We start from the raw sequence: 54209 nt of genomic DNA, 5'->3' as shown, positions 1-54209 counted from the left end.
GCTGTCGGCCGGCAGGAGGCGGATCGGAGCGGGGGCGCGCGGGGCCGGAGCGAGTTCGGCGTGGCGGAGGAGGGCCTTCCCGGCCAGGACCGCACCGAACGACGCCAGGACCGTCGCCGGGACGAACCAGACATACAGCTCTGACGTCGAAACCAGCTCCACCGCTCCCGCAGCCGCGAAGGGCGCCGTGTAGAGCTCGACCGACGCGGCCAGGGCGAGGGCTGCCGGGGCCGCGAACAGGCCGACCGGCAACCACGGGGCATGTCCCGGGCCGGGGGGTTCCACCGGCCGCGGACGAGCGGTCGGACTCGTGGGCCTTCCGGCGCCGCCGGTGCCGGCCCGACCGGAGTCCGCCGCCCCCGAAGTACAGGTATCCCCCCGTGGCCAGCACCAGAACAACCGGCACCAGGAACCACGGAAGCCACACATGGCCCTCCAGCACCGCCCGCTGGGGGGCATCCACCAGGTACAGCACGACCACCTCGCGAGGGTCGCCGTGCGCGAAGGGACCGGGAAGTTCCTTCTCGTACCGCTCCCCGCCCGGGTACTGAAGGAGACCACCGGCTCCCCGTACTCGACACCGACCACGGTGCCCGGTACGGCCGCCGACTCCGTCGCGAACGCGGCCCGGGTCAGTTCGTTGTGCACGACGAAGCCGACCCCCAGACCCGCGAACCCCCCGAAGAGCAGCAGCAGGAAGAGCGCCACCAGGACACCCCTGACCCGGCGCGCCCGACCCCTCCCCGCGGCGGGTTCCGACGCGGGCACGGGAAGAGGGGGCGGAGAGTAACCGCGCTCCCCTATCTTCTTGATCTGCCACTCCGGGGTGGGCCTGGGCCGGTTCGACCTACGCCGTCTGGCCACCGGAGCCCCCTCAGGCCGGGGAAGCGCGGAACGTGGCGCCGCCCCCGGCGGTCGGGGGACGCGCCGTGGTGCGCGAGGTGCATGGGGGACGCCTGTCTGGCCGCGAGCGTGGGCTCGGATCGTGCGGTTCTCGGCCGCTCACCCTAGCCAGCTCAGGTCACGTCCCGGCCACCCGCGGGTGGCTCCTGGGCTGCTCCGGCCCTTCCCGCGAAGAGGGACCCGGGGCGTGTCAGGCGCCCGGGAAAGAGACCTTGGTCGCTGCACGTCGCACCTCGACCACCGCGAGAGGCAGTGCCTCCAACAGGTCCGAGGCGCTGATCGGCGCACCGTCCCGCGCCAGCTCCGCCGCACGCCCGTGCAGGTAGGCGGCGCATATCGCGGCCTCCCAGGCCGGCAGCCCGGAGGCCAGCAAAGCCCCCGCAGCACCCGAGAGCACGTCCCCCGAACCTGCCGTCGCCAGCAGCGGTGTACCCGTCGGGTTGACCGCTGCCGGGGTGCCGGGGTGCGCGATCACCGTCGTGGACCCCTTCAGCAGCACGGTCGCCCCGTACAGCGACGCCGCCCTGGTGACGTGTTCGAGCCTGCGTGCCTCGATCTCGACCCGATCGGCGTCCGACAGCAGCCGGGACAGCTCCCCGGCGTGCGGGGTGAGCAGGGTGTGCGCCGTGCGTCGGCGCACCAGCTCGGCGAGGGAGGCGCTGCCCGCCAGCAGGGTGAGCGCGTCCGCGTCGAGCAGTACCGGGCACTCGCTCTCCAGCACCGCCCGCAGCTCCTCGGCGTTGGCGGGGTCGGTGCCCCGGCCGGAACCGACCACCGCCGCCGAGACCCGGCCCGGCCCCAGGTCGGTACTGTTCAGCGGATCCAGGTTCAGCCCCACCGTCTCGGGCCAGCGCGCGATCACCTGCGCGAGGACGTCCTCGCCGCCCCCGTAGCGGACCATGCCCACCCCCGTGCGCAGGGCGCCCCCCACACACAGGACCGCGGCGCCCCGGTACTGGTCGGACCCGGCGCGCACGGCCAGCACGCCCCGACGGTACTTGTCGTCCTCGGCCGCGAGGGGCGGGAGGAGGCGGGCGACGTCCACAACCTGTGGACAGACCAGGTCGGCACCGGGCAGTTCCGGAGCCAGACCGATGTCGACGAGGTGCACCCGACCCGCCCGCTCCGCGCCCGGATCAACGAACAGGCCGGGCTTGTAGGTACCGAAGGTGACCGTGGCGTCCGCGCGCACCGCGTGCCCGGCCACCTCCCCCGTGTCCGCGTCCACCCCGCTCGGCAGGTCGACCGCCAGCACCGGGGCAGGAGAGTTCGAGGCGAGGGAGGCGAGCGCGGCGAAGGGTTCGCGCAGCCCGCCGCGGCCACCGATGCCGAGGAGGCCGTCGACGACAAGGTCCGTTTCGAACAACGCCGCCTCCACCTCCTCCGGGAGCGGAACGCCGAGGGACTCGGGGAACGCGGCGTCCCCGCCCCCGACCACCCGGCCACCCGCCGCACGCAGGGCCGCCAGACCGCCCGGGTGGGTGCGGCTCCCGGCGAGCACAGCACGCACGAACGCACCGCGGGCGGCCAGGTCCGCCCCCGCGAAGAGCGCGTCGCCACCGTTGTCACCGCCGCCGACCAGCAGTGTGACCCTCGACCCGTAGACCCTGGGCAGCATGCGGGAGCAGTGGACGGCCAGGCCCATGGCGGCGCGACGCATGAGCGCACCTTCGGGCAGTCGGCTCATGAGGGCCTGTTCGGCCGTACGGACAACACTGACGACATGGGCGGAGCGCACCGGTCACCTCCGAGGGGCGGGGTCGGGCCTCCCATCGTGGCGCATCCGGTTCGGAACACACCCGCACCGCCACGCACACCCACCTCCAAGATCCGGGTGCTTTCCGGCGTATCCGCGGTTCGGAGCACTCCCCAGCCCCGAAGAGGACCGCAGCATCCACAGAACATTAATCACTTTCGACTCATATAGCCCGTTGTCACGGGTTCACCACATAGAGAAGTCTTCGCTGGGGACAATAGGTGTATGCCTCGACCGAGCAAATACGTATCCAGGTCCGATCTGGGCTGGGGCACCTCCCCCGCCTCCCGAGCCAACCCCCGCTCCGGTCTCGTCATCCACTACGACAGCGTGAACCAGGGACTCTCCGGCAAGAACCACTCCGCCTGCCTGACCTACTGGCGCAACACCCGTGCGTTCCACACCGGCCCCTCCCGGGGCTGGGCGGACATCGGTTACTGCGTGGACGAGGAGACGGAGGTCCTCACCGAGAACGGCTGGCGGTCGTTCCGTCAGGTCCGCGCGGGCGACACCGCGCTCACCCTCGACCACACGACCGGGACCTCCCAGTGGCAGCCGATCCAGGCCGTCAACGTCTTCCCGGCCACCGAACGCACCCTGATCCGCGTGGAGGGCCGCTCACACTCCTCCCTGACCACCCCGCGCCACCGCTGGCCCGTGACACGCGCCCCCCACACCAGACACGACGCCGAACACCCCCGGTCCGGGGAACACTGGGCGACGACGGAAACACTCACCGCCCGGGACATGATCAGAGTCGCAGCCCCCTGCGACCACCTGCCGGACGAACCCAAGTGGCCCCACGACCTGGTCGAAGAAGTAGCCAGAGCATGGGCCGGCAGGGCGAAGCCGAGCCCCCGCCTGCGAGAGCACCTCACGGAAGGGGTTCCCCACCACTCGTTCCTCCGAGCCCTGACCCGGGAGCAACTGGCCCTGCTCGCCGATCCCGAGAGGCACGTCCCGGACCGGGCCTCGGCCGAGGCCCTCCAGTTCGCCGCCGTGCTGGCCGGACGGGCCGCGCACCTGCACCACGACGAACACGGCTGGACCATGGCACCCGACCACCGCGCCCTCCTGCCGGTCAACCGCGACAAGGACGGCCTGACCCTCCGCGAGGAAACCTACGGCGGGCACATCTGGTGTCCCACCACCCCCAACGGCACCTGGCTGGCCCGGCGTCGGGGGACGGTGTACTTCACCGGCAACTCCTTCATGGCCTGCCCGCACGGGTACGTCATCGAGGGGCGCGGGCTGTACCGCACCCAGGCGGCGCAGCCTGGCGGGAACTCATCGCACTACTCCTGCACCCTGGCGACCGGTCCGACCGACGCCATCACCCCCGAGCAGATCAACGCGGTCCGGGTGCTGCGGCAGTGGCTGATGGAGCCCGACACCTCCATCGCCGGGGCCGTACTGGGACACCGCGACTTCATCTCCACCTCCTGCCCTGGTGACAGGGCCTACCAGCTCGTTCAGGACGGAACATTCACGCAGCCCCCCGGGGCCGTCACGGAAGGACTCGACTTGCTCGGACTCAAGGAAGGCGACGGCATCCCCACCCCCTCCGAGGGGGTCAAGGCCGTCCAGAGGCTGATCGTGGCCGCCGGTTTCGGTGAGCACCTGGAGCCCTACGGGGTCGATGGCCAGTGGGGTAAGGGCACCAGCGCAGGCCTGCTCGCGGCCCGGCACTACGTGGGATCGGGCGTCTCCTCGATCAAGTCCATGACCGGCGAGTCCTACGCCCAGCTCATCCGGGCGTGCGCCCGGCGGGAGGCGGAGCGGGCGGTGAAGGGACTGGACAGCCCCGACAGCGGGGGTGACGGTTCGCTGCCCGGCACGGAGACCGTCGACGTGTCCGGCCAGCTCACCATCGAGCGGTAGGACCGACACCTCCACCCGCCGTGCACTCCCAAGCAACAGCGCCCCAGGGGGTTGGACACGCACGGACGCGAGTCCCCTTCACCCCTGGGGGCTTTGCCGCACTTGTCAGGCTTCCGCGCCCCAGGGGGTCGTGAACCTCCGCTGTGCGCTGTTGTCAGGCGGGCGGTGCAAACCCCCTCAACCCCAGGGGGTCACAGAACGTGCACCTGGTTTACCCTCCCCCGGTGGTGGGGGTTGGCCGGAGCGCGGTGGGCGGCGCCCGGACACAGGGGTTTTCGCCAGGGCTGGGGACACGCATCTCTGGAACACATCAGTGATCCAGGGGGGTTGGCGAGCCACGGGCCTCGCCCTTTTCCAGATCCAGTCGTAGAAAGATCAAGCACGTCCCGCGAGGTGCGTAGCGGCCTCCGAGTACGCCCTACACCAGCCCCCACAGGACTCAGCCGGACGAACACCGGGCCCAGACCACCCCAGGGGGGTGTCCTGAACCCCCACCACAGACCGATGGAAGGCACCACCCGGGCAGACCCCCGCACCACAACGGGTCCTGAACCCCAACCACACACCCCCGTACAGGCTGAGTACGAGGCAGTACATCCGGGGTACTACAGTCTGTCGTAGTTTGGTTCGGTCCGCTGACATGGGCGGACATGCGTGGTGTGCGAGTGGAGGAAGCGTGGTCGACTGGCTGACCATGGCCATTCAGATGGCGTCGTTGGCGATGGCCGTGTGGTGCCTCATCTCGACCTTCCGCGACCAGCCCATGCTGGTCCCGCACCTGATCGGCGTGGGTGTCCTGTGGCTGCTGGTGCTTGGGCAGGTCGGTGCGACCGTGGTGACCATGATCGGCGGCGAACGCCCCGACGAGGTGGTCATGTTCGTGTCCTATCTCGCGACCGTGGTGCTGCTGCCCCCCGCCTGTGCCGTGTGGGGGTTCATGGAGCGCACCAAGTGGGGCCCGGCGGTGATCGCCTTCGCCTGTCTGATCCTTCCGGTGCTGATGGTCCGTATCGAGCAGCTGTGGAGCCCTGTTGTCTGAGACACCGGAAACCGGGCCCGTCGCCGACCGCACTCTGCGCACCGGCCCCGGAAGAGTGCTGGTCGCGGTGTACGCGGTGTTCGCTCTCGCCGCGACCGCGCGCGGAAGCTACCAGCTGGTGACGCGTTTCGAGGAGGCTCCCGTGGCGTACGGCCTGTCCGTGCTCGCCGGGGTGGTCTACCTGATCGCCGCCGTCGGCCTGGCCCGTGCGGGGCGCACCTCTCGGATGGTGGCCCTGGTCTCGGTGTCCGTGGAGATGGCCGGGGTGCTCGTGGTGGGCACGCTGAGCGTGTTCGCGTCCGGGGTGTTCCCGGACGACACCGTGTGGTCCGGTTTCGGCAACGGCTATCTGTTCATTCCACTGGTACTGCCCGTCCTCGGCCTGTGGTGGATCCTGCACGTCCACCGCCTGGACCGCGAGGCACAGACCACCGGGGCCTGACCCCGGGCCTGACCTCCGGTCGAACCACCACTGAGGGTCGGGGCACGGCGACCCTCCGGTTCCGCGGTCACTAGGCTGTCGCCATGTCCGATCAGACGCTGTCCCTGCCGGTGGCCGTTTCGGCCGCCTGGCTCCGTGAGCACCTCGACGAGGTCGTTCTCGTCGACTCCCGTTGGTACCTGGACGGCCGATCCGGCCGTGAGGCCTACCTGAGCGGCCACATTCCCGGCGCCGTGCACGCCGACGTGGATGCCGACCTCGCCGCGCCCGCCAGCCCGGAGGGCGGACGCCACCCGCTCCCGGCCGCCGCCGACCTCGCCCGCACCCTGGGCCGTCTCGGCATCGGCGACCACTCCCGCGTGGTCGTCTACGACGACGCGAACGGTTCCGTGGCCGCGCGCCTGGTATGGATGCTCCGTATCCTCGGCACCTCAGCGGCCTTTCTCGACGGCGGTCTCCGGACCTGGACCGGTGAGCTGGAGGAGGGGGAGGCCACGGTTGCCCCGGTGCACCGCACCGCGCTCCCCTGGCCCGCCGACCGCCTGGTGGACACCGAGGCCCTCCAGAGTGAGCTGGCCGCCCCGGATCGGCTCCTGTTGGACGCCCGCGTCCACGGACGTTTCACCGGTGAGCAGCCTGCGCCCGTCGACGCCCGGGCCGGACACATCCCCGGTGCTCGCAGCGCCGAGTGGCCCGCGAACCTGACCTCGGACGGTCTGCTCGCCGCCCCCGACGTCCTGCGCGAGCGTTTCGCAGCCCTCGGCGCGGATTCCGCGCACACGGTCACCGCCTACTGCGGTTCGGGGGTGACCGCCTGCCACGATCTCCTCGCCCTGGAGCACGCGGGCTTCAGCAACACCCGTCTGTACCCGGGGTCGTGGAGCCGGTGGGGAGGGGACGACTCCCTACCGCTGGAGACCGGGGACACCCAGAACTGACCGGCCGCTCCCTGCTCCGCCCGCGCCCCAGCAACCACTGCCGCCCACACCCAGCAACCGCCACAGCCACAGCCACTCGAACACTCGACGCCCCGCCGGGGCTCGCGCTGTCAGCGCGGACCGCGGCGGGGTTTCGCTACGTTCCCCGGGCCTGCCCCCGCTCCACCAACCGGCCGCCGCCCCGCAAACCCGACCCCACTCCACCAACCTGGCCCCGCTCCTGACCCCACCCCGCTTCCGGCCTTTTTCCCGGCCCGCCAAACCGTCGTCACACAGACCGTTCCCGGTCCCGGCAACCGCCTAGGCTGGGAGGAGGCACAGGTCCGAAAAGACTGAAAGACCCGAAAGCTCCCAAAAAGTGGATGGCCTCATCAGAGATGGCATCATCCGAAAAGAGCAGGTGCTTCAACAGTCCACCACTGGGAAAAGTTCCCGTCAGCACCGTGCTGACCTGACCTGATCCGGCCAGAACCGGAACCGGATCCCCCGAGCCGGCGTCAGACAGAGCAGTAGGATCGCCCGGCCCCAACAGACAACGTGCTTCACCGCGAAACGAGGAACACTGGTGATCGAACTCCTGCTGCTACTGCTTCTCATCGTCGGGATCGTGATCGGAGTCATGATCTACAAGCAGCGCTCCCGCACCCGGAACCCGAAGCAGGACGCGCCCCCGCCGCCACAGGACCCCTTCGCCGCGTCCTCCACCACGGACACCGCCGGTGACCCCCGCAACATCAAGGCGGGGGACATGATCGACTGGGGCACCGAGCGGACCTGGATCCGCGGCACCCTGCGCCTGTCCGAGGGCGGCTACGTCTGGTCCGAGCACTTCCTGGAGGTCGAGGGCGGCAAGCGCTGGCTCTCGGTCGAGGAGGACCCGGACCTCGAACTGGCCCTGTGGACCGGTCGCCCGGACCTGACCATGGTCCCCCAGGGCAAGACCATCGAGCTCGAGGGCGTCACCTACAGGCTGGAGGAGAAGGGCTCCGGCTCCTACCGCTCCGAAGGCACCACCGGTCTCAAGGCCCAGGGCGGCATGGACTACGCGGACTACGAGTCCGCGGACGGTCAGCTGCTCGCCTTCGAGCGTTTCGACCACGGTAGCTGGGAGGTCAGCACCGGCACCAAGATCGCCGCGGGTACCTTCACGATCTTCCCCGGGAGCTGATCCCGGTATGCGTGCGAGCATCAGCACCCCCTTCGTCGACACCAAGGCCGACGACCTGGTCTGGACCCTGAACCACCCGTTGGTCGAGCCCCTGGCGACCCGGACCGTCGAGGTGCCGGGTTTCGGGGTGGAGCTCCGGGTCCTCGGAGCCTCACACCAGGTCGTCCTGCGGTCTGCGTCCGACGGCGGGAAGCTGGTGGAGACGGTCGCCTGCCTGCCGGGGGTTCCCGGCGGGCTTCCCGGCCGCGCCGGGCACCCTCTGCCTGGGGTGGGCGACTACCGCTTCGACTCCGTCGTCGAGTCGTTGCCTCGCCACGAACTCGCCCTCCGGGTCGCGGAGATCCATGAGGAGACCTCCGACTCCCCCAGCGGGCTGCTCGTCGCCTTCCCCGGTGATCCGTTGGCGATCACCGCGCTGCACCTGACCTCTGGCAGCGGGGCGTCCCTGCGCTGGCGTACCTGGCACGCCTACCCGCAGAGCAACGAACTGGTGACGACGACCACAACCCTGACTTCCTGAGGAGGCCGACATGGCCAAGAGCAAAGCCCTTGAAGCACACGCTCCACGACGCAGAATCGCCGCGGTCGGCGGCGCCGTCACCGTGCTGCTCCTTCTCTCGGCGTGTTCGAACGGCAACAACAGCGCTGACTGCGAGCCCCGCGCCAGTGCGACCGCCACCCCTTCGAGCACACCGACCCCGGGGAGCTTCACCAACTCCTCGTACCGCAACACGCCCAGCCCGACACCGACCGACGACTGCGACAACCGCAACGGCAACGGCAACAGCGGTGGCGGCGGCGGAATCTTCTTCTTCGGGGGCGGCGGAGGCGGCGGTTCCAACAGCAACGGCAGCGGAAGCAACAACCGCGGCGGCGGGTCCGGCTTCGGCAAGTAGGGCAAGTAGTCTGCCGTGTCGGGGGACGGGCTCGTTTCCGCAGTCCACACCCACCGACGCCCCAACCATCCCGACACGGACGAGGCCATGAACGAGATCCTCAGCAGCTCCCTTTCCGCCCTGGGTTACGGCGTGGTCGGCACAGTCGTCATGCTGCTCGGCTACCTGATCACCGACCTGCTCACCCCCGGCAAGCTGCACCAGCTGATCTGGGAGGACCGCAACCCGAACGCGATCCTGCTGGTGTCCGCGAACACTCTCGGAGCCGCGGTCGTGGTCGTCTCAGCGATCATGTCCAGCTACTCCGAGCTGGGCCTGGTCCCCGGACTGGTCTCCACGGCGGTCTTCGGGCTCATCGGCCTGGTGGTGATGGCCCTGTCGTTCCTGCTGATCGACCTGCTGACCCCCACGAAGATCAGCCACATCGTCAGCAACGCCGAGTGGCACCCGGCGACCTGGGTCAGCGCGACCGCGCACCTGTCGATCGCGCTGGTCGTGGCCGCCGCCATCTCCTAGGGCCCGGAGGCACCGGGACTCCTGGGGCGCCCACCCCGGGCACCCGGTTTCCGGGCCGACGGCTCCCGGGGGACCGGTCCGGCGGACCGGCCCCGCACTTCCTCGAGAAAGCAGTACCTTGACCGAGACCACGGCCCACTCGCGGCCCCGACTCCCGGTGCCCGCGCGCGCGGCCCGGTTCTTCATCCTGTTGGCGGTGTTCATCTGCGCCGCCTGCGGCCTGGTGTACGAGCTGGCACTGGTGGCGATCGGCAGCTACCTGCTCGGCGACACCATCACGCAGGCCTCAGTGGTCCTGTCGGTCATGGTGTTCGCCATGGGTGTGGGTTCGCTGCTGTCCAAGCGGTACCAGGCCCGCCCCGCACTGTCGTTCGCCGTGGTGGAAGGCCTGCTGTCGTTGGTCGGCGGCCTGTCGGTCCTGCTGCTGTACGGGTCCTTCGCCTGGTTGTCCGTAAACGCCTACCAGCCCACGCTGGTGCTGCTGGCGTTCGTCATCGGCACCCTCATCGGCATCGAGATCCCGCTGCTGATGACGCTCATCCAGCGCATCCGCAAGCAGGAGGCCTCCGAGGCGGTCGCGGACCTGTTCGCCGCCGACTACGTGGGCGGTCTGATCGGCGGACTGGCCTTCCCGTTCCTGCTGCTGCCGTTGCTGGGTCTGCCCAAGGGCGCTCTGATGGTGGGGCTGCTGAACGCGGTCATCGGTGTCGCGGTGGTGCTGTGGCTGTTCCGCACGGATCTGACCAGGCTCGCCTACGTGGGGTTGAGCGCGGGGCTGACGTTCATCGTCGTCGTGCTGGGGCTGGCCTACTACTTCGCCGAGCACTTCGAGGTGGACGCCCGGCAGGCCATGTACCGGGACCCGATCGCGTACGCGGAGCGCAGCGAGTACCAGGAGATCGTGCTCACGCAGTCCCTGGACGGCCGGGACGTGCGCATGTTCCTCAACGGGTCCCTCCAGTTCTCCACACTGGACGAGTACCGGTACCACGAGTCGCTCATCCACCCGGCGATGGACGGCCCGCGCGAGGACGTGCTGGTCCTGGGCGGCGGGGACGGCCTGGCCATCCGGGAGCTGCTGCGCTACGACGACGTCGACTCGGTGACCCTCGTGGACCTGGACCCGGCCGTGATCGAGCTGGCCTCCACCCATCCGGTGCTCCGCGAGCTCAACGACGACTCCTTCCAGGACCCGCGGGTGGACGTCGTCAACGCCGACGCGTTCCAGTGGCTGCGTGACAACCCGGACAACTTCGACGTGGTCATCGCGGACCTTCCGGACGGCACCGACGTGGGTACCTCGAAGCTGTACACCATCGAGTTCTACGCGCTGTTGGAACAGGCCCTGAATCCCGACGGGCGGGTGGTGGTGCAGGCCGGTTCACCGTTCTTCGCCCCGGACGCCTACTGGAGCGTGAGCGACTCGCTGGAGGAGGCCGGGATCGCGGTCACCCCGTACAACGTGGACGTCCCGACCTTCGGCAACTGGGGTTTCTACCTGGGGGCCTCCGAGCGGGAATCGGATCGGGCACCGGAGCTGACACTGCCGGACGATGCCCCCGAGCTGCGCTTTCTGGACGACGCCCTGCTGTCGGCGGCTCTGGTGTTCCCGAAGGACCGGCAGGAGGGCGATGTCCGCTCCTCCACGCTGATGCATCCGCGGATCATCGGCTACCACCAGGACCGCCAGGCCTGGCGGGGTTACTGAGTTCCGGATCGTACGCACCCGGACACACCGATGGCGCCCGTACCGCCGGTACGGGCGCCATCGGTGTCAGACACCGCGCGACCTGGGATCTTGGGCCAGTGGGCGGCCACGCGGTGGTTTCGGCCGGGGGCGGGCCCGCGGGGGGAGCGGGTCACCTTCGTCGGCTCCCCCGCGGCCCGACGCCCATCCTCACCCCGGCCGGGCGGACGGCGTGCACGCCACGCCGTCCGCATCACCCCGGATGACAACCCTTGACACGGACTTGCCGCCCCTTGCCGGAAACGGATGCTTTTCGTCCGGGCGCACCCGAGTGGCCGGACCGGGGGACCTGCCCGGCTCGGGGCGGGCAACGGCCCGCCCCGGCGGAACCGGTCCGGCCGACTGTCGGAGCCCGCGTTCCCACCATCTCCAGAACAGTGCGGCCGACGGCGTTCGGTGTGCTTCTGGGGGTCTCGATCCGTCCTCTCCCCGTTGGTAGGGTCAGCTCGCCTCAGGGTCCGCGAAACGGCGCCGGGACCGGAGCTCGGACCGAAGGAGAGCGGTAGGAGATGATCAGAGCCAAGGGTTACATGGGCAACTCGGTGACGTTCGACGGTGAGTGGGTGACCATCGACCGGAAGGGCCTGAGTGCCCTGTTCATGGGGGGCAAGCAGATCCGCCTGCACGTCAGCACCATTGCACAGGTCCGGTTCAAGGGCTCCGATCTGCAGAAGAACGGGTACATCGAGTTCGTCCACGAGGAGCACGGCGACCGGAAGTCCCGGAAGCGGGTTCGCCGACAGCAGGTCTTCGACCCCAAGATGTCCGTGTACTTCCTGCGCAAGCACCAGGCCGACTTCGAGGAACTGCACGCGGCGGTTCTCCGTGCCGCGCAGACGGGCCCTTCGGAGGCCGCCACGGCGAGCCTGCCGGAGCAGATCGGCCAGCTCCAGAAGCTGTTCCAACAGGGGGCGCTCAACCAGGAGCAGTACGACCAGGCTGTCGCGAAGCTCACCGGAGGCTGATCCGCGCCCGGACCCCGAGCACCTCCCCATAACTCATCCCCGGACCCTGTCCCGGTACCGGGGCGGGCAACGGCCGCGGACGGCCCTCACCCCTGTTCCGAGCGCTCCAGGGCCGCCAGGGCGGTGACCGCGCCCAGTTCCCAGCAGTCCTGCCTGGCCTCCGTTCCGGGACGGCCGGTGACGGCGACCGGGGGCCGGTGCCGGCTCCACCCCATGCCCTTGGTGATCGACTCCACCGCGCGTACCGCACCCGAGGTGTCGTTGTCCCCGTGCACGTAGAGCGAGTACGGCAGTCCCCGCGTGTCGGTCTGTACGGGGTAGTACACCGTGTCGAAGAAGTGCTTCAGGGCACCGGACATGTAGCCGATGTTGACCGGGGTCCCCAGCACCACCGCGTCGGCTTCCAGAAGGTCCGCGGCGGTTGCGACCAGGGCCGCCCTGGCCCGTACCTGGACCCCTTCGATATCGTCGGTGCGGGCACCGTCGAGCACCGCTTCCAGAAGTTCCTGTGTGGCAGGGGAGACAGTGTGGTGAACGATGAGCAGTCGTGCCATACACCCACACTAGGCAGTGCTCCCTCCGGAACCGACGGCCCCTCGACGGCGTCGGAAGAACTGGCGTTGCAAGCCACCTGACCTCGGGCGACCCCGGACGCCCGCACTGACGGGCGCAGAGTTCAGCCGTCCCTACGGCCCGGTCACACGCTCCCGTCCCCAGCAGAAACCGTGGAAGAAAGCCAAGGGCCGCATGAATCAGCCTCCGCACGACCCCTACCAAGGTCCTCCGCCGGGGACGCCTCCACACGACCCCTACCAAGGTCCTCCCCCGGGGACGCCCCCGACCGGAGGCCAACCACCGATGGGCCCACCGCCTCCCGGGTGGGCGCCCCCAGGAGGCGGCCAACCGCCGATGGGCCCGCCCCCTCCCGGAGGCCCCTACGGCGGCCCGCCCCAGGGCGGTGATCCCTACGGCGGTCAGTACGGTCCTCCCCAGGGCGGCGACCCCTACGGTGGTGTTCCCTACGGAGGCCAGTACGGTCCTCCCCAGGGCGGCGACCCCTACGGCGGCCAGTACGGTCCCGACCCGTATGGCGGCCAGTACGGCGCCCCCTACGGCCAGCCCGCTCCCAGGAAGGGGACCTCCCCCTGGCTGTGGGTGAGCCTCGGATGCGGCGGGATCTTCGTCATCGGTCTCGTCCTGGTCCTGCTGCTCTTCTTCGTCTTCGCTGAGGTCGAGGACGACAGCACCGGTGGCAGCGCCGGTGGCAGCGCCGACCAGTCCAACTCGGACATGCCAGGCCTCGGCGAGGAGGTCGCGCACGACGGCCTGCTCTTCACCGTGACCGAGGTCGAGACCGGCCTGTCCGAGGTCGAGGGCCGGCGGGCGACCGGTGAGTACGTCGTCGTGCACCTGGAAGTCGGAACCGACGACGCCCTCTTCCCGCTGTTCTGGCGGGACGAACAGCACCTGTACACGGAGACCGGCACCCAGATCGAGGAGGACTACGAGGCCACCGGTGCCTACGACGACACCGAGATGAGTGTGCTCGTGCCGCAGGAGGGCACCGTGAGCACGGCGATCGTCTTCGACGTGGACGACCCCGACGAGCTCTCCCACATCGGTCTGAGCGCGGAGACCTACGGCGGCAACGAGGTCGAGATCGACATCACCGGCTGATCCGGTCCCCGCCGACCGGACCGGAGCGACCCCTCCGGTCCGGTCGGCGCAGGGGCGGATCCCGCTCAGGGGCCGTCGGGGCACCACTCCCGGCGGCCCTCCGGCATGTGTGCCCGCCTCCGGAATTCTCGCTGGCCCAGCAGCGAAACCTGCCTTTCCTCTGAATCAACACCGCCGCGCAAAGGGCATTTATTCCCAGGGCCACGAATGCGAAAGTGTCAACCCATTCGCGTTCCCCCTGCCGGATTTCGGATATCGACCTGCCGTTCACCTCTTGTCCGGGGTGCGACCGCTACAGCGCGCCAACCCGCTCGCGCCCAGGTACCGGCCTGTGCCCGACGGCCCCACCGTCACCACGGGAGGGTGGACAACCCGAACACCGGGTTCGCGCCCGACGCCATCGTGGACCGGTTCTGCCCGGTCGGAACGGTTGCGGAGCACGTGGAGAAACTGGAGCAACTGCGCGCCGCGGGCGTGGACCAGTTCGCGGTCCACGCGATGCACGACGACGTCGACGGGGTCATCGACGCCTACGGCCGGGACGTCGCCCCGACCCTGGCCCCGGCCGCCCCAGGCTGGGACACACGACCGCGCGGCCGGTAGCCGACGGGCACCGGCCGGGGCCGCGGTGCCGACGTACCGCGTCATCGCGCGGGGCATGACGTGCGAAGATGTTCGACGGCCTGGCACCGTTCCGGATATTTCGGATCTTTCGCCGGGCTCCGCCCGCGCAGGCCCAGTGCCGCGTCCGCGCGGACCGCTCCCCCGCCAGCCCCACTGAAACGCAGGTGTCCCGTGTCCACAGTGCCCTCCACACCCGAGCCGCCCCTGCCCGAACCGCCATCCCAGATCATCCACTCCGACGGCCGTGTGTCGATGCCCGAGGGCACCGCCCCCGCCCGGGGCCCGTTCGTCAACGACGACCTCCAGCCCCTCCCCGTATCGAGGCGGACCTGGGGCACCGGGAGCTTCACCGCGCTGTGGGTGAGCATGTCGGTCAGCATCCCCGCGTGGACGCTGGCGAGCGGCCTGATCGCGGCCGGGCTGGACTGGCGCCAGGCCATGGTCACCATCGTCCTGGGCAACCTCATCGTGCTGCTGCCGATGGTGCTGACCGGCCATGCCGGCGCCAGGTACGGCATTCCGTTCCCCGTGTTCGCCCGGTCCTCCTTCGGTCTGCGCGGCGCCAACCTGCCCGCCCTGCTGCGCGGCGCGGTGGCCTGCGGTTGGTTCGGGATCCAGACCTGGATCGGCGGTCAGGGTGTGCACGTCCTGACCGGTCGGCTGTTCGGGGACGGCTGGGTCGACGCCACGGAGGTCGGCGGCAACCCGTGGACGCTGTGGCTGTCCTTCGGCCTCTTCTGGCTGGCCCAGGTCGCGATCATCCTCTGGGGCATGGAGGGTGTGCGCAGGGTCCAGGTGTGGGCCGCCCCGCTGATGGCCGTCGGCGGTGTAGCCCTGCTGGTGTGGATGGCGGTCGAGGCGGGCGGCTTCGGCCCGATGCTCGCCGTCGAGGGCGGAACGGACTGGGGTCCGTCCTTCTGGGCGCTGTTCTTCCCCTCCCTGATGGCCGTGGTCGGCTACTGGGCGACCCTGACCCTGAACATCAGCGACTTCACCCGCTTCTCCTCCTCCCAGCGCGCGCAGGTGGTGGGCCAGTCCCTGGGCCTGCCCACGACCATGACGCTGTTCTCACTGATCGCGGTCATGGTGACCGCCGGCACCGCGTCCGTCTACGGTGAGCCGATCTGGAACCCGATCCACGTCGTGGACAGGATGGAGAGCGGGATCGGGCTGCTCTTCGCGATCTTCGTGGTCCTGCTGGCGACGGTCTCCACCAACGTCGCGGCCAACCTGGTCGGCCCCGCCTACGACCTGGCCAACCTCAAACCCAGCTGGATCAGCTTCCGTACCGGAGCGATCCTCACCTGCTTCCTCGGGGTGCTCATCTTCCCCTGGAAGCTCATCGAGGACGAGAACGTGTACGTCTTCACCTGGCTGGGCACCGTCGGCGGACTGCTGGGCGCGGTGGCGGGCATCCTACTCGCCGACTACTGGCTGCTGCGCCGCACCCACATCAACCTGCCCGCCCTGTACACGCGCGGATCCGAGTACTGGTACTCCGGCGGCTGGAACTGGCGCGCCCTGGCCGCCTTCGGAACGGGTGCGCTGCTGGCCGTGGGCGGCTCGAACTCACCCGAGGGCGAGGGCCCCTTCCCGGCCGGAGGGCTCATCCCGCCGCTGGCCCCGCTGTCCGACTACGGGTGGCTGGTCGGTCTGCTCAGCGCGCTGCTGGTGCACTGGGCGCTGGGCCGCCTCCTCCCGGACCCGAGACAGCGGGCCGCCGAGGAAGAGGCCACCGACCGGTCGGCAGACCCCGTCGCCTGACCCCGGGACGCGTCCCCGGGCGCCGCGCGGCAGTGTTCGCCGCGCGGCGCCTTTTCCCGGCCTTGCCCGGTTGAGGCGTGTGTCGAGGTCGGGAGTTTCCCTCCTCCTGTATGAACGCTGCAGAGAGCGCCGCTCACCGCACATGAGCGAAGTCTGCGGCAAAGAGTGCATCGGCCAAGAAGAAGCTGAACACCGGGGACCTCGCGCAGGTCGTTCACCGCCCTGGCGAGCAACGAGCGGGCCGACCGTTGAAAAACACACCGTTCCCGCAGATCAAAAAGTTATACAAGTAGACTGTTCACACGGTACAGACCAACACCGAGAGACCGCGCGGGGCAGCAGGGTGGCGGGTCCCGGCCCCTCGGGATCCTCTGGCCCGCCCCGCCGGACGCCGTGAGAAGCCGCCTGGACTACGACGCAGGGCACGGGCGCCATAACGCAGAGAGCACATCGTGACTACTGTTACGAGAGCTCTGCCCAACACCTCGGTTCCCGTGAAGTAAAATCATGGTGCCGATCTAGGCCCTCTACCACCTACACGTGCGCAGAAGCCTCTCGCTGGGCGTGGCGCAGGGTGAGAGGCCACGGCCCCACTTCTCAGCCCACCACGGGGTAACCCGCGCCCGGATGCAACCACAGAGAGGGACTGCCAGCATGAGTCTGCGTTCCCGCATTGATCGCTTCAGATCCCGAACCGTCCAGGACAAGAAGCGAAACGTCATCGAGCTTCTCTGGCGTCAGGGCAAGGCTGACAGGCGTCGGGCCCTGCTCTCCGGCGACAAAGGGCTACGCATGGCCAAGGTCGGCGACCAGGTTCTCCCCGCACGCGTCGTCAACGGCTTCACCGCCCAGGACAGCGCTGTCGACAACCTGGAGTTCGTGACCTCAGCTCTGGAAGCAGCGGGCATCTCCTTCTTCCTGGTGCCGGGAATGAGCCGCATCCGTTACTCCGTCGGCCTCGACGAGAACGACAGATCAGCCTTCCTCCTCTCACTCCTGCGTCAGCAGAGAACGAGCGCGGTCTACATCGCCAGACCCAACAAGGGCAACAAGTTCATGCACAGCATGATCTGTGCTGACGGAGCCGTCTCCCCTGCCGTGGCCGAGGCGAGCGTTCTGCGCGTGGGAGAGATCCGGCTGAGTCCTGCGGGACAGTTGCTGGCAGGCCCCGAACTCGGCTGTGACGTGGAGTTCTGGCAGGACGGTGGCCAGCTGCTCGCCTCCCCCGAAGGGGAACAGCGTCTCGCCGGCGTGCAGCCACAGGCGTCGGAGGAGGTCTTCGCCGAATCCCTGGTCGCGCCCCGCCAGAACCGAATCGCCGACGTTCTGCCAAAGAGCGAGCGGAAACCCACAACGCTGCGGGTACGCGACCGGGAAGTCCCCACGTACGAGGCGTTGACCCAGGTCACCGCTGACGACGTCGACTTTCCGATCGACGTGGTCTACACCTGGGTGGACGGTAACGAACCGGAGCTGCGAGCCAAGCGGGCACGCTACAAGGGTGAGATCGCGGAAATCCTGGACAAGGAGACCAACGACTCGCGCTACACGAGCCATGACGAGCTGAAGTACTCACTGCGCTCGCTGGAGATGTACGCGCCCTTCGTCCGGAACGTGTACATCGTGACCGACGGCCAGACGCCGGCCTGGTTGGACACCTCACAGGACCGTGTCCGGGTCGTGGACCACCGGGACATCTTCCCCGACGGGGTGCTCCCGGTGTTCAACTCACACGCGATCGAGACCCGGCTGCACCACATCCCGGGGCTTTCCGAACACTATCTGTACTTGAACGACGACGTCTTCTTCGGTCGTCCGATCACACCTCAGCACTTCTTCTACGGCAACGGTCTCGTCAAAGTCCCCGTTTCACCACTCAAGATCGGCCTCGGGGAAGCGCACGGGAACGAGACCGCCACCAACTCGGCGAGCAAGAACGTGCGACACCTGCTCGAGCGCGTGCACGGCCGGTTCACCACGAACAACTTCATGCACACACCGATGCCCCAACGCAGAGACGTTCTGTTGGAGCTGGAGAAGATGTTCCCCGAGGAGCTCGACCAGACCATGCGGTCGCGTTTCCGCTCACCCGCGGACATCGCGCTGACAGCACCCATGCACCATTATCAGACCATGCTGACCGGGCGTGGCATTCCCGGGCGCTTCAGTTTTCGCTACGTCAACGTGAGCAGGGAGGACGCGGACGCTCGACTGGCGGACATCCAGGCCACTCAACGCTTCGACTTCTTCTGTCTGAACGAAGTGGACGTTCCCGAAGACGCGCGGGACGCAGTCCACCAGCGTATGGTCTCCTTCCTCGACCGGTACTTCCCCTTCCCCAGCTCGGTGGAGAAGCAGTCGACCTGACCCGGTTCTCCAGGACCGGGCTTGGAGGTAGTGCCCAACTGGCTGCTGGGTTGGACTCCTCCGTCCCTCACCCCCCCGGGGGGGTGAGGGACGTGTGCCTCACGCCCCGTGTTCCACCTCGGGGACCTCGCGTGCGGCGACGAGGTAGCACGCCGTCGCGCTCGATGGGAGCGGACTCGCCCTGCCGGTGCGCCTGGAGCGTCTTTGGTGCGTTGGCCGAGCACCCGAAGCGGACATTCTTGAGCTGCCCGGACGTGGTCCGGACGGACACAGTCTGCTGGTCGTACCGCCGGCTCAGTCGGGTAGCCGGGACGCATCACCGCGTCCCGGCCTCCTCAGAGCTGTGCGTGAGCCTCTCACCGCACACGGCTCAAGCAGGCCTCGCGGGCCGCTGTTCGACCTTCCGGGACGCTGCGGGGTACCGCGTCGGGTCTGTGTGCAGTTGTTCCTGCGCGAGGAAGGTGAGGTGACGGGAGAGCGTAGAGGGCCCTCCCGTCGGGAACCCGGTCGGTTCGGTGGTCGGCACCCGAGCCGTCCGATCGGTACCGTTCCGTCACGGCTCCGTACGCACGAGCAGGACGTCTCCCACCGCACGCTCCCCTTCGGAGGGCACACCAGTCAGAATCGTCTCGCCTTCCACGACCATGCTCACGCTGCCGCCGCCATCCAGGGCAACGGCGTCACGGGCTCCGAGGTCGCGCATCAGTCCGGCGGCCTCGTGCAGGGCAAGCCCGTCGCTGATTCCAGGGGTACGCCCTGAAGAAGCGAGCAGCATCACCTGGCCGCGATCATCCACACCCATGAGCATGCGGGGGGAGCGCCGCAGGGCCCAGCTGTACGCGAAGGAGGCGTCCTGCGGGTGGACCAGGCCATCGGCCTCGGCATCGATTTCGACCCGCCCGTCGCGCAGCAGGCGGGGGCCCGCGTTAACAACGCTCACCTCCCGCCCCTCCCATTCCAAGGGGGTTCCGGTGCCGGTCTCACTGACCACCCTGTCGACGGACAAACGGGTTCCCACCCGGGCGTGCTCCTCCAGCCAGGCAGCACCCTCACCGATACCCTGCAATGTGTATCCGCCGGAGGGGACGGTCGTCCCGGGTTCGTGAAGACCGGACACCGTGAAAGTACTGTCCAAGACAGCTTCAAGCCCCGCGACCTCTGGTGTCGTCCCCTGGAGGGCGTCACTGAACAGGACGAGTTCGTGGTCGTCGGTGCAGGTGAAATCATGGAGCGGCAGTTCTGTCGGAAGGTCGCCCCCGACACCTCCGCAGTTGCGGATCAGCCCTGGAACGCGGTTTATCCCGTCGATCTCACGTCTGGCGCTCCCCGCTGTGACGGTGATGTGCGTGGAAAGTTCAGTGAAGCGCGGCAGGAGCCCCTGTTCTTCCAGGACCAACGAAATTCGGCCATTGGTCGCTTCGGAGTGCAGTTCTCCCCCGTAGATACCTATACCGGCGGGCGCTCCGATGATCCCATCGTCGTCCAGCATGACGAAGAAACCGGCGTTAACAGCAAGAACCGCATCGGTGGCAGCGACTGTGTCAGCCACCGTGGACCTACCGTTGATCGCCTGCCCGTATTCGGCCTCAATGCTTCCTGACATGACGTTGGGATCGATGACAGCCAATACAGCTTGCAGCATCAAATCCGAACTATCGTGTTCAGAACCACTCCATTCAGCAACCGCGTCCCACCCTTCTTCGGAGAGTGTGAGCGCCCGACTCCGGGCAGCTTTCTCTTCTGAATAAAATTCGTCCAGAAGCACCCGCCAACCGAGAGGGTTTCCCGAGGAGACATATCCTTCCGGCCACAGAACTTCGGAAGCGGATGCGATAATCCCCTGAGAACTCAGTTCCGTTACCGTAGCCAACGCCTTCGCCTCGGACATGATCAGCTGAGGCCCAGTCCGGCCTGCCGCACGGACCGCCACGGACCACTGTCCTTCCCCCTCCTTGATAAACCCTTCGTAGAGTTCCAGTCCCGGAACCACAGTTCTGCCGGACCACTCCCCCGGGGCCAGCAGTGTGGAATCTGCGACAGTCTTCCCACCGGCGATGGCATCGCTCGTGAAACCATCGCCACCGCAGGAGGCCAGAACAACGGCCGAGACAGCTGCGCCCAGGTACCGCAACCAGCGTTTTCCAGCGACTGGAAGAGACGGTTCCGTGCAGCGGGAACGCTTCATCCCTGTTTCAGCAGCCGGTGAGGCATACGCAGTGTTCGGCGGAACTCGCTTCATGGGTCGGCGTACCTCACCTTCGGCTGTACCAGACCGCGTCCACACAGTGCACTGAGGCGGAACGGTCCAACTGATGGTAAACCCCGGTTCCGGGGAACGGCGGGAAGCGGCGCGCACTCCGTGTCCGCCCCCGGACCGGTGAACCCGGGGGCGTCATACCCGTGCGGTCGGTGCCTCCACCGCTTGAGGTCACGGACTTCGACCACGCTGCACTCTCGGCGGGCGGGGGGCTCGGTGCGATGAGCGGCGCGGCCGTCTGCGGCTGTCGGTCACACCGTTGGCGCGGTGGCGATCGGCCCGGCGTGGGGCGGTGCTCCCGGTCCGGATCGGGCCGAAGGGGTGCGGTAAGCGATGGGCAGCGGCTTGGCCGGACCGGGCCCCGATACTCGCTGCGCCGGCCCGCGCCCGGATCACACCCCTGCGTCACCGTCCCGGAACGCTCGACGGGTGATCCCCCGTTGCCGAGCCGTCCCTCGGGACACGACTCCACGAACGCAACTCCAGCAGTACATCAGCTCGGCAAACGTCCACCAGGACCAGCCGGCGTTTCAGACGCACCCCCGGATCCGTCCAACTCCCAGGGCGCGGGGAATGGAAAGTACTCCTGGAGGAATCTATTGATCATCAGATGATACTCTTCCACCTTCTCTGCAGGTGAATCCACATCGTTCACACAGAAGAAATCCTGGGCACGCTTTTTGCGCAACTTCTCCAGCAGAACATGAGCTCGGGGTTGAGCAATATCGACATAGATCATTCTGAAGTCACCAGGAACGGCACCACCCGAGAACATCTCGTTCTGGTGGACCAGGGAAGCCGTCTGGATATCTGAAGTAGATCTGAAACGAGACCTCGTAGTAGCTGCGAACGCCTCACTGTAGGCCTCTTCAGCCGCAAGCACCGCGGAACGGCGGAACGGGTGAGGAACATGCTTGAACTTGTTGACGGTGAACCGTCCGTGCACTTCAGCCAGAAGGGCGCGCACATTTTTGCCCGCCGAGTTCGGAGCAGGTTCCTCGGAGCGAGGTTTGCCGGCACCGACCTTGAACGGGGAGACGGGAACACGAGTGATCCGGTCACCGAAGAAGAAGTGCTGAGGTGTCACCGGACGGCCGACGAAGACATCGTCATTGAGGTAGAGGTAGTGCTCGGACAGGCCGGGGATGTGGTGCAGACGGGTCTCGATAGCGTGCGAGTTGAAGACCGGAAGGGCATCCTCCGGGAAGATCTCGCGATGGGATACCACCCGGACCCGATCCTGATCGGTGTCCAACCACTCCGGGACCTGGTCATCGGTGACAATGTATATGTTGCGCACGAAGGGCGCGTACATCCAAACGGAACGCAAGGAGTACCTCAGCTCGTCATAGCTGGTGTACCGGGACTCGCCATACTCGCGCTCCGCGATCTCAACCTCTTCGGCGGAGAGAAACCTTTTCCTCTTTTCCCTGAGCTTCTCATCGCCGCCGTCGACCCATGTGTAAACCACATCGATGGGGAACTGGACGTCCTCTGCGGTAACGTGGGTGAATATCTCGAATGTTTGAATCTCTTTTTTTCCCACGCTCACCCACGCAGGCTTCTGTTCGTCCAGAGGGAGGACGTCTGCTATGCGATTATGCCGCGGCGCGACAATCGACTCTCGAAGCACGTCTTCAGAATCCTGGGAACGGATCCGAGATATTTCTGCCCGCCCCTCACCGGAGTCAAGGATCTCGGCACCTTCCCGCCAGAACTCGATGTCACAGGCAACTTCAGCGCCGTAGAGCACCTGTCCGGTCGGCCCCAGAACCATCTCTCCGAGCCGAATGGTACTCGCGGACGACAAGCCTGGGGGCAGGGAGGGATCAGAGAGCAACGCAGGCTGGTCCGCACCCTTGATCCCCAACGGAAAAGCGGCGAACACCGCCTTGCTCCTGTGGTGTTCCCGCAGCGCGCTCAACACACGGGTGCGTTCCCGGACGTTGACGCCGACAGTGTGGCGCACCCGGGACTCGGAGGGCACGAGAAAGTAGGAGACCCCCAGCAGGTCCAGGACATCGGAGACCAGGAACAGGTTCCGCGCGGCCGCATCATCACCACCGAGACCGGGTAGCACTCGGCCGACCAACTCCTGCCCACCGAAACGAACCGGCATCAAGGATGCGTCCGATGCGGCCAGAGCTCGGCGGGAAGGAGCGGCCCTCCTGCCTCGGCGACGCTCCTCGAGCGACCGCTGATAACGCGTGGCGCGGTTGCGGAGCCGCTGCGGCAAGGAGCTCACGTTCTCCTCCCGCGTCGGTGAAAGGCACCAAGGGCCCAAAAATATCCCATGTCTGCAAAATTACCACCACAAAAGGGGTGTACTTTGCGCCGAGGGGAGCCCCGTAGAGCGAACCGAAGGCACCCCGGGCTTTCCGGAGGACAGTGAGTGGTCACGGTTCGGCATCGTCCGGGCCGGACGGCCATTTTCGATATGGAACAGCGCGGACGCGGCGCGGTGCTCGCACCGATGCGCCGGGGACCAGGCCTGAAGGTGGTTGCGAACAGGGAGTTCGCGCGGATCATACCGCACACCCCAGATGGGCTCGTTGTAGGCATCGTGATCCTCAGTCGGGTCCGGCCGCCGGTTTCTTGACGGGACGGCGCACGGTGGGGCCGAGGTTCTCACCGCCCGGAGCGGCGGGGACGAGCAGACCCTCGTCGACCCGCGCCGCCCCGCGTGCGGGCAACAGGTCGTCGGCGGTCTTGACGCGGACTGGTCGTGTTCACGTCCAGGGCGCGCGTTCGAGACCGAAAGCGGCCAACCGTTCGGGGTGGACGGGCCCGGATACCGCCGCTGTGGTGTTCGTGCTTGCCCGAGCAGCAAAGACCGGCCCGGTCGGCGCGCAACACGGTCCGACCGGCCCGGTCCCGGCCTCACGGCCCCGGGCCTGTTCCGGCCAGGGGGGATCCGCAGCCGGTGCGTTGCTGCCTTCGCAGGGTGGATGCGGGCGTGCTGGAAGCAACCGCGTTGTCGGCGACCGGTCGGGGGCGCGTGTGGTGTTCAGCAACCGCACAGGACGGGGACGGCCCGCGCGGAGGGGACCAGCACCGCTCGGACCTGGCGTCCGCATTCTCGGCCCGTACCGGGCTCCAGCTCCGACCCGATAATCAAGCGCCAATCGGGTTCAGCAGTCACCCAAGCATCCCAGATCTTTTCTCAGCCCGAAATAACATACGAACGGACACTGCTGAGTTCCACACCTACCCAGGGCACAGGCGCGCATGACCTACGTCTCACTCGCGATATCAGAAAAAACGAAGAAATATCCTTTCCGTATCGGCTGCGCATCAAGGGCATGCGAGGTGGAGGTTCGGGTGCTTCGGGGTTCTCATACTTAAGTTGCACCGAGATTCATTGGTGTGCCACCCCGACCCGTTACCGAAGCCAAGGTCGTACCCCGTGCCCGTTCCCGCTCGCGTTCGTGTCGGCAACGTGGTCGGCAGCCCCGTCCACAGAACCGACCGTGGCGGACGTCGTGCCGACATCGAAGGTCTGCGCGCAGTCGCCGCTCTACTGATCGCCGTCTACCACATCTGGTTCGGCACCATCTCCGGTGGTGTCGACGTCTTCCTGGTCCTCACCGGCTTCCTCATCACCGGATCACTGGTCCGCGCGATCGAACGCGACGGGCGTATCGCCCTCGGCGCCTTCTGGAGCAGGCTGGCCAAGCGGCTCCTCCCCGCCGCGGCGGTGGTACTCGGTGCGGTCCTGGCAGGCGCCTACCTGTTCCTGCCGCGTTCTCGATGGGCCGACGTCATCGCCGAAGTGCAGGCGTCAGCACTGCACTACGGAAACTGGCACCTGGCGAACAACGCTGTCGACTACCTCGCACAGAACAACGAGGCCAGTCCCGTCCAACACTTCTGGTCCCTGGCCGTCCAGTGGCAGTTCTACCTGGCGTGGCCGTTGCTCGTCGCGCTGGCCGGGTTCATCGCGTTCTCCCTGAGCCTCAAAGTCCGACACGTGGCGCTGGGCGTGGTGGCCACGGCCCTGGCGGTGTCCTTCGGCTACTCCCTGTGGATCACCTCGTCGGAACCGGTGTGGGCCTACTTCGACACAGGCGCCCGCCTGTGGGAGTTCGCTTTGGGTGGAACGCTCGCGCTGACACTGCCCTGGCTGCGGATCCCCCGAAGCTGGCGTATCGTCCTGGGATGGTCGGGCTTCACCGCACTTGTCGCATGTGGATTCCTGATCGGAGACACGCTCGCCTTTCCCGGCTACGCCTCGCTGTGGCCGACGCTGGCCACAGCGTCGATCATCATCGCCGGAGCCGGTGACACGAGCCCGCTCGCGGTCGGTCGCTTGCTGGCCTGGCGCCCACTGACCTGGTTGGGCGCACACGCCTACACGCTCTTCCTGTGGCACTGGCCGGTGCTGGTCATCTACCTGGAGCTGACCGGCCAGGTGCGCCCCTCCCTGAGCGGCGGCTTCTTCGTTCTGGGCATCTCCTTCGCCGCAGCACTGGCCACCAGCTGGATCATCGACGGCGGGATCACACGCCTCACACGCGAGCACAGGGGACCTTCCTGGTCTCTGGCCGCCGGGAGCAGCTTCATCATTCCCGTCCTGATCGCCAGCGCCCTCTGGGACGGTTCGATCGAGCAACAGAGCGAGGCCCGCGCAACGCTCAGTTCCGACCCCGCTGCTTATCCGGGTGCGGCCGTGCTCCTGGACCCCGAGTTGGCCGAGAGCCTGCCCACGCTCCCGGTCTATCCCGACACCACGACCGTCGGCCGGGACACCGTTGGCCAAACCGAACAGTGCAACGCTCTGGGGCTCGACACCGAGCTGGTCAGCTGCGAGTTCGGCGATCCGGAGTCCGACTACACGATCGCCATGGTGGGCAGCTCCCACGTGCGTCACTGGTTCCAGGCCCTGGAGACACTGAGCGACCACCACGGCTGGCGTCTGGTCACGATCACCAAGAACTCCTGCCAGTTCAGCGCCGCGACTCAGTACCGTCGCAGCGGCGAAGTGTTCGCCCAGTGCAACGACTGGAACGAGGAAGCAATGGCGATGCTCACCGAACTCCGGCCGGAGGCAGTGTTCGGTCTGGCCACTCTGACAAGCAACGAACCTGACTCCGAGGAGCACGTCCCCGAGGGTTTCGTTGAGCGATGGAACGAGTTGGACGCCCTCGGCATCAAGGTGGCCGCGGTCAGGGACACTCCTCGCTTCGGCTTCCGGGTACCCGAGTGCCTGGACCGCAACGACCGCCTGGAATGCGCGGGGGAGAAGTCCGCCTCCATGGCCGAAACCTCGCCACACCTCGAACTCGAGGACGTCCCCAGCAACACTCGTTTTCTGGACATGACCGAATACCTGTGCCAGGGAGAAACCTGCCCCGGTGTCATCGGCAATCAAATGGTCTTCTACGACACGGACCACTTCTCTTATTCCTTTTCGCAGTCCCTGTCCTTCGTGATGGAACCGCATTTGCTGGAAGCCCTGGATCATGAACCACCCCAAGAGGAACCCAGGCTGAGCGAGTTGCCGATACTCGATCAGCTAGGACCCAAGTCGGGCCCTTGAAGCCACTCAATCGAAAACCAAATGACGCCAAATAAATCCCGACGACCTGCGTGCCGAAACGGTTTTCATATTAACTCGACAACATGATCACCGCGCGGCGACAGCCGCTTCTTTCCTCTCGGCGGTTGCCCTGTCACGGGATCGCTGTTCCTGGCACGACTGTCGTACTGGGCGTGGAAAGCGAAAGGCGCACCTGCTTCGTGGTGTCCTGAACCGGACTGGTCAGGAGAGTTCGCCCCGGCGGCCGCGTTCGAGGAGGTCGTGCAGGCGCTCCACCCAGTCGTCGTGCCCGGGCGGATGGAAGTGGTTGCGCTCCCCCCACTCCCGGATGGGGCGCCGGAAGCGGGTGGCCCGCACATCGGCCAGGGTGCCGAACAGGCCACTGTCCTCGAAGACGGCGTTGCCCTGTGCGGCACCCACGCCGAAGTCCGTGAGGACGAGGGAGGGCACTCTGCGCGCGAGGGCCTCCAGCACGGCCGCCGAACCCACCGCGACGAGGCCGCGGGCCCGGTCCAGCTGCGCGGACAGGTGTCCGGACCGGAAGAACAGCGCGCGCCCGTCGGCCCGCCCGGACACAACCAGGGAGCGCCAGGCCTCCAGGTGGGGGCCGCCGCCGGTCTCCTGCCCCAGGTGCACGACCACCTCCAGGTCGGGGCGGTTCCCGGCCAGGGTCGCCAGAGCGAGGAGAGCGCGCTGACGGCCCCGCTCGGTGTCCGGGGCCCCGGGGCGGGCCGCGTACACCACCCGGTCCCGCCTGACCGCCTCAGCGGGGTCCCGGCGTCCCAGCGGCAGGCTCGCCAGACCCACCTCCCCCCTCATCCCGAGTTTCTCGCCCAGGGTCGTGTACTCGGCGACCTCGCGGTGGCTGTGCGCCACGAGCAGATCGACCCGTGAGCGGTGCAGCCACTCCCCCTCGACCGCGGGCACGGCGAGCGGTTGCAGCGCGGAGACCACCAGGGGCCGGTAACGGCGGACCACCGAGCGCAGTGACCAGGACAGGGCCTCCACCACCGGACCGGCGCAGTTGAGCACGACGGTGTCGGGACGGCGGCGCCAGACGAGTCTGCGGACCTGGCGCGGGGAGAGGACCGGGATCCGCAGGCCCGCCTGCCCGGTGCCCTCGGTCGCGTGGCGGACGCGGGCCGGAGGGGGTGTGCTCTCGGAGCGGACGACGGCCATCCCCACGGCGTTCCCCGGGCCGGAGAGCCGGTCGAGCATCGCGGCGCAGAGCCCGACCCGTTCGGTGGAGTCGGCCACCGCGAGGACCGTGATCGGGCCGGTCCGAGCGCCGGGCCGGCTCCATGGGGGCGTGAGGGACACGAAGCCGTCTCCTTGGCTTTCGGGGTGGACACCCCCAGGCTACACACGGAGAGTAGGCACTCGGGAACGCACCGTCCGACCCTCTGGTGGGAACGGCGACGGCGGCCGCCCCGGGGGACGGCCGCCGTGTGGTGCGTGGTGCGCGGAGGAGCTACTCGCCCTTCCACACGGGGGCGCGCTTCTCGGCGAAGGCCGCCGCCCCCTCCATGGCGTCCTGGCTGACGAACACCGGGCCCGCCAGTTCGTTCTGCCGGTCCCACATCTGCTCGGTGGACCAGTCGTCGGAGGCCTGGATGATCTCCTTGGAGACCTTCAGGGCCAGCGGACCGTTCGGCGTGATGCGGGAGGCGAGGGCCCTGGCCCCCTCCAGCGCACCGCCGCTCTCGGTGACCTGGTTGACCAGGCCCAGGTCCGCGAGGCGCCCGGCGTCGACGAAGTCGCCGGTGAGGGCGAACTCCATCGCGATGTTGCGCGGGATGCGGTGGTGGAGGCGCAGCAGGCCGCCGGCTCCGGCGACCAGGCCGCGCTTGACCTCGGGGATGCCGAACCTGGCGTCCTCGGCGGCCACCACCAGGTCACAGGCGAGCACCGCCTCGAAACCACCGGCGAGGGCGTACCCCTCGACCGCGGCGATCAGCGGCTTCTTCGGGCCGCGCTCGGCGAAACCGCCGAACCCGCGGCCCTCGACCACCGGGACCTCGCCCTTCATGAAGGCCTTGAGGTCCATCCCGGCGCAGAAGGTGCCGCCGGCGCCGGTGATGATCGCGACGTTGACGTCCTTGCGGGCGTCGACGTCGTCGAGGGCCTCGGCGATCCGGGCCGCGACCGCGGCGTTGACCGCGTTCTTGGCCTTGGGACGGTTGATGGTGATGACGGCGACGCCGTCCTCAGCCGTGTAGAGAACCTCGTCGGACACGGTGTCCTCCTACTTGGGGGGCATTCGGAGGGCGCCGTCGATGCGGACGACCTCGCCGTTGACGTAGCTGACCTCGAGGAGGGTCCGGGCGAGCTTGCCGAACTCCTCGGCGGTACCCAGACGCTTGGGGAAGGGCACCGGAGCGGCGAGCTTCTGCTTGAACTCCTCCGAGCCCGGGCCGTCGCCGTAGATGGGCGTCTCCAGGATGCCGGGGGCGAGGGTGTTCACGGTGACGCCGACGGCGGCGAGGTCACGCGCAGCCGGGAGGGTCATGCCGATCACGCCGCCCTTGGAGGAGGAGTACGCGATCTGACCGATCTGGCCCTCGATGCCCGCGAGGGAGGCGGTGTTGAGGATGGAGCCGCGCTCACCGTCCTCGTTGACCGGCTCGGTCTTGGCGATCTCGGCCGCCGCCAGACGGAGCACGTTGAACGTGCCGATCAGGTTGACCTGGATGACCTTCTGGTAGCTGTCCAGGTCGTGCGGGTTGCCGTTCCGGTCGACCGTGCGGGTGGCCCAGCCGATACCGGCGCAGGAGACCGCGACGCGGAAGGGCTTGCCGGTGTCCGCGGCGGCCTGGACGGCGGCCTTGACCTGGTCCTCCTGGGAGACATCGGTGGAGACGAAGACGCCACCGATCTCCTTGGCGATCGCTTCGCCGCGCTCGGCGTTCAGGTCGGCGATGACGACGGTGGCACCGGCGGAGGCGAGTTCCTTGGCGGTGGCCTCACCGAGGCCACTCGCGCCGCCCGAGACAAGGGCGGAGATTCCGTTGAGATCCATGTGCCGCACTCTACCGAGGATGTGACCCACACACTAGAACCGGGTTCGGTTAATCGTGGGTAATGCTGTGGCCGGCACTTCGGGGAGCCCGGAGCGGGTATGGGGAAACCGCCCCACTCCGTCGTCACGCAGCGCTACGTTCCCCTCATGCGAAGAACAGCGACACTAGAGTGGGCTCAGGAATCGACCCAGGAGGATTCGATGGCCGAGCCGCTCCCCGACTGGTTCCTCACCCCGCCCGGGGGTTGGACCGCCGACGACATGGACAACCTTCCACCGGGTGCCCCCCGGATGGAACTCATCGACGGAGCGCTCGTCTTGCTTTCCCCCCAGACCCGGTTCCACTCACAAGTCATGCGCCGCCTGGCAAACGAGTTGGAGGAGGCAGCGCCAAAAGGAATTGATGTCCTGCTGGAGATGACGATGAAACTCGGCAAGCACCAGCGTCCGGAGCCCGACATCCTCGTCTACGGGTTCGAAGAGGGTGCTGACGACCACCTCGACTGGTACCGGGCCACCCACGTTCCGCCCGAGGACGTGCTCATCGCCGTCGAGATCGTCTCGGAGGAGTCCCAGGACCTGGACCGGACGACCAAGCCGTTGAAGTACGCGGCCGCCGGTATCCCGCACTTCTGGCGGATCGAACGCGAACAGGACGGACCCGCGGTCCACGTGTTCGAGCTCGACGGGGTCCGGGACCCCAGGTACGTTCCGATCACCATCGCCCGGGAACGCCTCAAGCTGGACGTCCCCTTCCCGGTCGACATCGACGTGAGAGCGCTGACCGGCCGGCGTTAGACGTCACCGCCGCAGGGCCCTGCCCAGGCGCTGCTGCCTGCGGCGCCCCCGCCACCTCGGCAGGGCCTCCCGCGCCAGGTCGGCGGCGCCGATCACCCCCGCCTCGTTGCCCAGGGCAGCGGCCACCACGCGCGCCTGCGGCCGGTAGCCCCGGCCGGTCAGCACCTTGCCGAACGCGTTCCTCGCCGGGCCCAGCAACAGCTCGCCCGCCTCGGAGACGCCTCCCCCGATCACGAACAGCTCGGGGTCGAAGGCGGCGGCCAGGTTGGCCAGGCCCGACCCCAGCCAGCCGCCCGCCTCCTCCAGCAGCTCCCGGCAGGCCGGATCCCCCTTGCGGGCCAGCTCGCTCACCAGCGCTCCGGTGATCAGACCCGGGTCACCGCCGACCGCCTGGCTCAGTGCCCCGGCCACCGGCGACTCCGCCGCCACCAGCTCCCGCGCCTCCCGGGTGAGCGCGTTGCCGCTGGCGTACTGCTCCCAGCACCCCCGGTTCCCGCACTCGCAGCGGTGACCGCCCGGGACCACCGTCATGTGCCCGAACTCGCCCGCGATCCCGTAACGGCCACGGCGCAGCCGACCGTCCAGCACGATCGCGCCGCCGATGCCCGTGCCCAGGTTCACGACCACCACGTCGTCCACACCCTGGCCGGAGCCGGCGCGCACCTCGGCCCAGGCGGAGGCGTTGGCGTCGTTCTCCACGACCACGGGCAGCCCCAGCCGCAGCGACAGCGCGTCCCGGATCGGTTCCTGGCGCCAGGACAGGTGCGGGGCGAACAGCACCCGGGAGCGCCGCTCGTCGACAAACCCGGCCGCGCCCACCCCCACCGCCCGGACCGCGAACTCCCGGCGCAGTTCCGACACGACCGACACGATCGTGTCCTCCACCACCGAAGGACTCTTGCTCCGCTCCGGCGTCTGGGTGCGCAGGCGCGCCAGCACCCGTCCGCCGGGGGTGACCACGCCTGCGGCGACCTTGGTCCCGCCGATGTCCACACCGATCGTCAGGGAGTGCCCGTACCGCACATCCGTCGCCATTCCAGCTCCGCTCCACCGCACCGCGTACACACGAGAACGCGCACCCGGGCCGCTCTGTGCCCGGATGCGCGCGAAAACCGGAAAAGTCCCCCGGAGGAGGACAGGCCGGAAGGAACCCTAGCCGAGGGCGGAACGCACCACCCCGGCCAGGCGCTCGGCCACGGCGGCGGCCTGCTCCTGTTCGGGGGCCTCCACCATGACCCGGACCTTCGGTTCGGTCCCGCTGGGCCGGATCAGCACCCGGCCGGTCTCGCCCAGCTCGGCCTCGGCGGCACGGACCGCCTCGGCCAGTTCCTCGGACTCGGCGGCGCGGTCCCTGTCGACGTCGGGAACGTTGATGAGGATCTGCGGAAGCCGGGTCATCACCTTGGCCAGTTCGGCCAGGCCCTGCTTGTGGTGGGCCATGGCGGACAGCAGGTGCAGACCGGTCAGCAGACCGTCCCCGGTGGTGGCGTGGTCGAGCAGGATCACGTGGCCGGACTGCTCGCCGCCCAGGCCGAACCCGCCGCGCTTCATCTCCTCCAGCACGTACCGGTCGCCGACCGCGGTCTCCACCACGGTGATGCCCTCACGGGCCATCGCCAGTTTCAACCCCAGGTTGGACATGACCGTCACCACGAGGGTGTCCTCGGCGAGCCTGCCGGCCTCCTTGGCCTCGGTCGCCAGGATCGCGAGGATCTGGTCGCCGTCCACGACGTCACCGTCGGCGTCCACCGCCAGGCAGCGGTCGGCGTCGCCGTCGTTGGCGATACCGGCGTCGGCACCGTGCAGGCGCACCGCCTCCTGCAGGGCCGCCAGGTTCGTCGAGCCGCAGCCCTGGTTGATGTTGTACCCGTCGGGCCGGTCCCCGATCGCGATGACCTCGGCGCCCGCCCGGCGCAGCGCCTCGGGAGCGACGGTGCTGGCCGAGCCGTGGGCGCAGTCCATCACGACCTTGAGCCCCTTGAGGCTGTGCGGAAGGGAGTCCAGGACGTGCCGGGTGTACAGCTCGGCTCCGTCGCGGGACTCGGTGACTCGGCCGACCGCGTCGCCCACGGCAGGGGTCGAGGGGACGCCGAGCATGCCCTCGATCTCCTCCTCCAGGGCGTCCTCCAGCTTCTGGCCGCCCTTGGCGAAGAACTTGATCCCGTTGTCCGGGGCCGGGTTGTGGCTCGCGGAGAGCATCACACCGAAGTCGGCTTCCAGCGCCCCGGTCAGGTAGGCGACGGCCGGGGTCGGAAGCACCCCGACCTTCACGACGTCCACACCGGTACTGGCCAGACCGGCGACGACCGCGGCCTCCAGGAACTCCCCGGACGCGCGGGGGTCGCGGCCCACGACCGCGCGCGGTCGGCGGTTCCCCTCCGTCCCGGCCAGGACCCGCGCCCCGGCGATGGACAGTTCCAGGGTGAGTGCAGCGGTCAGGTCGCGTCCCGCGAGACCACGGACGCCGTCTGTTCCGAACAGCTGAGCCACAGGCGACAACCCCTTTCAGAAGCGGCGCCGGATGACCCCGGCGCCGGGAAAGTTCAGCGTGGCGGAGAAAGCCACCGGAAAAAACGAAGGCCCGTACGCCGCCCCGGATATCAGGGGCGACGTACGGGCCAAAGCTCAGCCGAGCAGGTGCCGGCGCATGAGCATTAACGCTTGGAGAACTGCGGGGCCTTGCGCGCCTTCTTGAGACCGGCCTTCTTCCGCTCGACCTCACGGTCGTCACGGGTGAGGAAACCGGCCTTCTTCAGGGTCGGGCGGTTGTTCTCGGCGTCCAGGGACGCCAGGGCCCGGGCGATGCCGTGACGCAGGGCGCCGGCCTGACCGCTGGTGCCGCCGCCGTCCAGACGGGCGAAGACGTCGTAGGCGCCATCGAACCCGAGGGAGACGAAGGGGTCGTTGACGGTCTGCTGGTGGACCTTGTCCGGGAAGTAGGCATCAAGCGGCTTGCCGTTGATCTTCCACTCGCCGGAACCAGGGGCGATGCGAACGCGGGCGACGGCCTGCTTACGACGACCGGTACCGGCGCTGGGGCCGGACGCGGTGGGGACGTAGGCGGCGGTCGTCTCTTCCGACTCGCTGGTGAACTCGGAGGGGAACTCCTCCGGGTTGTCGGCGATTTCCTGCTCGACGTTCTCGATGCCGGTGGGCTCGACCACGGTTATCCTCGTGCTTCCTGTAAAAGTCTGCGAACGCCTAGGCGGGCTGCTCGATCTTGGTGATTTCGAACGGAACCGGCTGCTGGGCCTGGTGCGGGTGCTCCGCGCCGGCGTACACCTTGAGCTTCTTGGCCATCTGACGGCCGAGGGAGCCGTTGGGCAGCATCCCCTTGATGGCCTTCTCGATGGCCCGCTCGGGGTTCTTCTCCAGCAGGTCGGCGTACGCGATCGAACGCAGGCCGCCGGGGTAACCGGAGTGCCGGTAGGCGCGCTTCTGCTCCAGCTTCTTACCGGTCAGCGCGACCTTGTCGGCGTTCACGACGATCACGAAGTCGCCGGTGTCGATGTGGGGCGCGTAGTAGGGCTTGTGCTTGCCCCGAAGCAGCGTGGCAACCTGGCTCGCCATACGCCCGAGCACAAGGTCGGTAGCGTCGACAACGTGCCACTGACGCTGGACATCGCTTGGTTTGGGGCTGTATGTGCGCACGATCGTTTGCCTTCGCTCTTCAGTCGGCTGCCCCATCCCGAACGGGATGGTGGACTCGTATTACGGAACACCCCAACGGGTGCGGGGCCGGGAACAGACCCCGCGGGTGCGGGGCTGTTACTTTGGCCGGATGTCCCATGTCCAATCAGGACGACCCGGTCGTGAGTGCGCAGACGATGGTGCGTGGATCGGCACCCAGCTTCGGGAGTTTGGGGCCCACGGCAACTCAACGCACAACGACGAAATATCCTACCCGTCCACCCTAACGCAGGTCAAAGCGAGCGCCGGGCCGACCGATGGGATCGCCTGGCGGGAAAGCGCCGGGACGGGTTCACATCCGTGACCTCTCCGCCTTTTATTATGCCCGTTGTCAGGAGTGCTTCGTCCTGCTCCCGCCCGCGCGTTGGTTACCCTTGCACCGAAAGGCCGGTCTCCGCCCGGCACCACGGGCGAAGACGTGAACCTTGGAGACGCCCGTCACGGTCGACCGAACGCGCCGAACCAGCACGGACGCCACAGCGCGGACCAGGCCACGGGCCCGGCGAGCCGCGGTCCAGTCCCACCCTCAGAGCCTTCGGAGACTCCTATCAGTACCCATCCGAACCAGCCCCAGTACGGCCCAGACGGACGACCTCTCCAGCCGGGGGCCGGTGACGGCCAGGACCTGCTCGGTTCGCCCCCACAGCCTGAGGGCCAGCATCCCACACCGGACCCGCAGCGACCGTACGGCGCGCCCGCCGGTGGCCCCTCGGGCCCGCAGCCGCCGCAGTACCCGAGCGGCCCGCAGTCCCCCCAGGGCTTCCCCCCGCAGGGGCAGCACCCCCAGGCACCCCGCCACCAGATCCCCCCCGGCCCGCAGAGCGGACCGCAGGTCCCACCGGCTCCGCAGAGCGGACCGCAGCTTCCACCGCACGCCGCCCCCAGCGGCCCGCGCGCTCCGCTGCCGCCCAACGGCCCCGGGCAGGGCGGGCCCCTGCCCGGCGGACCGACCGGCGGCCGCCCCGGAATGGGACATGTCACCCAGAGTGGGCCGAACTACCCCCAGGGCGGCCCCCACCCGGCCCCTCCCGGCCCGGGTCGCCCCGACCCCGGCCAGGCCCCTCCCCCCGGCGTACCGGGGACCGGGCCGCAGAGCGCTCCGCTGCCGCCGCACATGCAGGGCCGTCCGCCCCAGGCGCCTTCCGGTCACCCCCAGGGGACGCCCGGTCCGGCCCAGGGCCCGCTCGGGACGCCCCAGGGTCCCCCCGGCCCGATGCAGGGCGTGCCCACCGGCGGTCAGCCCCCGATGCACCACCAGGGGCCCGGCCGGCCGAACACCCTCCCGCCCGGTGCCCCCGCCGTCCCGCCCCACGGCGGCCAGGGCGCACCCGGTCTGCCCCCGACCGGCGCCCCCGCCATGCCGCCGAACAGTGGTCCCGGCACACCCCCGCCCCCGGCTCCCCAGGGCTACCAGCCACCCCCCGCGCCACCCCGGCCCGAGGACGAGCCCGTCTTCCCCGTGGACGCCATGGGCGCGACCCAGAACCTGAACGCGGTCCCCGGCCCCGGCGCAGCCGCCGGTGACCGACCGCTGTACCGGGACGAGGTCCCCGAGGACGCCGGGGCCGACACCGCGCAGTTCGACGTCCAGGGCGTCCAGGACTACGACGACTACGACGATTACGACGACCAGTACCCGCAGCGCCCCTCGAACCGGCGCGGACTCCTCATGGGCGCGGGCTTCGTCGCCCTGCTCGTGGTGGCCGGCGGCGGGGCCTTCTACTTCGCCAGCGGCGGCTTCGGCTCCGGCGGAACCAACGCCGTCACCGTCGCCGACGAGGGCAGCGACCAGAGGGCCCTCACCCCGGACACGCTGTTCCCCGCCGAATTGGAGATCGACGGCCAGGGCACGTTCAGCCGCGTGGCCGTCGACGACAGCGAGGACTGCGCCACCGGTACCCACGGCGACTACGGTCAGGTCCTCACCGACAACGACTGCCGCCAGCTGGTGCGGGCCTCCTACCTGAGCGAGGACCAGAACCACGCCGTCACCGTCGGGATCGCGGCCATGCCCAGCGACGCCGAGGCCGAGACGGCCCTGGGCGCGCAGGACCTGGTCGGCGCCCAGTGGTTCGCCGGGCTGCCCGGTGAGGAGGGCTCCCCCGCCGAACGTCTGGGCTACTCGGGCGGACACGGCAGCAGCGGCCAGTGGGGCCGCTACCTCCTCTTCTCCCTGTCCGCGAACAGCGACGGCAGCGACGACGACTCCGACGGGGAGGGGGCCGGGGCCACCGAACTGCGCGACATCGGTGAGGGCTTCATCGAAACAGCCCACGAGGCGCTCGCCGAGGACCGCGCCTGACCCGCGCACGGCGGCGGCGCCGGTTCCGGGCCACTGATCGTGGCCCGGAACCGGCGCCGCTCGCAGTCGGGCTCCGCCCGGCCCCGTGGGGCCTGTGGGCGCACCCCGCGCCCCGGCCCCGTGCGCCTCACCCCGAGTGCCCCCTGCACGGCAGCTCACGCACCCGCCGGGTGCGGACGGCGCGCTCCGCCAGTTCCTCGTCGGGCGGGTAGCGCACCTCCTCGAGGCTCAGCCCCTGAGGGCCGACCACGTGCACCGAGGAGTCGCGTACAGCGGTGCCCAGGACCCGGCCGGGCCACTCGACGTCCCTGCGCCCGTCGCCCACCGCCAGGAGGGCCCCCACGAGCGCGCGCACCATGTTGTGGCAGAACGCGTCGGCCTGGATCGTCCCGGCGATCAGGTGTTCGTCCTCGCGCACCCACTCCAGGCGCAACAGCTCCCGGATGGTCGTGGCGCCCTCGCGCTTCTTACAGAAGGCCGCGAAGTCGTGCTCGCCGACCAGCAGTGCGGCGGCCTCGTTCATCCGGCCCACGTCCACCGGGTGCCGGTGCCACAGCACGTCCCTGCGACGCAGCGGGTCCACCCCGTAGGGAGCGTCGCTGACCCGGTACACGTAACGGCGGAACAGCGGGGAGAAACGCGCGTCGAACCCCGCGGGCGCGACTCGGACGGCGCTCACCCGGACGTCCTTCGGAAGCACCCCGGCGAGCCTGCGCAGGATCCGCTCACCCTCGCTCTCCCAGGCGGCGACCGGAACGTCCACCTGGGCCACCTGGCCACGAGCGTGCACCCCCGCGTCCGTGCGCCCGGCGCACGTCACCGAGGCCTCCGGCAACCGGAGCACCTTCGCCAGGGCCGCCTCCAGCTCCCCCTGCACGGTGCGCCGGGTCGGCTGGGCGGCCCAACCCGAGAAGTCGGTGCCGTCGTAGGCGATGTCCAGCCGCAGCCGGACGGTCGTGTCGTTCTCGTCCATCCCCACCCCGATCAGGTAGCCGGGTGCCGCAGGCCCCGGGAAAAGGAAAGTGCCCGACCCCCGCGGGGGTCGGGCACTCGTCGAGCGTGTCGTGCGGGCCGGAGCCCGGCACGTCAGCCCTACTTGCTCTCAGAGCTCTCCTCGGTGGCCTCGGGGGCCTCCGCGGCGGTGTCCTCGGCCTTGGCCTCGGCGGGCTCCTCGACGGGAGCGGACGCCGGGGCGGCGGGGGCGCTCAGCGCCTCAACCAGCTCGATGACCGCCATCGGGGCGTTGTCGCCCTTGCGCGGACCGATCTTGGTGATACGGGTGTAACCACCGGGGCGGTTCTCGAAGCGCGGGCCGATCTCGGTGAAGAGCTCGTGCACGACGGCCTTGTCCGTGATCTTGGTCAGGACCTGGCGGCGGGCGTGCAGGTCACCGCGCTTGCCGAGGGTGATGAGCTTCTCGGCGTACGGACGCAGGCGCTTGGCCTTGGCCTCCGTGGTGCGGATGCGGCCGTGCTGGAACAGCGAGGTGGCAAGGTTCGCCAGGATGTGCCGCTCGTGAGCGGGCCCGGAACCCAGACGGGCGCCCTTGGTAGGCGTGGGCATGGTGTCGTTCTCCTAGTGATGCGGTCCACGGCCGCACTCGGCCGGGGACCATTGGGCGACGAAGGTCAGTACTGCTCCGTCTCGACGAAGGAGTCACCCTCGTCGTCCTCGGAGCCGTAGGAGTCGGCCGCAGTGCTGGGGTCGAATCCGGGCGGGGAGTCCTTCAGGGACAGGCCCATGTCGATGAGCTTCTGCTTGACCTCATCGATGGACTTGGCACCGAAGTTGCGGATGTCCAACAGGTCCTGCTCGGAGCGGGCAACCAGCTCACCAACGCTGTGGATGCCCTCCCGCTTGAGGCAGTTGTAGGACCGGACCGTGAGGTTGAGGTCCTCGATCGGCAGCGCCAGGTCCGCCGCGAGAGCGGCGTCCGTGGGCGACGGGCCCATGTCGATGCCCTCGGCGTCGACGTTGAGCTCACGCGCCAGACCGAACAGCTCGACCAGGGTCTTGCCCGCGCTGGCCACGGCGTCACGGGGACGGATGGCCGGCTTGGTCTCGATGTCGACGATCAGGCGGTCGAAGTCGGTGCGCTGCTCGACTCGGGTGGCCTCGACCTTGTAGGTCACACGCAGCACCGGCGAGTAGATGGAGTCGATCGGGATCCGACCGATCTCCTGGCCCTGCTGCTTGTTCTGCGTCGCGGAGACGTAACCGCGGCCGCGCTCGACCGTCAGCTCCATCTCCAGCTTGCCCTTACCGTTCAGCGTGGCGAGGTGCAGGTCGGGGTTGTGCACCTCGACACCCGCCGGCGGAGCGATGTCCGCGGCGGTCACCACGCCGGGGCCCTGCTTGCGCAGGTACATCAGAACCGGCTCGTCGTGCTCGGAGCTGACGACCAGGCCCTTGAGGTTGAGGATCATCTCGGTGACGTCCTCCTTGACACCGGGCACGGTGGTGAACTCGTGCTCGACGCCCTCGATGCGGATGCTGGTCACAGCCGCACCGGGGATGGAGGACAGCAGGGTACGCCGAAGCGAGTTACCGATGGTGTAACCGAAGCCCGGCTCCAGCGGCTCGATGACAAACCTCGAGCGCAGGTCCGAGACGACTTCCTCGGCGAGCGTGGGACGCTGTGCGATCAACATGGTCCGTGTTTTCCCTTCCACATGGCCGTCCGCTATATGACGGCCACCGGATGGGCACCCCCGGAGCGGTGGTGCCCTCTACTCGGATTCCTACCCTGCCCGCGCGGCCCCCATCCGGGGCCGCGGCGGGCGCACCAACGGGGCGCCCGCGCGGTAGGAGGCGCGGACGCCGGTGCCGATCAGACGCGGCGGCGCTTCGGCGGGCGGCAGCCGTTGTGCGGAACCGGGGTGACGTCCTGGATGGAACCCACCTCGAGGCCGGTCGCCTGGAGCGAACGGATGGCGGTCTCCCGACCCGAACCCGGACCCTTCACGAAGACGTCGACCTTGCGGACGCCGTGCTCCTGGGCGCGACGGGCAGCGGCCTCGGCGGCCATCTGCGCGGCGTACGGGGTGGACTTACGCGACCCCTTGAAGCCGACCTGTCCCGAACTGGCCCAAGCGATCACCGCACCGGTGGGGTCGGTGATGCTCACAACCGTGTTGTTGAACGTGCTCTTGATGTGAGCGTGCCCGTGGGCAATGTTCTTCTTTTCCTTGCGGCGCACCTTGCGCGCGGCACCCTGACGGCCCTTAGGCGGCATGAGCGAAACTCCCAGAGATCATCGGTCCGTGTGTGTCTTCTCGGACGCGGTTGACAGGTCCGAGTCGGACTACTTCTTGCCGGCCTTCTTCTTGCCGGCCACGGTCTTCTTCTTGCCCTTGCGGGTACGGGCGTTGGTCTGCGTGCGCTGACCACGGACCGGGAGGCCACGACGGTGGCGGATGCCCTGGTAGCTCCCGATCTCCATCTTGCGACGGATGTCGGCCTGGACCTCGCGTCGCAGGTCACCCTCGACCTGGTAGTTGGCGTCGATCCACTCGCGCAGCTTGACCAGGTCCTCTTCGGACATCTGGTAGACGCGGGTGTTCCCGTCGACACCGGTGTTCTTCAGCGTTTCGAGGGCGCGGGTACGGCCAACCCCGAAAACGTAAGTGAGAGCGATCTCCACCCGCTTGTCGCGGGGGAGGTCAACGCCGGCAATACGTGCCATGTGGGCGAGACTCCATCCATGCATGTGCGGAGGTCTGACCCGTTCCATCCTCTCGTCGCCCAATCGACGAGGCCCCGGCCTCCGACCGGGGGTTCTCCCCCGCGCGTCCTCGACGGCGGGAGATCGGAACAGGTTTTCGTTGTTTCACTTGCCCGGCGGGGAGATACTCCCCTGCCGGGTCCTCGCTGTGCGGAAGCCGCGGCGAGCGGACCGGGGTGACTAACCCTGGCGCTGCTTGTGGCGCGGGTCCGAGCAAATGACCATGATCCGTCCGTTACGACGGATCACGCGGCACTTCGCGCAGATCTTCTTCACGCTCGGCTTGACCTTCATGGTGACTCCGAACTCATCACATCACCAGTCTTGGGCCGTGCGGCCCCTGACGGGCTACTTGTAGCGGTAAACGATGCGCCCGCGCGTGAGGTCGTACGGGCTCAGCTCCACGACGACCCGGTCGTCGGGGAGAATACGGATGTAGTTCATCCGCATCTTGCCGCTGATGTGGGCAAGGACCGTGTGCTTGTTGTCGAGCTCTACCTTGAACATAGCGTTGGGTAGCGACTCGACAACGGAACCCTCGATCTCGATGGCGCCGTCTTTCTTCGCCATGTCCTCCACGCCTCGCTCATCAATTGGTTGATCATGACAACCCGACGCGACCCCAGTGGCCTCGCATGACACGAAGGCTCCGGCGATCGCGGTGGACCGGATCGCCAAAGCCGAAACACACTGGAAGCTCGGGCCAACTGCAAGAGAGCGTACGCCTGTGGAATGACGTGGCACAAAGAAGGCAGACTGACCCAACAGCCCGCGTATGGGCAGTGTCAGTCTATCCCCTTCGGACAAGTACTCCTAACCGGAGGACGCAGCAGCCTACACCGTCCGCGGCTCGGGCCTGACCGGACGGCGACCTCCCCGCTGACCCCGTCGGGGCCTCACCATACAACACGGGTGCGGGGCGTGCCGTTCCCTCAGCTCTCGCCCTGCCCGCGCTGGGCGGCGAGCACACCGAAGGTGACCACCGACATCAGGATCCCCCAGGGGCCGAGCACCCACAGGAACCAGGGGTAGTCGGCACCGGTCGTGAAGTAGAGGATCAGCCAGATGGAGAAGCACAGGATGTTCACGCCCCCGTAGAGGACCCACGGAACCATGAGTGCCGGGTCGCGCATCCGCAGGGGCGGCACCGAGCTGTCGGAGACGGCGACCCGGCCGATGTCGGCCAGGTCCCGTTCGGGGAGGTCGGTGGTGACCCTCGCCAGCTCGTCCACGGTCCTGGCGCGGTAGACCTCGCCGAGGCGTTCGGTGAACTCCTCGTGGTCGAGCCGGCCCTGCGCGAAGTGCTCCTGGAGCAACTGCGCGACACGGTCGCGTTCGGAGTCGGACGAACGCATCGACGGCGCCGGATCGGACACTGCGCACACCTCGCCTCTACAGCCGTGAGTGGTCGCATCCCCGCCCCGCCCGGTCACCGGAGGGGCCGGGAGACGGGCCCGCCGTCACCAGGTCGGTTGGACGAACCCCATACGGGATATTTTATCGCGGTTCGACTCGCGCGCGGTCAGCACCATCGGGCCGTCCGCGGTGATCGCGACGGTGTGCTCGAAGTGGGCGGCGCGGCCGCCGTCCCGGGTGACGACGGTCCAGCCGTCGTCGAGCTCCACCACATCGTGCCCGCCGAGCGTGGTCATCGGCTCGATCGCCAGGCACATGCCCTCGACCAGCCGCATGCCGCGGCCCTTCTTGCCGTAGTTCAGCACGTGCGGGTCCATGTGCATCTCGGTCCCGATGCCGTGGCCGCCGTACTCGCGTACGTTGCCGTAGTCACCGTTGGCGCGGATGTGGCCGCCGATCGCGTGGCCGATGTCCCCCAGGCGCATGCCCGGGCGCATCTGCGCGATCCCCTGCCACATGGACTCCTCGCACACGTCCATCATCGCGAGGTCCTCGGGGCGGCCCTCGCCGACCGCGATGGTGACCGCGGAGTCGCCGTGCCAGCCGTCGAGGATGGCACCGCAGTCGACGGAGATGATGTCACCCTCGGCCAGGGTGCGCTCGGCACTCGGGATACCGTGCACGACCTCCTCGTTCACCGAGGCGCAGATCGAACCGGGGAAGCCGTGGTAGCCCTTGAAGGAGGGGACGGCCCCGGCGTCCCGGATGACCTTCTCCGCGACCGCGTCCAGTTCGAGGGTGGACACTCCGGGCCGCACCGCGGCCCGGAGGGTGTCCAGGGCGCGGGCCACGACCTGGCCCGCCGCCCTCATCTTGGCGATCTGCTCCGGCGTCTTGATCTGCACGCCCGGATCCGCCTTTCGAAACATCAGGCCGCCGACCGCTTCTCGGCGATGGCGGCCTTCGCGCGGGCCGTCACCTCCGCCACGGGTCCCGTGGCGGCGATGGTGGCCAGCAGGCCTTCCCCGGCGTAGAACTCCACCAGCGGCGCGGTCTGCTCACGGTAGACCTTCAGGCGGTGCCTGATGGTCTCCTCGCGATCGTCCTCGCGCTGGTACAGCTCGGCGCCCTCGTTGTCGCACTTGCCCTCGCTGCGCGGGGCGTCGTACTCGACGTGGTACACCCGGCCGCACTCGGGGCAGGAACGGCGCCCCGAGAGGCGCTTGACGACCTCTTCCTCGTCGACCCTCAACTCCAGGACGACGTCCAGGCCGCTGCCCAGGTCGGAGAGCATCCCCTTGAGGGTCTGCGCCTGGGGGACGTTGCGGGGGAAACCGTCGAGGAGGAAGCCCTCCGCCGCGTCGTCCTGGGCCAGTCGGTCCTTGACCATGGCGTTCGTGACCTCGTCGGGGACGAGGTCGCCACGGTCCATGAACTCCTTGGCCTTCTTGCCGAGTTCCGTACCACCGCTGACGTTGGCCCGGAAGATGTCACCCGTGGACACCTTCGGTACCGACAGCTCTTCCGCGAGGATCTGGGCCTGGGTGCCCTTACCGGCCCCAGGCGGCCCCACCAATACTGCACGCATTTATCGCAGAAAACCTTCGTAGTTCCTCTGCTGGAGGTGACTCTCGATCTGCTTCACCGTGTCCAGCCCGACACCCACCATGATCAGGATGCTCGTCCCGCCGAAGGGGAAGTTCATGTCGGCGCCGGTGGCACCGAGAGCAACCATGGGCAGGAGAGCGATCACACCCAGGTACAGAGAGCCGGGGGTCGTCAGTCGAGTCAAGACGTAGTCGAGGTACTCGGCGGTCGGACGCCCTGGTCGGATACCCGGGATGAACCCACCGTACTTCTTCATGTTGTCGGCGACCTCAGTGGGGTTGAAGGTAATCGCCACATAGAAGAACGCGAACCCGATGATCATGACGAAGAAGGTCGCCATGTAGATGGGGTGGGTGCCCGTGAGGAAGTAGGTCTGGAAGAACTGGGCCACCGGGTGGGTGGAGTCCTGGCCGATCAGACCGACGACCAACTGCGGGAGGTACAGCAGCGAGGAGGCGAAGATCACGGGGATGATGCCCGCCTGGTTGACCTTCAGGGGGATGTAGGTCGAGCTGCCGCCGTACATACGGCGGCCGACCATTCGCTTCGCGTACTGGACCGGGATGCGGCGCTGGGCCTGCTCCATGAACACCACGGCGGTGATCAGGGCCAGACCGGCGATGCAGATGATGATGAAGATCCAGATCGACCGCTCCTCGTACATCCCCATGATCGAGGCGGGGAACATCGCGATGACCTGGGTGAAGATCAGCAGGGACATACCGTTGCCGACACCGCGCTCGGTGATCAGCTCACCCATCCACATGATGATCGCGGTACCCGCGGTCATCACGAAGACGATCGTCACCATGGTGATGATGTCCTGGTTGGGCATGTACGTCGACGGGGAGATCGAGTTCTGGAAGAGGGCGCCGGTGCGGGCCATGGCCACGATCGAGGTGGCCTGGAGCACGGCGAGCATGAGAGTCAGATAGCGGGTGTATTGGGTGATCTTGCTCTGTCCGGCCTGGCCCTCCTTCTTGAGGGCCTCCAGACGGGGGATCACCACCGTGAGCAGGTTGATGATGATGCTCGCGGTGATGTACGGCATGACCCCGAGCGCGAACACCGCAAGTTGCAGCAGCGCGCCGCCGCTGAACAGGTTCACCAGGGCGTAGACACCGGATTGGTCCTGCGCGGTGATGAACTCCATCTGGTCCCGGATCGCCGCCGAGTCGATGCCCGGAGCGGGAATCACCGAACCCAGCCGGAAGATCGTCAGGATGAACAGTGTGAACAGCAGCTTATTGCGCAGGTCGGGCGTGCGGAATGCACGAACGAACGCACCTAGCACGTCTCCTCCTGCGCGGCTTCGGCGGCGGAACGGGTTCCAGACATCGCGGCCGATCCTGAATCGTCGTAGAACGTCAGCACCGGGCCTGTCGCCCGGTGCTCGGAAGTACTCACATTACGTCAAGCGGGGAGCTCAAACAGATGGCACTGTAACAGTCATCACCCGACGAAGGGGTTCGTGAGGCATAACGATCAACACTCACAACACATAAGGGCGCCCGCCAGCAGGCCCTTCTCGGACCTACTGGGCGGGCGCCCCCAGTGCGCATCGTAGGGAAAACCCTACAGCTCGGTGACAGTGCCGCCGGCGGCGGTGATCTTCTCCTTCGCCGAGCCGGAGAACGCGTTCGCGCTCACCTGCACGGCGACGGTGATCTCACCCGTGCCCAGCACCTTGACGGGCTGGTTCTTGCGAACCGCGCCCTTGGCGACCAGGCCCTCGACGGTGACCTCGCCACCCTCGGGGTAGAGCTCGCTCAGCCGGTCCAGGTTGACGACCTGGTAGGTCCTCTTGAACCGGGCGTTGCTGAAGCCCTTGAGCTTCGGGATCCGGCGGATGAGGGGCATCTGCCCACCCTCGAAACCGGGCCGAACGGTGTTACGAGCCTTCGTGCCCTTGGTGCCGCGACCAGCCGTCTTGCCCTTGGAAGCCTCGCCGCGACCCTTGCGGATCTTGGCCTTGTTGGCACCCGGGGCGGGACGCAGGTGGTGCAGCTTGAGCAGCTCGTCGGGGTTGTAGTCGCTCATTCTGCGACCTCCTCGACAGTGACGAGGTGCGAGACGATCGTGATCTGCCCGCGAACCTCAGGGCGGTCCTCACGGACGGTGGACTTACCGATCCGGCCCAGGCCCAGCGACTGGAGAGCAGCGTGCTGCTTCACCTTGCCGCCGATCTTGGAACGGGTCTGCGTGATCTTGATCTTGGCCATGATCAGGCTCCTGCCTTCGCCTCAGAGCGAGCGCGCAGCATGGCAGCCGGGGCCACATCCTCGATCGGCAGACCACGGCGGGCCGCGATCTCCTCAGGCTGGTTGAGGCCCTTGAGCGCCGCCACCGTGGCGTGCACGATGTTCAGCGGGTTGGACGAACCGAGCGACTTGCTCAGGATGTCGTGAATGCCGGCGCACTCCAGGACGGCGCGCACGGGACCACCGGCGATAACACCGGTACCCGGAGCGGCCGGACGGAGCAGGACGACGCCGGCGGCTTCCTCGCCCTGGACCCGGTGCGTGATCGTGCCCTGGATGCGGGGGACGCGGAAGAAGTTCTTCTTCGCCTCCTCGACACCCTTGGCGATCGCGGCCGGAACTTCCTTGGCCTTGCCGTAACCGACACCCACCATGCCGTTGCCGTCTCCGACGACGACGAGCGCGGTGAAGGAGAAGCGACGGCCGCCCTTGACGACCTTCGCGACCCGGTTGATGGTCACGACCTTCTCGATGTAGGAGACACCCTTGTCTGCGGCGCCGCCGCGGCGATCGTCACGGCGATCACGCCGCTCGCCACCGGCGCCGCGCCGCGGTGCTGCAGCCATCAGTGGTTCCTCTTCTCGTGGTTGTTCTTCGCCAGTACAGAGGTCATCGAACTAGAACTCCAGACCGCCCTCGCGCGCCGCGTCGGCGAGCTTGGCGATACGACCGGCGTAGCGGTTACCGCCACGGTCGAAAACGACCGCGGTGATACCGGCGTCCTTCGCGCGCTGCGCGACGAGCTCACCGACCTTGACGGACTTGTCGGACTTGGTGCCCTCGGCGCCACGCACGTCGGTCTCAACGCTGGAGGCGGCGACCAGGGTGTGACCCCTCGTGTCGTCGATCACCTGCGCGACGATGTGCTTGGAGGAGCGGAACACAGCCAGGCGGGGACGCTCGGCGGTGCCCACGACCCTCTTGCGCACGCGGAACTGGCGGCGCTTACGAGCGGTGGTGGCCTTCGCGGTGCGCTTGCGGCTCACGGTGATGCCCATGCCTACTTACCAGCCTTTCCGGCCTTGCGGCGGATGTGCTCACCCTTGTACCGCACGCCCTTGGCCTTGTACGGGTCAGGCTTGCGCAGACCGCGGATGTTCGCGGCGACCTGGCCCACCAGCTGCTTGTCGATGCCCTCGACGTGGAGGAGGGTCGGCTTCTCCACGCGGAAGGTGATGCCCTGCGGGGGTTCCACGACGACCGGGTGGCTGTAGCCCAGCGAGAACTCCAGGTTGGAGCCGCGGGCCTGGACGCGGTAACCCACACCGTGGATCTCCAGCGTCTTGGCGTAACCCTTGGAGACACCCTCGACGAGGTTCGCGATCAGTGCGCGGGTCAGCCCGTGCAGCGACCGGTTCTCCGGCTTGTCGTCGGGACGCACCACCGTGACGATGCCGTCCTCGAAGGAGGCGGTGATCGGCTCGGCGATCGTGTGCTTCAGTTCGCCCTTCGGCCCCTTGACAGTGACGTCTTGCCCGTTAATCGTGACTTCGACGCCCTTGGGGACCGAGAGCGGCAGTCGACCGATTCGCGACATGCTTCAGTCTCTCCCTATTACCAGACGTAAGCGAGGACTTCGCCGCCCACGCCACGCTTCTTGGCCTGCTTGTCAGTCATCAGGCCACCGGACGTCGAAATGATCGCCACACCGAGGCCACCCAGCACGCGCGGGAGGTTCTCCTTCTTCGCGTACACCCGCAGACCGGGCTTGGAAACCCGGCGGATGCCCGCGATGGAACGCTCTCGGGTGGGGCCGTACTTCAGGTCCAGGACGAGGTTCTGGCCCACAGGGGCCTCCTCGGTCCGCCATCCCTGAATGAAACCCTCCTGCTGGAGGATCTCGGCGATGTGCGCCTTGATCTTGGAATACGGCATCGTCACGGTGTCGTGGTACGCCGAATTCGCGTTACGCAGACGCGTCAGCATGTCTGCGATCGGGTCGGTCATCGTCATGGCCGGCTGGCCCTTCCTCACCGCGGTTTCCGAGTGCGGGCTTTCCCAGAGCCTGCCTCCCTGAAGGGTTGCCCCCCGGGAGTGCACAAACGGACCTTCGGCGTGGTCGTGGGCACCGCGGTCCCTCTCGGGACTGCCGTGCCCTGATGGTTGGATGTTGCTGGACCGCGCACCGCCCGGTGGCGGCGGCGGACACTGCTATGAGCTACCAAGCAGGTGGTGGCTCGGGGGGCCGACCGCGCTGTGCGCAGGGTCGGCCCCGCCGGGAACTACCAGCTCGACTTGGTGATGCCGGGCAGCTCGCCCCGGTGCGCCATCTCGCGGAAGCAGATACGGCACAGGCCGAACTTCCGGAAGACGGCACGCGGACGGCCGCACCGCGAGCATCGAGTATACGCACGAACGCCGAACTTCGGCTTCCGCTGCGCCTTCGCAATCAGGGACTTCTTAGCCATCTGTGGTAACCCCTCAGGCTTCCTTGAACGGGAAACCGAGCCGCTTGAGCAGGCTGCGGCCTTGTTCGTCGCTGGTCGCCGTCGTGACAACCGTGATGTCCATCCCACGCTGACGGTCGACCTTGTCCGGGTCGATCTCGTGGAACATGACCTGTTCGGTCAGACCGAACGTGTAGTTGCCGTTCCCGTCGAACTGCTTCGGGGAAAGGCCACGGAAGTCCCGAATCCGGGGCAGGGCCAGCGAGAGCATCCGGTCGAGGAACTCCCACATCCGGTCGCCGCGCAGCGTGACGCTGGCGCCGATCGGCTGTCCCTCGCGCAGCTTGAACTGCGCGATGGAGTTCTTGGCCCGGTTGATCTTCGGCTTCTGGCCGGTGATCGCCGACAGGTCGGCGATCGCGCCCTGGATCAGCTTCGCGTCACGAGCCGCCTCGCCCACGCCCATGTTGACCACGATCTTCGTGAGACCGGGGATCTGCATGACGTTGGCGATGTCGAACTCGTCCTTGAGGCCCGCAGCGATCTCGTTGCGGTACTTCTCCTTGAGCCGCGGCATCGGAGGTGCGGTGATGTCGTTGGTAACCGTCATCAGATGTCCTTACCGGTGCGGCGGGAGACCCGAACCTTGGTTCCGTCTTCCTCGAAGCGGTAGCCGACCCGAGCGGCCTTACCGTCCTCCGCGAGCGCAACGTTGCTCACGTGGATGGGGGCCTCCTTGGTGACGACCTCGCCCTGCTGGCCGCCCGCCGGGTTGGCCTTCCTGTGCTTCTTGACCAGGTTGACGCCCTCGACGATGACACGGTCGTCCTTCGGCATGGCCTTGACGACCTTGCCGGTGGCACCCTTGTCCTTGCCGGCGAGAACGATGACCTCGTCGCCAGATTTGATCTTCATCGCTTAGAGCACCTCCGGCGCCAGCGAAATGATGCGCATGTACTTCTTGTCACGCAGCTCACGGCCGACCGGGCCGAAGATGCGGGTGCCTCGCGGGTCCCCACCGTCCTTGATGAGCACGGCAGCGTTCTCATCGAAGCGGATGTAGGAGCCGTCGGGCCGGCGGCGCTCCTTAGCGGTGCGCACGACAACGGCCTTGACGACGTCGCCCTTCTTGACTCCAGCGCCAGGCAGGGCGTCCTTCACCGTGGCGACGATAGTGTCGCCGATCCCGGCGTAGCGCCGACCCGAGCCACCGAGAACACGGATGGTAAGGATCTCCTTGGCACCCGTGTTGTCGGCGACCTTGAGTCGCGACTCCTGCTGAATCACGTCTGCTCCTGATGTGATGCGTGCGGTCCACTGCCGCACGGCTAGGTGGTCTCACCCCTCGCGTCGGCGGCCGACAACGTGTGTCGGCCGCCGACAGGCTGGGGTTACTTAGCCTTCTCCAGGATCTCCACGACGCGCCAACGCTTCGTCGCGGAGAGCGGCCGGGTCTCCATCATGCGGACCCGGTCGCCGACGCCAGCGGAGTTCGCCTCGTCATGGGCCTTGTACTTGGTCGTCCTACGGATGACCTTGCCGTACAGGGCGTGCTTGACGCGGTCCTCAACCTCGACAACGACGGTCTTGTCCATCTTGTCGCTGACGACGTAGCCCTCGCGCACCTTGCGGTAGTTGCGCGTCGCGGTCTGGTTCTCACTCATTCGGCTGCTTCCTTCGTCTCCTCAGCCGACTCACCAGACAGCGGGACGATGCCCAGCTCGTGCTCGCGCAGGACCGTGTAGATCCGCGCGATCTCGCGCTTGACAGTGCGCAGACGGCTGTGGTTGTCGAGCTGACCGGTGGCGGCCTGGAAGCGGAGGTTGAAGAGCTCTTCCTTGGCTTCCTTGAGCTTAGTGACCAGGTCCTCGACGGACTGGTCGCGCAGCTCGTGGGCAGTCACGGACTTTGCCACTACTCCCACACCTCCCGCTTAACAAACTTGCACTTCATCGGGAGCTTGTGCATCGCACGGCGCAGGGCCTCCTTGGCCACGGCCTCGGGCACGCCCGACAGCTCGAACATCACACGCCCGGGCTTGACCGGCGCGACCCACCACTCGGGCGAACCCTTACCGGAACCCATACGGACCTCGGCGGGCTTCTTCGTCAGCGGACGGTCCGGGAAGATGTTGATCCACACCTTGCCGCCACGCTTGATGTGACGCGTCATGGCGATACGAGCGGACTCGATCTGACGGTTCGTCACGTAGGCCGACTCCAGAGCCTGGATGCCGTACTCGCCGAAGTTGATCGACGTGCCACCCTTGGCCTTGCCGCGCAGGTCCGGGTGGTGCTGCTTGCGGTACTTGACCTTACGAGGAATAAGCACGGGTCAGCTCCCCTCGGTCTTCGGGGCCTCGGCCGAAGCACCAGCCTTGGCCTCGGTGTTCGGGCCACCAGCGGCGCCGCCACGGCGACGACGCTGCGGACGCTCACGACGCTGGCCGCCGCCGGCGGTGCGCTGGGCGGCCTGGGCCGCCTCGCGCTCGGCGCGGGTCACAGGGGCGTCGCCCTTGTAGATCCACACCTTGACGCCGATGCGACCGAACGTCGTCCGGGCCTCGAAGAAGCCGTAGTCGATGTCGGCGCGCAGCGTGTGCAGCGGGACCCGGCCCTCGCGGTAGAACTCCGAGCGGGACATCTCAGCCCCACCCAGGCGGCCACCGCACTGGATCCGGATGCCCTTGGCACCGCTCTTCATCGCGCTCTGCATGGCCTTGCGCATCGCGCGGCGGAAGGCCACGCGGCTGCTCAGCTGCTCAGCGACGCCCTGGGCGACGAGCTGCGCGTCGATCTCGGGGTTCTTCACCTCGAAGACGTTCAGCTGCACCTGCTTGCCGGTGAGCTTCTCCAGGTCCGTACGGATCCGGTCGGCCTCGACGCCGCGGCGGCCGATGACGATGCCCGGCCGGGCGGTGTAGACGTCCACGCGGACACGGTCACGGGTGCGCTCGATCTCGACCTTGGAGATGCCCGCGCGCTCCATGCCACGGGTCAGCATCCGACGGATCGCGACGTCTTCCTTGACGTAGTCCTTGTAAGACTTGTCGGCGTACCAGCGGCTCTTGAAGTCGGTGGTGATGCCGAGGCGGAACCCGTGCGGGTTTACCTTCTGCCCCACTATCGGGTCCTTTCCTTCGTCTTGGACGAGGCGCCCGAGTTCTCAGCGACGACCACGGTGATGTGGCTCGTACGCTTCGTGACCCGGAAAGCCCGGCCGAAGCCTCGGGGGCGAATGCGCTTCAGGGTCGGACCCTCGTCCACCCACACGCGCTCGACCACCAGGGTCTCGCGGTCCAGCTTGTCGTTGTGCTCAGCGTTGGCGATGGCGCTTGCCAGCACCTTGCCAACAGGCTCGCTAGCCGACTGGGGCGCGAACCGGAGCACCGCCTGTGCCTCGTCAGCGGGCAACCCGCGAATAAGGTCCGCCACCCGGCGAGCCTTCCGGGGCGTAACGCGGACGAACCGCGCCTGTGCCCTCGTTCCCATCGCTTTTCCCTCGCTCACGGAAATTCATTCCCCACTCACCGTGGAGAAAATGGTTCTTACAACTGCTGCAACCGCTAACGGCGGCTACGGCGGTCTTCCTTGACGTGGCTACGGAAAGTACGCGTGGGAGCGAACTCACCGAGCTTGTGGCCGACCATCGACTCCGACACGAACACCGGAACGTGCTTGCGTCCGTCGTGGACGGCGATCGTGTGACCGATCATCTCCGGGACGATCATGGACCGCCGGGACCACGTCTTGATGACGTTCTTGGTCCCCTTCTCGTTCTGGACTTCCACCTTCTTGATGAGGTGGTCGTCGACGAAGGGACCCTTCTTAAGGCTACGTGGCATCAGACGTGCTCCTTACCGCTTCTTCTTACCGCTACGCCGACGCCGCACGATCAGCTTGTCGCTGGCCTTGTTCTTGGTCCGGGTCCGGCCTTCCTTCTTGCCCCAGGGGCTGACCGGGTGACGACCACCGGAGGTCTTGCCCTCACCACCACCGTGCGGGTGGTCGACCGGGTTCATGACCACACCACGGACGGTCGGGCGCTTGCCCTTCCACCGCGAGCGGCCGGCCTTGCCCCAGTTGATGTTGGACTGCTCGGCGTTGCCGACCTGGCCAACCGTGGCGCGGCAGGAGATCTCGACCATGCGCATCTCACCGGAGGGCATACGCAACGTGGCGTAGCCGCCCTCCTTGGCGAGGAGCTGGATCTGCGACCCCGCGGAACGGCCCAGCTTGGCACCGCCACCCGGCTTCAGCTCGACCGCGTGCACGAACGTACCCGTGGGGATGTTGCGCAGCGGGAGGCAGTTGCCCGGCTTGATGTCGGACTGGGGGCCGTTCTCGACCTTGTCACCCTGCTTGAGGCCGGCGGGCGCCAGAATGTAGCGCTTCTCACCGTCCACGTAGTGCAGCAGGGCAATGCGAGCAGTGCGGTTGGGGTCGTACTCGATGTGAGCGACCTTGGCCGGCACGCCGTCCTTGTCGTGACGACGGAAGTCGATCACGCGGTAGGCGCGCTTGTGGCCACCACCCTGGTGACGAGCGGTGATCCGGCCGTGGCCGTTACGACCGCCCTTGGAGTGAAGCGGACGAACCAGGGACTTCTCCGGCTCCGAGCGCGTGATTTCGACGAAGTCGCTCACGCTGGAGCCGCGACGACCCGGCGTCGTCGGCTTGTACTTACGAATGCCCATCTTCTTCGCGCATTCCTTTACGTATTGCTTGGTGTGTAGCGGTCAGACCCTGAGAAGGTCAGACACCGAAGATGTCGATCCGCTGGCCGTCGGCCACGCTGACGATCGCGCGCTTGGTGTCGGGACGCTTCCCGAAACCGAAACGGGTCCGCTTGCGCTTACCCTTCCGGTTGATCGTGTTCACGTTCGTGACCTTCACCTCGAAGATCTTCTCGATCGCGATCTTGATCTGGGTCTTGTTGGCGTCGGGGCGAACGATGAACGTGTACTTGTTCTCGTCCATGAGCCCGTAGCTCTTCTCGGAGATCACCGGCTCGACGATGATGTCCCGGTGGTCGGCGATCCTCACTGGTCGTCCTCCTCGGACTCAGCGGCCTTCGAGGTACCGGCCGCGTGGGCCAGGAACTCGGCGTAGCCCGCCTCGGTGAAGACCACGTCGTCCGCGTACAGGACGTCGTAGGTGTTCACCTGGTCCGCGTCGAGGATGTGCACCTCTTCGAGGTTGCGCAGGGCGCGCCGGTTGTGCTCGTCCTCGCGGGCCAGGACGACGAGAACCTTGTCGGACTCGGTGACCTGGCGCAGCGCCTTCAGAGCGTTCTGCGTGAGCTTGGCGTCCGCGTCCTCGGCCACGAACTGGCTGACGACGTGGATACGGCCGTGGTTGGCCCGGTCGGAGAGGGCACCGCGCAGGGCGGCGGCCTTCATCTTCTTCGGGGTCCGCTGGCTGTAGTCACGCGGCTGGGGACCGTGAACGGTGCCACCACCGGTGTACTGCGGGGCGCGGATCGAGCCCTGACGGGCGCGACCGGTTCCCTTCTGGCGGTAGGGCTTCTTGCCACCGCCGCGGACGTCGCCGCGGGTCTTGGTGGCGTGGGTGCCCTGCCGACCGGCAGCCAGCTGGCCGTTCACGACCTGGTGGATCAGCGGAATGCTGACCTGCTGGGCGAAGACGGACTCGGGAAGCTCCACGCTGCCCTTGGAACCGCCTTCAGGGTTCTTGACCTCGATCTGGGCCATGGCTTACTTGTCCCCCTTCACAGCGGTGCGGACGAGCACCAGACCGCCGTTGGGACCGGGCACAGCACCCTTGACCAGGATGAGGCCCTTCTCCGCGTCCACGGAGTGGACGGTCAGGTTCTGGATGGTCTTGCGCACGTTGCCCATGCGCCCGGCCATCCGCATGCCCTTGAAAACGCGGCCGGGAGTGGCGCAGCCGCCGATGGAACCGGGCGAGCGGTGCTTGCGCTGGGTGCCGTGCGTGGCGGAGAGACCACGGAAACCGTGGCGCTTCATCACACCGGCGAAGCCCTTGCCCTTGCTCTTGCCCGTGATGTCGACCTTCTGGCCGATCTCGAACGAGGCGGCGTCGACCTCCTGGCCGAGCTGGTACTCGGAGGCGTCGGTGGTGCGCACCTCGACGTAGTGACGGCGCGGGGTCAGGTCGTTCGCGCGAAGGTAGTCGCCGAGAGGCTTGTTGACCTTGCGCGGGTTGATCTGCCCGTAGCCGAGCTGGATGGCGGAGTAGCCATCGGTGTCCGGAGTCCGGATGCGGCTCACGACGCACGGACCGGCCTTCAGGACGGTTACCGGCACCATCTTGCCGGCGTCGTCGAAGACCTGGGTCATGCCGAGCTTTTCGCCCAGAACTCCCTTGATCTGCTTGGTGGCCATGTCTGTGCGTCCTTAAAGCTTGATCTCGATGTCAACGCCAGCCGGCAGGTCGAGACGCATAAGCGAGTCGACCGTCTTCGGTGTGGGGTCGATGATGTCGATCAGCCGCTTGTGGGTGCGCATCTCGAAGTGCTCGCGCGAGTCCTTGTACTTGTGCGGCGATCGGATGACGCAGTAAACGTTCTTCTCCGTCGGCAGCGGCACCGGGCCCGCGACCT

General features: G+C 67.9%; 63 protein-coding genes and 1 pseudogene (2 of these 64 only partly in view). 18 read left to right on the top strand and 46 right to left on the bottom strand.

What is annotated here, in order from left to right; translation table 11 throughout:
• Positions 1-252 carry the start of a hypothetical protein gene (locus ACUKCB_RS25335; protein ID WP_473038063.1) on the bottom strand. The gene continues 318 nt to the left of window position 1, outside the view, so 252 of the gene's 570 nt are visible here — the first part of the coding sequence; it begins with the start codon at positions 250-252; its stop codon lies off the left edge, out of view.
• Between the two features lie 175 nt (positions 253-427).
• On the opposite strand from ACUKCB_RS25335, the gene ACUKCB_RS25330 reads away from it, so the two are divergent.
• Complete coding sequence (locus ACUKCB_RS25330) at positions 428-790, top strand: hypothetical protein (RefSeq protein WP_473038062.1); 363 nt, start codon at positions 428-430, stop codon at positions 788-790.
• Positions 791-1093: 303 nt separating this feature from the next.
• Here the strand turns inward: ACUKCB_RS25330 and ACUKCB_RS25325 are convergent, their stop codons facing one another.
• A complete protein-coding gene (locus ACUKCB_RS25325) occupies positions 1094-2641 on the bottom strand; it encodes an NAD(P)H-hydrate dehydratase (protein WP_473038061.1) in 1548 nt (515 codons plus the stop codon).
• 243 nt (positions 2642-2884) lie between these two features.
• Between ACUKCB_RS25325 and ACUKCB_RS25320 the strand changes: the two genes are divergently transcribed.
• The 10 genes from ACUKCB_RS25320 to ACUKCB_RS25275 all read left to right on the top strand — a co-directional run bounded on the left by ACUKCB_RS25320 (position 2885) and on the right by ACUKCB_RS25275 (position 12251).
• The gene (locus tag ACUKCB_RS25320; protein WP_473038060.1) at positions 2885-4540 is read left to right on the top strand and encodes a hypothetical protein; all 1656 of its coding nucleotides are present in this window, start codon (positions 2885-2887) and stop codon (positions 4538-4540) included.
• A gap of 676 nt (positions 4541-5216) precedes the next feature.
• Positions 5217-5579 (top strand): hypothetical protein, encoded by a 363-nt coding sequence (locus ACUKCB_RS25315; protein ID WP_473038059.1) that lies wholly within the window; start codon positions 5217-5219, stop codon positions 5577-5579.
• Positions 5572-6021, top strand: coding sequence for a hypothetical protein (locus tag ACUKCB_RS25310; RefSeq protein ID WP_473038058.1), 450 nt, complete (start codon positions 5572-5574; stop codon positions 6019-6021). Before ACUKCB_RS25315 ends, ACUKCB_RS25310 begins: the two co-directional genes overlap by 8 nt.
• Before the next feature lie 83 nt (positions 6022-6104).
• Positions 6105-6959 (top strand): sulfurtransferase, encoded by an 855-nt coding sequence (locus tag ACUKCB_RS25305; protein ID WP_473038057.1) that lies wholly within the window; start codon positions 6105-6107, stop codon positions 6957-6959.
• Positions 6960-7524: 565 nt separating this feature from the next.
• Positions 7525-8127, top strand: coding sequence for a DUF4178 domain-containing protein (locus ACUKCB_RS25300; RefSeq protein WP_473038056.1), 603 nt, complete (start codon positions 7525-7527; stop codon positions 8125-8127).
• 7 nt (positions 8128-8134) lie between these two features.
• A complete protein-coding gene (locus ACUKCB_RS25295) occupies positions 8135-8647 on the top strand; it encodes a DUF2617 family protein (protein ID WP_473038055.1) in 513 nt (170 codons plus the stop codon).
• 10 nt (positions 8648-8657) lie between these two features.
• Positions 8658-9023, top strand: a complete 366-nt coding sequence (locus ACUKCB_RS25290) for a hypothetical protein (protein WP_473038054.1) — start codon at positions 8658-8660, stop codon at positions 9021-9023.
• A gap of 87 nt (positions 9024-9110) precedes the next feature.
• Positions 9111-9539: a DUF350 domain-containing protein gene (locus ACUKCB_RS25285; protein ID WP_191266507.1), complete on the top strand. Its 429-nt coding sequence runs from the start codon at positions 9111-9113 to the stop codon at positions 9537-9539.
• A gap of 118 nt (positions 9540-9657) precedes the next feature.
• A complete protein-coding gene (locus tag ACUKCB_RS25280; RefSeq protein WP_473038053.1) occupies positions 9658-11247 on the top strand; it encodes a polyamine aminopropyltransferase in 1590 nt (529 codons plus the stop codon).
• A gap of 548 nt (positions 11248-11795) precedes the next feature.
• On the top strand, positions 11796-12251 hold the full coding sequence (locus ACUKCB_RS25275; protein ID WP_473038052.1) for a DUF4429 domain-containing protein: 456 nt from the start codon (positions 11796-11798) through the stop codon (positions 12249-12251).
• Between the two features lie 86 nt (positions 12252-12337).
• Here the strand turns inward: ACUKCB_RS25275 and ACUKCB_RS25270 are convergent, their stop codons facing one another.
• Entirely contained in the window at positions 12338-12805 is a 468-nt protein-coding gene (locus ACUKCB_RS25270) for a flavodoxin family protein (protein ID WP_473038051.1), read from the bottom strand.
• 355 nt (positions 12806-13160) lie between these two features.
• Between ACUKCB_RS25270 and ACUKCB_RS25265 the strand changes: the two genes are divergently transcribed.
• From ACUKCB_RS25265 to ACUKCB_RS25250, 4 genes and pseudogenes are all read left to right on the top strand, one after another.
• The gene (locus ACUKCB_RS25265; RefSeq protein ID WP_473038050.1) at positions 13161-13928 is read left to right on the top strand and encodes a hypothetical protein; all 768 of its coding nucleotides are present in this window, start codon (positions 13161-13163) and stop codon (positions 13926-13928) included.
• 345 nt (positions 13929-14273) lie between these two features.
• A pseudogene (locus tag ACUKCB_RS25260) lies at positions 14274-14531 on the top strand (hypothetical protein); the annotation flags it as partial.
• A gap of 273 nt (positions 14532-14804) precedes the next feature.
• Positions 14805-16316, top strand: a complete 1512-nt coding sequence (locus ACUKCB_RS25255) for an NCS1 family nucleobase:cation symporter-1 (RefSeq protein ID WP_473041127.1) — start codon at positions 14805-14807, stop codon at positions 16314-16316.
• 654 nt (positions 16317-16970) lie between these two features.
• On the top strand, positions 16971-18683 hold the full coding sequence (locus tag ACUKCB_RS25250; RefSeq protein ID WP_473038049.1) for a stealth family protein: 1713 nt from the start codon (positions 16971-16973) through the stop codon (positions 18681-18683).
• A gap of 553 nt (positions 18684-19236) precedes the next feature.
• On the opposite strand, the gene ACUKCB_RS25245 is transcribed toward ACUKCB_RS25250, so the two are convergent.
• The 3 genes from ACUKCB_RS25245 to ACUKCB_RS25235 form a co-directional block, all read right to left on the bottom strand.
• Positions 19237-20571 carry a phosphodiester glycosidase family protein gene (locus ACUKCB_RS25245; RefSeq protein ID WP_473038048.1) on the bottom strand — a complete coding sequence of 445 codons (1335 nt, stop codon included), beginning with the start codon at positions 20569-20571 and terminating at the stop codon, positions 19237-19239.
• Between the two features lie 862 nt (positions 20572-21433).
• Positions 21434-23059, bottom strand: coding sequence for a stealth family protein (locus ACUKCB_RS25240; protein WP_473038047.1), 1626 nt, complete (start codon positions 23057-23059; stop codon positions 21434-21436).
• Between the two features lie 451 nt (positions 23060-23510).
• Entirely contained in the window at positions 23511-23633 is a 123-nt protein-coding gene (locus ACUKCB_RS25235; RefSeq protein WP_473038046.1) for a hypothetical protein, read from the bottom strand.
• A gap of 713 nt (positions 23634-24346) precedes the next feature.
• On the opposite strand from ACUKCB_RS25235, the gene ACUKCB_RS25230 reads away from it, so the two are divergent.
• Positions 24347-26479, top strand: coding sequence for an acyltransferase family protein (locus ACUKCB_RS25230; protein WP_473038045.1), 2133 nt, complete (start codon positions 24347-24349; stop codon positions 26477-26479).
• 222 nt (positions 26480-26701) lie between these two features.
• Here ACUKCB_RS25230 and ACUKCB_RS25225 read toward each other — a convergent pair whose 3' ends face one another.
• The 3 genes from ACUKCB_RS25225 to ACUKCB_RS25215 all read right to left on the bottom strand — a co-directional run bounded on the left by ACUKCB_RS25225 (position 26702) and on the right by ACUKCB_RS25215 (position 29498).
• On the bottom strand, positions 26702-27799 hold the full coding sequence (locus tag ACUKCB_RS25225; RefSeq protein WP_473038044.1) for a DUF6716 putative glycosyltransferase: 1098 nt from the start codon (positions 27797-27799) through the stop codon (positions 26702-26704).
• A gap of 151 nt (positions 27800-27950) precedes the next feature.
• Complete coding sequence (locus ACUKCB_RS25220; RefSeq protein ID WP_473038043.1) at positions 27951-28715, bottom strand: crotonase/enoyl-CoA hydratase family protein; 765 nt, start codon at positions 28713-28715, stop codon at positions 27951-27953.
• Positions 28716-28724: 9 nt separating this feature from the next.
• The gene (locus ACUKCB_RS25215; protein WP_473038042.1) at positions 28725-29498 is read right to left on the bottom strand and encodes an SDR family NAD(P)-dependent oxidoreductase; all 774 of its coding nucleotides are present in this window, start codon (positions 29496-29498) and stop codon (positions 28725-28727) included.
• Positions 29499-29699: 201 nt separating this feature from the next.
• Here ACUKCB_RS25215 and ACUKCB_RS25210 point away from each other — a divergent pair, with 201 nt between their 5' ends.
• Positions 29700-30296: a Uma2 family endonuclease gene (locus tag ACUKCB_RS25210; protein ID WP_473038041.1), complete on the top strand. Its 597-nt coding sequence runs from the start codon at positions 29700-29702 to the stop codon at positions 30294-30296.
• A 3-nt stretch (positions 30297-30299) separates the two neighbouring features.
• Here the strand turns inward: ACUKCB_RS25210 and ACUKCB_RS25205 are convergent, their stop codons facing one another.
• The 5 genes from ACUKCB_RS25205 to ACUKCB_RS25185 form a co-directional block, all read right to left on the bottom strand.
• A complete protein-coding gene (locus ACUKCB_RS25205; RefSeq protein WP_473038040.1) occupies positions 30300-31331 on the bottom strand; it encodes an ROK family glucokinase in 1032 nt (343 codons plus the stop codon).
• 117 nt (positions 31332-31448) lie between these two features.
• Positions 31449-32786 carry a phosphoglucosamine mutase gene (glmM, locus tag ACUKCB_RS25200; protein WP_473038038.1) on the bottom strand — a complete coding sequence of 446 codons (1338 nt, stop codon included), beginning with the start codon at positions 32784-32786 and terminating at the stop codon, positions 31449-31451.
• Positions 32787-32950: 164 nt separating this feature from the next.
• Positions 32951-33460, bottom strand: a complete 510-nt coding sequence (gene rpsI, locus ACUKCB_RS25195) for a 30S ribosomal protein S9 (RefSeq protein WP_191266566.1) — start codon at positions 33458-33460, stop codon at positions 32951-32953.
• Between the two features lie 37 nt (positions 33461-33497).
• Complete coding sequence (gene rplM, locus ACUKCB_RS25190) at positions 33498-33947, bottom strand: 50S ribosomal protein L13 (protein WP_191266568.1); 450 nt, start codon at positions 33945-33947, stop codon at positions 33498-33500.
• A 565-nt stretch (positions 33948-34512) separates the two neighbouring features.
• Positions 34513-34962, bottom strand: a complete 450-nt coding sequence (locus ACUKCB_RS25185) for a hypothetical protein (RefSeq protein ID WP_473038037.1) — start codon at positions 34960-34962, stop codon at positions 34513-34515.
• Positions 34963-35199: 237 nt separating this feature from the next.
• Here ACUKCB_RS25185 and ACUKCB_RS25180 point away from each other — a divergent pair, with 237 nt between their 5' ends.
• Positions 35200-36288, top strand: coding sequence for a hypothetical protein (locus ACUKCB_RS25180; protein WP_473038035.1), 1089 nt, complete (start codon positions 35200-35202; stop codon positions 36286-36288).
• 127 nt (positions 36289-36415) lie between these two features.
• On the opposite strand, the gene truA is transcribed toward ACUKCB_RS25180, so the two are convergent.
• From truA to rpsJ, 32 genes are all read right to left on the bottom strand, one after another.
• Complete coding sequence (truA, locus tag ACUKCB_RS25175; RefSeq protein ID WP_473038034.1) at positions 36416-37261, bottom strand: tRNA pseudouridine(38-40) synthase TruA; 846 nt, start codon at positions 37259-37261, stop codon at positions 36416-36418.
• A gap of 119 nt (positions 37262-37380) precedes the next feature.
• The gene (gene rplQ / locus ACUKCB_RS25170; protein WP_191266575.1) at positions 37381-37851 is read right to left on the bottom strand and encodes a 50S ribosomal protein L17; all 471 of its coding nucleotides are present in this window, start codon (positions 37849-37851) and stop codon (positions 37381-37383) included.
• A 65-nt stretch (positions 37852-37916) separates the two neighbouring features.
• Positions 37917-38939 (bottom strand): DNA-directed RNA polymerase subunit alpha, encoded by a 1023-nt coding sequence (locus ACUKCB_RS25165; protein WP_191266579.1) that lies wholly within the window; start codon positions 38937-38939, stop codon positions 37917-37919.
• Positions 38940-39118: 179 nt separating this feature from the next.
• On the bottom strand, positions 39119-39523 hold the full coding sequence (gene rpsK / locus ACUKCB_RS25160) for a 30S ribosomal protein S11 (RefSeq protein WP_191266590.1): 405 nt from the start codon (positions 39521-39523) through the stop codon (positions 39119-39121).
• A gap of 69 nt (positions 39524-39592) precedes the next feature.
• Positions 39593-39973: a 30S ribosomal protein S13 gene (gene rpsM, locus ACUKCB_RS25155; protein ID WP_191266592.1), complete on the bottom strand. Its 381-nt coding sequence runs from the start codon at positions 39971-39973 to the stop codon at positions 39593-39595.
• A gap of 219 nt (positions 39974-40192) precedes the next feature.
• Positions 40193-40306, bottom strand: a complete 114-nt coding sequence (gene rpmJ / locus ACUKCB_RS25150; RefSeq protein WP_013156136.1) for a 50S ribosomal protein L36 — start codon at positions 40304-40306, stop codon at positions 40193-40195.
• Between the two features lie 54 nt (positions 40307-40360).
• Positions 40361-40582, bottom strand: coding sequence for a translation initiation factor IF-1 (infA, locus tag ACUKCB_RS25145; protein ID WP_017578623.1), 222 nt, complete (start codon positions 40580-40582; stop codon positions 40361-40363).
• Positions 40583-40944: 362 nt separating this feature from the next.
• Entirely contained in the window at positions 40945-41388 is a 444-nt protein-coding gene (locus tag ACUKCB_RS25140; protein WP_473038032.1) for a DUF1707 domain-containing protein, read from the bottom strand.
• Positions 41389-41472: 84 nt separating this feature from the next.
• Positions 41473-42297 (bottom strand): type I methionyl aminopeptidase, encoded by an 825-nt coding sequence (map, locus tag ACUKCB_RS25135; RefSeq protein WP_452542726.1) that lies wholly within the window; start codon positions 42295-42297, stop codon positions 41473-41475.
• A complete protein-coding gene (locus ACUKCB_RS25130) occupies positions 42297-42956 on the bottom strand; it encodes an adenylate kinase (protein ID WP_473038031.1) in 660 nt (219 codons plus the stop codon). Before ACUKCB_RS25130 ends, map begins: the two co-directional genes overlap by 1 nt.
• Positions 42957-44270 (bottom strand): preprotein translocase subunit SecY, encoded by a 1314-nt coding sequence (secY, locus tag ACUKCB_RS25125; RefSeq protein WP_473038030.1) that lies wholly within the window; start codon positions 44268-44270, stop codon positions 42957-42959.
• Positions 44271-44551: 281 nt separating this feature from the next.
• Complete coding sequence (rplO, locus tag ACUKCB_RS25120) at positions 44552-45016, bottom strand: 50S ribosomal protein L15 (protein ID WP_473038029.1); 465 nt, start codon at positions 45014-45016, stop codon at positions 44552-44554.
• Complete coding sequence (rpmD, locus tag ACUKCB_RS25115; RefSeq protein ID WP_017542991.1) at positions 45013-45198, bottom strand: 50S ribosomal protein L30; 186 nt, start codon at positions 45196-45198, stop codon at positions 45013-45015. The genes rplO and rpmD overlap by 4 nt, the downstream gene beginning before the upstream one ends.
• 2 nt (positions 45199-45200) lie before the next feature.
• A complete protein-coding gene (gene rpsE / locus ACUKCB_RS25110; RefSeq protein ID WP_191266623.1) occupies positions 45201-45803 on the bottom strand; it encodes a 30S ribosomal protein S5 in 603 nt (200 codons plus the stop codon).
• A gap of 51 nt (positions 45804-45854) precedes the next feature.
• On the bottom strand, positions 45855-46235 hold the full coding sequence (gene rplR / locus ACUKCB_RS25105; protein WP_191266627.1) for a 50S ribosomal protein L18: 381 nt from the start codon (positions 46233-46235) through the stop codon (positions 45855-45857).
• A 2-nt stretch (positions 46236-46237) separates the two neighbouring features.
• A complete protein-coding gene (gene rplF, locus ACUKCB_RS25100; RefSeq protein ID WP_452542721.1) occupies positions 46238-46774 on the bottom strand; it encodes a 50S ribosomal protein L6 in 537 nt (178 codons plus the stop codon).
• Positions 46775-46791: 17 nt separating this feature from the next.
• Positions 46792-47190 (bottom strand): 30S ribosomal protein S8, encoded by a 399-nt coding sequence (rpsH, locus tag ACUKCB_RS25095; protein WP_191266632.1) that lies wholly within the window; start codon positions 47188-47190, stop codon positions 46792-46794.
• Between the two features lie 269 nt (positions 47191-47459).
• Positions 47460-47645, bottom strand: a complete 186-nt coding sequence (locus ACUKCB_RS25090) for a type Z 30S ribosomal protein S14 (RefSeq protein WP_017573364.1) — start codon at positions 47643-47645, stop codon at positions 47460-47462.
• 13 nt (positions 47646-47658) lie between these two features.
• On the bottom strand, positions 47659-48234 hold the full coding sequence (gene rplE / locus ACUKCB_RS25085; protein ID WP_191266634.1) for a 50S ribosomal protein L5: 576 nt from the start codon (positions 48232-48234) through the stop codon (positions 47659-47661).
• A complete protein-coding gene (gene rplX, locus ACUKCB_RS25080; RefSeq protein ID WP_191266637.1) occupies positions 48234-48539 on the bottom strand; it encodes a 50S ribosomal protein L24 in 306 nt (101 codons plus the stop codon). Before rplX ends, rplE begins: the two co-directional genes overlap by 1 nt.
• Before the next feature lie 3 nt (positions 48540-48542).
• Positions 48543-48911, bottom strand: a complete 369-nt coding sequence (gene rplN, locus ACUKCB_RS25075; protein ID WP_017573367.1) for a 50S ribosomal protein L14 — start codon at positions 48909-48911, stop codon at positions 48543-48545.
• A 104-nt stretch (positions 48912-49015) separates the two neighbouring features.
• Entirely contained in the window at positions 49016-49288 is a 273-nt protein-coding gene (gene rpsQ, locus ACUKCB_RS25070) for a 30S ribosomal protein S17 (protein WP_017542998.1), read from the bottom strand.
• Positions 49285-49539 carry a 50S ribosomal protein L29 gene (gene rpmC, locus ACUKCB_RS25065; protein ID WP_017542999.1) on the bottom strand — a complete coding sequence of 85 codons (255 nt, stop codon included), beginning with the start codon at positions 49537-49539 and terminating at the stop codon, positions 49285-49287. Before rpmC ends, rpsQ begins: the two co-directional genes overlap by 4 nt.
• The gene (rplP, locus tag ACUKCB_RS25060; RefSeq protein ID WP_191266649.1) at positions 49539-49955 is read right to left on the bottom strand and encodes a 50S ribosomal protein L16; all 417 of its coding nucleotides are present in this window, start codon (positions 49953-49955) and stop codon (positions 49539-49541) included. Before rplP ends, rpmC begins: the two co-directional genes overlap by 1 nt.
• Before the next feature lie 3 nt (positions 49956-49958).
• The gene (gene rpsC, locus ACUKCB_RS25055) at positions 49959-50747 is read right to left on the bottom strand and encodes a 30S ribosomal protein S3 (protein WP_191266653.1); all 789 of its coding nucleotides are present in this window, start codon (positions 50745-50747) and stop codon (positions 49959-49961) included.
• Positions 50747-51115, bottom strand: a complete 369-nt coding sequence (gene rplV / locus ACUKCB_RS25050) for a 50S ribosomal protein L22 (RefSeq protein ID WP_191268019.1) — start codon at positions 51113-51115, stop codon at positions 50747-50749. Before rplV ends, rpsC begins: the two co-directional genes overlap by 1 nt.
• Before the next feature lie 74 nt (positions 51116-51189).
• Entirely contained in the window at positions 51190-51468 is a 279-nt protein-coding gene (rpsS, locus tag ACUKCB_RS25045) for a 30S ribosomal protein S19 (protein WP_053616300.1), read from the bottom strand.
• Between the two features lie 12 nt (positions 51469-51480).
• Positions 51481-52320 carry a 50S ribosomal protein L2 gene (gene rplB / locus ACUKCB_RS25040; protein WP_473038028.1) on the bottom strand — a complete coding sequence of 280 codons (840 nt, stop codon included), beginning with the start codon at positions 52318-52320 and terminating at the stop codon, positions 51481-51483.
• A gap of 58 nt (positions 52321-52378) precedes the next feature.
• The gene (gene rplW, locus ACUKCB_RS25035) at positions 52379-52669 is read right to left on the bottom strand and encodes a 50S ribosomal protein L23 (protein ID WP_017543005.1); all 291 of its coding nucleotides are present in this window, start codon (positions 52667-52669) and stop codon (positions 52379-52381) included.
• Positions 52666-53337: a 50S ribosomal protein L4 gene (rplD, locus tag ACUKCB_RS25030; protein WP_191266658.1), complete on the bottom strand. Its 672-nt coding sequence runs from the start codon at positions 53335-53337 to the stop codon at positions 52666-52668. The genes rplW and rplD overlap by 4 nt, the downstream gene beginning before the upstream one ends.
• 3 nt (positions 53338-53340) lie before the next feature.
• On the bottom strand, positions 53341-53991 hold the full coding sequence (gene rplC, locus ACUKCB_RS25025; protein WP_191266660.1) for a 50S ribosomal protein L3: 651 nt from the start codon (positions 53989-53991) through the stop codon (positions 53341-53343).
• Positions 53992-54003: 12 nt separating this feature from the next.
• Positions 54004-54209, bottom strand: the 3' portion of a protein-coding gene (rpsJ, locus tag ACUKCB_RS25020) for a 30S ribosomal protein S10 (RefSeq protein WP_013156110.1). 103 nt of this gene lie beyond the right edge of the window; 206 of the gene's 309 nt are visible here — the last part of the coding sequence; its start codon lies off the right edge, out of view; its stop codon occupies positions 54004-54006.

Source organism: Nocardiopsis moroccensis, from assembly GCF_055763695.1.
Note: the sequence above shows the minus strand (reverse complement) of the source record. Positions and strands in the feature narration are given on the sequence as shown.

What these genes read in the sequence shown, in the direction of transcription:
- ACUKCB_RS25330 (WP_473038062.1), top strand. Translation starts at nt 428, where the DNA reads ATGGCCCTCCAGCACCGCCCGCTGGGGGGCATCCACCAGGTACAGCAC.
- ACUKCB_RS25320 (WP_473038060.1), top strand. Translation starts at nt 2,885, where the DNA reads ATGCCTCGACCGAGCAAATACGTATCCAGGTCCGATCTGGGCTGGGGC.
- ACUKCB_RS25305 (WP_473038057.1), top strand. Translation starts at nt 6,105, where the DNA reads ATGTCCGATCAGACGCTGTCCCTGCCGGTGGCCGTTTCGGCCGCCTGG.
- ACUKCB_RS25295 (WP_473038055.1), top strand. Translation starts at nt 8,135, where the DNA reads ATGCGTGCGAGCATCAGCACCCCCTTCGTCGACACCAAGGCCGACGAC.
- ACUKCB_RS25290 (WP_473038054.1), top strand. Translation starts at nt 8,658, where the DNA reads ATGGCCAAGAGCAAAGCCCTTGAAGCACACGCTCCACGACGCAGAATC.
- ACUKCB_RS25285 (WP_191266507.1), top strand. Translation starts at nt 9,111, where the DNA reads ATGAACGAGATCCTCAGCAGCTCCCTTTCCGCCCTGGGTTACGGCGTG.
- ACUKCB_RS25275 (WP_473038052.1), top strand. Translation starts at nt 11,796, where the DNA reads ATGATCAGAGCCAAGGGTTACATGGGCAACTCGGTGACGTTCGACGGT.
- ACUKCB_RS25270 (WP_473038051.1), bottom strand. Translation starts at nt 12,805, where the DNA reads ATGGCACGACTGCTCATCGTTCACCACACTGTCTCCCCTGCCACACAG.
- ACUKCB_RS25265 (WP_473038050.1), top strand. Translation starts at nt 13,161, where the DNA reads ATGGGCCCGCCCCCTCCCGGAGGCCCCTACGGCGGCCCGCCCCAGGGC.
- ACUKCB_RS25255 (WP_473041127.1), top strand. Translation starts at nt 14,805, where the DNA reads ATGCCCGAGGGCACCGCCCCCGCCCGGGGCCCGTTCGTCAACGACGAC.
- ACUKCB_RS25250 (WP_473038049.1), top strand. Translation starts at nt 16,971, where the DNA reads ATGAGTCTGCGTTCCCGCATTGATCGCTTCAGATCCCGAACCGTCCAG.
- ACUKCB_RS25245 (WP_473038048.1), bottom strand. Translation starts at nt 20,571, where the DNA reads ATGTCCGAGGCGAAGGCGTTGGCTACGGTAACGGAACTGAGTTCTCAG.
- ACUKCB_RS25240 (WP_473038047.1), bottom strand. Translation starts at nt 23,059, where the DNA reads ATGCCGGTTCGTTTCGGTGGGCAGGAGTTGGTCGGCCGAGTGCTACCC.
- ACUKCB_RS25215 (WP_473038042.1), bottom strand. Translation starts at nt 29,498, where the DNA reads ATGGATCTCAACGGAATCTCCGCCCTTGTCTCGGGCGGCGCGAGTGGC.
- ACUKCB_RS25210 (WP_473038041.1), top strand. Translation starts at nt 29,700, where the DNA reads ATGGCCGAGCCGCTCCCCGACTGGTTCCTCACCCCGCCCGGGGGTTGG.
- ACUKCB_RS25205 (WP_473038040.1), bottom strand. Translation starts at nt 31,331, where the DNA reads ATGGCGACGGATGTGCGGTACGGGCACTCCCTGACGATCGGTGTGGAC.
- ACUKCB_RS25185 (WP_473038037.1), bottom strand. Translation starts at nt 34,962, where the DNA reads ATGTCCCATTCCGGGGCGGCCGCCGGTCGGTCCGCCGGGCAGGGGCCC.
- ACUKCB_RS25180 (WP_473038035.1), top strand. Translation starts at nt 35,200, where the DNA reads ATGCAGGGCGTGCCCACCGGCGGTCAGCCCCCGATGCACCACCAGGGG.
- truA (WP_473038034.1), bottom strand. Translation starts at nt 37,261, where the DNA reads ATGGACGAGAACGACACGACCGTCCGGCTGCGGCTGGACATCGCCTAC.
- rplQ (WP_191266575.1), bottom strand. Translation starts at nt 37,851, where the DNA reads ATGCCCACGCCTACCAAGGGCGCCCGTCTGGGTTCCGGGCCCGCTCAC.
- ACUKCB_RS25165 (WP_191266579.1), bottom strand. Translation starts at nt 38,939, where the DNA reads ATGTTGATCGCACAGCGTCCCACGCTCGCCGAGGAAGTCGTCTCGGAC.
- rpsK (WP_191266590.1), bottom strand. Translation starts at nt 39,523, where the DNA reads ATGCCGCCTAAGGGCCGTCAGGGTGCCGCGCGCAAGGTGCGCCGCAAG.
- rpsM (WP_191266592.1), bottom strand. Translation starts at nt 39,973, where the DNA reads ATGGCACGTATTGCCGGCGTTGACCTCCCCCGCGACAAGCGGGTGGAG.
- rpmJ (WP_013156136.1), bottom strand. Translation starts at nt 40,306, where the DNA reads ATGAAGGTCAAGCCGAGCGTGAAGAAGATCTGCGCGAAGTGCCGCGTG.
- infA (WP_017578623.1), bottom strand. Translation starts at nt 40,582, where the DNA reads ATGGCGAAGAAAGACGGCGCCATCGAGATCGAGGGTTCCGTTGTCGAG.
- map (WP_452542726.1), bottom strand. Translation starts at nt 42,297, where the DNA reads ATGTTTCGAAAGGCGGATCCGGGCGTGCAGATCAAGACGCCGGAGCAG.
- ACUKCB_RS25130 (WP_473038031.1), bottom strand. Translation starts at nt 42,956, where the DNA reads ATGCGTGCAGTATTGGTGGGGCCGCCTGGGGCCGGTAAGGGCACCCAG.
- rplO (WP_473038029.1), bottom strand. Translation starts at nt 45,016, where the DNA reads ATGAGCGACTACAACCCCGACGAGCTGCTCAAGCTGCACCACCTGCGT.
- rpmD (WP_017542991.1), bottom strand. Translation starts at nt 45,198, where the DNA reads ATGGCCAAGATCAAGATCACGCAGACCCGTTCCAAGATCGGCGGCAAG.
- rpsE (WP_191266623.1), bottom strand. Translation starts at nt 45,803, where the DNA reads ATGGCTGCAGCACCGCGGCGCGGCGCCGGTGGCGAGCGGCGTGATCGC.
- rplR (WP_191266627.1), bottom strand. Translation starts at nt 46,235, where the DNA reads ATGGGCATCACCGTGAGCCGCAAGCGCACCGCGAAGGCCACCACCGCT.
- rplF (WP_452542721.1), bottom strand. Translation starts at nt 46,774, where the DNA reads ATGTCGCGAATCGGTCGACTGCCGCTCTCGGTCCCCAAGGGCGTCGAA.
- rpsH (WP_191266632.1), bottom strand. Translation starts at nt 47,190, where the DNA reads ATGACGATGACCGACCCGATCGCAGACATGCTGACGCGTCTGCGTAAC.
- ACUKCB_RS25090 (WP_017573364.1), bottom strand. Translation starts at nt 47,645, where the DNA reads ATGGCTAAGAAGTCCCTGATTGCGAAGGCGCAGCGGAAGCCGAAGTTC.
- rplE (WP_191266634.1), bottom strand. Translation starts at nt 48,234, where the DNA reads ATGACGGTTACCAACGACATCACCGCACCTCCGATGCCGCGGCTCAAG.
- rplX (WP_191266637.1), bottom strand. Translation starts at nt 48,539, where the DNA reads ATGAAGATCAAATCTGGCGACGAGGTCATCGTTCTCGCCGGCAAGGAC.
- rpsQ (WP_017542998.1), bottom strand. Translation starts at nt 49,288, where the DNA reads ATGAGTGAGAACCAGACCGCGACGCGCAACTACCGCAAGGTGCGCGAG.
- rplV (WP_191268019.1), bottom strand. Translation starts at nt 51,115, where the DNA reads ATGGGAACGAGGGCACAGGCGCGGTTCGTCCGCGTTACGCCCCGGAAG.
- rpsS (WP_053616300.1), bottom strand. Translation starts at nt 51,468, where the DNA reads ATGCCACGTAGCCTTAAGAAGGGTCCCTTCGTCGACGACCACCTCATC.
- rplB (WP_473038028.1), bottom strand. Translation starts at nt 52,320, where the DNA reads ATGGGCATTCGTAAGTACAAGCCGACGACGCCGGGTCGTCGCGGCTCC.
- rplD (WP_191266658.1), bottom strand. Translation starts at nt 53,337, where the DNA reads ATGGCCCAGATCGAGGTCAAGAACCCTGAAGGCGGTTCCAAGGGCAGC.
- rplC (WP_191266660.1), bottom strand. Translation starts at nt 53,991, where the DNA reads ATGGCCACCAAGCAGATCAAGGGAGTTCTGGGCGAAAAGCTCGGCATG.